Consider the following 55995-nt stretch of genomic DNA (forward strand, 5'->3'; position numbering starts at 1 on the left):
CTGTCCGAAAGGACGACCAGGATTCATTCGGTCTCCTTCCCACTTCAACCATACACCAGAACCAACACACAGGATTCCAGGGTCTGCGCGCGTCGCTCCGCTCCTTGCTCCGCCCTGGAATGACGAAGGTGACAGCCGCTGGCGCATCTTCCAAAACCTTGTCTCCATCACATTTTTTCGTTGGCGCAACGCCTCGGTTTGCGTGCACCATGACGGGGCTCATCCCGCGAGGCCCATCATGCTCACCCTGCCCGGCATCTCCGACATCCGCGCCGCCGCCGAGCGGCTTTCCGGCCTGATCGTCGAAACGCCGCTCATCGAATCGCCCGAGCTCAACGAGCGCTATGGCGGCCGCATTCTGTTCAAGCCCGAGACGCTGCAGCGAACCGGCTCCTTCAAGATCCGCGGCGCCTATAACAAGCTGTCTACCCTGAGCGAGGAAGAGCGCGGCCGGGGCGTCGTCGCCTTCTCCTCCGGCAACCACGCGCAAGGCGTGGCGGCCTCGGCCGCCATGTTCGGCGCCAAGGCGGTGATCGCCATGCCGGCCGATGCGCCGGCGCTCAAGGTTGGCAATGTCCGCAAGATGGGCGCCGAAGTGGTGCCGTTCGACCGCTTCAAGGACGACCGCATGGCGGTCGTTCGCCCCTATATCGAAAAGGGCATGGTGCTGGTGCCGCCCTTCGACGATCCTGCCATCATCGCCGGCCAGGGCACGATCGGCCTGGAGCTGATGAAGCAGGCGAAAGCGCTCGGCGTGGCGCTCGACGCCGTCGTCGTTCCTTGCGGCGGCGGCGGCCTGTCGAGCGGCATTTCCGTCGCGGTCAAGGATGCTTCGCCGAGCACGCAAGTTTGGGCGGTCGAGCCCGAGCATTTCGACGACACGCGCCGCTCGCTGGCCAAGGGCGAGCGGGTCGCGAACGAGCCCGGACGCACTTCGATCTGCGATGCGCTGCTCACCGCCGAGCCGGGCGCCATCACCTTCGAGATCAACCGCCGGAATCTCGCCGGCGCCATCGCCGTCTCCGACAAGGCGGCCGCCCAGGCGATGCGCGACGCCATGGCCCATCTCAAGCTTGTGGTCGAGCCCGGCGGCTGCGTCGCGTTTGCCGCGCTCGCCTCCGGCGAGATCGACCTTGCCGGCAAATGCGTTGCCGTGATCCTTTCCGGCGGCAATGTCGATTTCGGCACCTATGCGGAGATCATGGCGGCGGCATAGAGGCGCGGCCTGCACGCGAGAATCGTTGTGATCCTTCGCGCCCCCCTCTGTCCTGCCGGACATCTCCCCCACAAAGGGGGGAGATTGGCAGTTTCGGCGCCTCGCCCATCTCTGCAACGTTTGAGGTTGGCGACGGTCGGCGAGGCGTCCGATCTCCCCCCTTGTGGGGGAGATGGCCGGCAGGCCAGAGGGGGGCGCTGTCCCGCCAGCCTTAGGCTTTTGTGCGCAAGATTTTCCGTGATCTCAATCCAGCGTGCGCCTGAACCGCACCAGCGCCACGCCGGCAAACAATGCCACGAACACCACCAGCCAGCCGACTTCCGTCGCCACCGCCGGCAGCTCTGCCCCTTTCAGCATGACGGCGCGGGTGATGCGCAAAAAATGCGTCAGCGGGAAGATCTCGCCAAAGGTCTGCGCCCAGCCCGGCATGCCGCGATAGGGGAACATGAAGCCCGACAGCATGATCGAGGGCAGGAAGAAGAAGAAGGTGAGCTGCAGCGCCTGCATCTGCGTGCGCGCAATCGTCGAGATCGTGTAGCCGAGCAGCACCAGCGACAGCACGAACACCAGCACGGTCGACAGCAGCAGCGACAGCGACCCCATGAAGGGAATGGCAAACAGCAGCTTCGCCGCCGCCAGCACCACCACCACCTGCACCGCGCCCACCACCAGGTAGGGCAGCACCTTGCCCATCATGATCTCCAGCGGGCTCGACGGCATGGCCAGCAGGTTTTCCATCGTGCCGCGCTCGGTCTCGCGCGTCAGCGCGATCGAAGTCATCATCACCATCGTCATCTGCAGGATGACGCCAAGCAGGCCGGGCACGATGTTGTATTGCGAGATGCCTTCGGGATTGTAGCGCCGGTGCACGACGACATCGAGCTGGCCGCGCGCCGCCTCCTTGGCCGTTTCCTCAGTGCCCTGTGCCCTGAGCAGCGCCTGGCCGGCCACGGTGCTCAGCGTCGAGATCGCGCCGCTGGCCACCGCCGGGTCGGTGGCGTCGGCCTCGATCAGGATCTGCGGGTTGTCGCCGCGCTCGACGCGGCGCGCGAAATCGGCGGGGATGGTGACGACGAAGGAGACGTCGCCACGCGCCATCAGGAACTCGGCTTCCGCCGCACTTTGCGCGACATGGTCGAAGCGGTAGTAGCCCGTCGTCTGCAGCGCCGAGACCATCGCCCGCGTGTAGGGATCGCTGCTGGTCGCCACCAGCGCGGCCGGCAGGCTCTTCGGGTCGTTGTTGATCGCATAACCGAACAGCACCAGCTGGATCAGCGGCACCCCCAGCATCATAGCGAAGGTGATGCGGTCGCGCCGCATCTGGATGAATTCCTTGATGAGCAGCGCGCCCAGCCTGGCGAAGGAGAAGACCGCTTTCATGCCATATTGTCCTTCGAGCCCGCCATGAACTGGATGAACACATCCTCGAGGCTGGTCTCGCCTGGCTTCACGGTGACGCCCTTGTGTTCCTTCTCGACGTCGGCCAGCGCCTTTTCGAGCGCCGCCTTGTCGGAGCCGACGACATGCAGCGTCGCGCCGAACGGCGCCACCTGGTCGACGCCGGGCCTGCCTTGCAGCGCCTCGGCCACCTGGTCGAGCCGCGGCCCCTGCAAGACGAAAGTGGTCAGCCCGGCATTCTTCACCACCTCGTCCACGGTGCCGGTGGCGAGCATCTTGCCGTAGGAGATGTAGCTGATGCGGTGGCAGCGCTCGGCCTCATCCATGTAGTGGGTGGAGACGAGCACGGTCAGCCCGCCGCCGGCGAGGCGATGGATCTCGTCCCAGAACTCGCGCCGCGCCTTCGGATCGACGCCGGCCGTCGGCTCGTCGAGCAGCAGCAGCTTCGGCTCGTGCATGATGCAGGCGGCCAGCGCCAGCCGCTGCTTCCAGCCGCCGGAAAGCGTGCCGGCCAACTGGTTGCGGCGGCTGGCCAGGCCGAGATCCTGAAGCGTGCGCGAGACATACTCCTCGACCGGCCTCAGCCGGTAGAGCCGCGCCACGAATTCGAGGTTCTCGCCGATCGTCAAATCCTCGTAGAATGAGAATTTCTGCGTCATGTAGCCGACTTCGCGCTTGATCTTGAGCGCGTCGGTGCGGATGTCGAAGCCCAGCACCGTGCCGTCGCCTTCGTCCGGCGTCAAAAGCCCGCACATGATACGGATGGTCGTCGTCTTGCCCGAGCCGTTCGGCCCGAGGAAGCCGACGATCTCGCCTTCGGCGACCGTCATCGTCACATGGTCGACGACGGTCTTGTCGCCGAAGCGCTTGACCAGGCCGCGAACGTCGATGGCGTTCATTGCCCGAGATCCGCAAGATCGACATCGACGATCTGGCCGGGCTGCAGCGGTCCGGCATCACCCTCCGGCCGCGCCTCGACGAGATAGACCAGCTTCTGCCGGTTCTCCAGCGAGTAGATCACCGGCGGCGTGAATTCGGGGTCGGGCGAGACATAGCTGACGCGTGCCTTCAGTCCCGTCCCGCAGCCGTCGCAACGGACGTTGAGCTCGGTGCCGACCTTGACCGCCGAGAACGCGCTTTCGGGCACATAGACGCTGAGCTTCACGGCGCCGTCCGGCAGCATCGAGATCACCGGCGCGGTCGGCCCGGCTGTGTCGCCTGGATTGCGGATGACGTCGTTGACGCGGCCAGGCGAGGGCGCCGCCAGCACCCGCTTCGACAGCCGCCACTCGGCCTGCTCAAGGGTCGACCGCGCCTGCTTGACCTGGTTGTCGGCGGCCTTGATGGTCTCGGCCCGCGCAGGCAGATTGCCGACGGCGAGATTGGCTTCCGCCTGGCCGACCTGGGCGTTGGCGGTCTCCAGCGAAGCCGAGGCGGTGTCGTAGTCGGCCTGGGTGCCGGTGCCGCGCTTGTAGAGGTCGCTGGCGCGGTCGTATTTGCGCTTGGCGTCGGCCGCCTGGGCTTTGGCCATGTCGACCTCGGCCTTGAGCACGGCGATTTCCTCGGGGCGCTTGCCGACCTGAAGGTCGGCAAGCTGCGCCTGTGCCTGCGCAAGCGCGGCTTTAGCCTGCGCAACCTCGATCTTGGCGTCGGCGTCTTCCAGCGTCGCCACCGCCGTGCCGTTCTCAACGCGGTCGCCGCGCCGAACCGACACCGTCGCCACCTGGGCCACTTCGATCGGCGCCATCAGCACATATTCGCCTTCGACATAGCCGACGGCCAAAGGTGCGGCCGGCGCGCAGGCGCCGAACAATTGGGCCGCGAGCGGCAGCGAACAAAGAAAGCTCATGATTTGCCCTTCTTGCCGGCGGCCCCCCGCGCGGCCAGCATTGCCCTGAGGTTGTCGGTTGCGACCGCCACCACCTTGGCGGCCTCTTCATTGCCGATGTCGCGCCAACCCATCCGGCGCATCACCGCCTCGCGGCCGATGCGGAAATAGATGACCTGGCCGATCATGGTGAAGACGGTGAGCTTGGTCGCTTCGCTCTCGGCCGGCTCGCCGGTCGCGTGTTCCCAGACCTGGCACAGCCGCCGGTGCGTCGGCTCGAACACGCCGGCATAGATGCGGTCGAGCGCGGCGGTCGGATGCGAGAGCTCGCGAAGTACGAATTGTACGATCTCGCCGGCCTGCGGACTGGCCACGACGAAACCCACCATCCGCTCGAGCGCCGCGAAAAGCTGCGCCCGGGCTGCTTCCGGGTCCAGGGGAGCCGTTGCTTGCACGCCGCCCAGCGCCTGGCCGGCAATTCCCTGGATGGTGTCGACGATGAAGTCGGCAGCGGCGGCGCGCAGGCCCTCCTTGCCGCCGAAATGATAGGCGATGGAACCGATATTGGCCTTGGCCTCGGCCGCGATCTGCCGCGTCGAGGTGCCGTCGAAACCCTTTCGCCCGAACAGCCTGAGCGCCGCGTGGACAAGCGCCGCGCGCGTTTGATCGGCGGTGCCGACCTCGCGCTGCGGCCTTCTTGCGATTGATCGTTTGTTCATACCTACACTTTAATCAATCGATTGATTAAAGTCAAATTTGGCCTCGACTCGGCTTGCCTTCCTGGCCCTCACAGGCTTTAGTGCCCGGCCATGAGCAAGGAAGTCGAGCGCAAATTCCTGGTCTCCAGTCCCGCCTGGCGCGGTGAGGTCGAGGCGGAAATCCGCATTCGTCAATTCTATGTCGCCGCGCAGCCCGGCCGCACGGTGCGGGTGCGCATCAGCGACGGGCGCTCCGCCAAGCTGACGCTGAAGTTCGGCGACAGGGCGCGCGAGCGCGACGAATTCGAATATTCGATCCCGCTTGCCGAGGCCGAGGAATTGATGGCGTTCGCCGTCGGACGTGTCATCGAGAAGACACGCCACCATGTTAGACACCGCGGCTATCTCTATGAAGTCGATGTTTTCGGCGGAAAGCTCGCGGGGCTGGTGATCGCGGAGCTGGAGACGCCGGAGGACGTATCTGACGAAATGCTGCCCGACTGGCTCGGTCGCGAGGTCACCGGCGAGTCGAGGTTCTACAACGCGTCGCTGGCCCTCGGGGGGATTCCGGAGATCGCCGCATGAGCTTCCGCATCGATCCGCGCTTGCCGCTGACCGGCGAGGTCAGGCGCATATTGGCCGACGAGATCGGCAAGGCAGTCGCTCATCTCGAGATGGCGCGCGAGAAACCGGAGCAGGGACTGCACAAATGCCGCAAACGGCTGAAAAGCGTGCGCGCCTTGCTACGCCTGGTTCGTTCCGGGAACGAACCGTTCTGCCAGACCGAGAATGAATGTTATAAGCAGGTGTCGGCGCTGCTGGCCGGCCCGCGCGAGGCGACCGCCTTGATCGAGACCGTCGACCGCTTGGCCGATGCCTTTCCGGAACAATCGGCAGGCGGCGGTCTCGACCTCGTGCGCGAGCGGCTGGTGCTGCGACAGCACGAGCTCCACGCCGGTCCGAGCCTCGACGCGGCCATCAATGCGGCGATCGCCGCATGCCGGGAAGGCCTGGAGCGCATCGACAGGCTGACTTTGCCCGACCAGCCGGAGCAGGCGGCCGACATATTGGCCGACGGCGCCCGCGCCACCTTGCGGCGGGCGAAGAAGGCGCTGGACAAGGCGGAATCACGCGGCGCGGCCGACGATTTTCACGACCTGCGCAAAGCGGCAAAGACCCACGCCATGCATCTGTCGCTGCTCGGCCGCCTGTGGCCGACGCCGATCAAGGCGCGCCGCAAGGCGGTCGACAGGCTCGGCGAGCAGCTCGGCGAATTGCACGACGTCTTCGTCATCTGCGCCCTGCTCGACGCCGAAGGCGAGCCGCTCGGCCCCGCCGACGAGACGAAGCTTCTGCGCAAGCTGCTGAAACGTGCCGAAAAGAGCCTGGCCAAGGCCTGCCTTGCCGATGCCGCCGAGCTGTTCGGCGACAGCCCCAAGCGCTCGGCCAGGAGATTGGCCCGCAAGGCGCGGGACGATCTTTCTGGACTGCGAGAAGAAGCGAAGGCGGCTTAGCGCGGCGTGTCTCCTTCTCCCCTTGTGGGAGAAGGTGGCCGCGAAGCGGCCGGATGAGGGGTGCTCCAGGGAACGAGGCGTTGGCGATTGCGGCTTTGGACGAGCGCTTCGGCCAAGCTGGAACACCCCTCATCCGTCTCGGCGCTGCGCGCCGATCCACCTTCTCCCACAAGGGGAGAAGGGCAGCGCTACGCCGGCAGCGCTCGTTTCTCCTTCGCCGCCCTGGCGCCCGCATCCCTCGGATGCGGCCCGATCGGCATGATCGCCGGAAACGGCGTCGCGCCGAAGGCGAAGGTCCATTTGTAGCCGGTGAGCTGGTCTTCGGGCGTGGTGTGCTGGTCGTGATGGGCAAGCAGCCTGGCGCGTTCGGCGAGCTCCTCGGCCTCGCGGCGCAGCATCTCGGCCGTTTCCGGCCGCATGCGCCTGGAAAAGCTGATGAAGGTCGCGGCCTGCTCCATATGGCCGATCGCCCAGCCGATGAAGTTCTTGTTGGTCATCTCGAAATGTGGCTTCAGCGGCCCCTCGAAATCCCACTGGATCGGCGCGTCGATCAGTAGCCTTGCCGACAGGCCGCGCCCCAGCGCCACCAGCCCGAGCTCCTCGAGGTCGCGCAGGTAGAGGAACATCGAAGCTTCGCTCAGGCCTTGCGAGCGCATGATGCCTTCGGGCGTGAACTTCTCCGACAGCATGACGAAGACGAAGAGCAGCGCCGGCCGCGCCGCCAGCCGGCGCTCGATCTCCGGCGCGATGCGGTTGGCCGGACCCGGCCCGCGGTTCATTGCGCCGAGAACGTTCTCCAGCTCGACATCGGCGGCGGCGCAGATCTCCATCAGCCGGTCGAGCTTGCAGTTCTTCTCATGGAAGATGCGCTTCACCGTCGGCTCGGAAACGCCCATGCGCTCGGCCAGCGTCCGGTAGGTCAGGCCCTTGGCCTTCAGCGTCCGTTTCAGCGCCTCGAAGATCGGACCGTTCATGGAATGCACCTCGTTCGCGCGAATTCGTATTGAATTGCGATACTAGTCTCGTTCCGGCTTCCAGGAAAGTATCGAAAACCCTAGCTCTCTGCCGTCATCACCGGAGAGCACCCATGAAACACCTCATCGCTTCAACCGTCTTCGCCGCCATCGGCGCTGTGTCCGCCGTGCAGGCCGGCGAGCTCTGGCGGGCCACCGGCTTCGAGCAGCCGGAATCCGCGCTGGTCGATGCCGCCCACAACCGCATCATCGTCTCCAACATCGTCGGCAATCCGGGCGCGGCGGACGGCAATGGCTATTTGTCGCTCTTGTCGATGGACGGCAAGGTCATCTCTCGCCGCTGGGTGGACGGCATGGACGCGCCCAAGGGCATGGCGATCGCCGGCGGCAAGCTCTACGCCGCCGACATCACCAAGGTGCGCGTCGTCGATCTCGCCAGCGGCAGACTGGTCGAGACCATCGATGTGCCCGGCGCCGTTTTTCTCAACGACATGACCGCCGACAGTGCCGGCAAGGTCTATGTCAGCGACATGCTGGCCGACACGATCTACCGCATCGACGGCGACAGGCCGGAGCTGTTCGTCAAGGATGCGCTGCTCGCCTCGCCGAATGGCGTGTTCGCCGATGGCGGCAGGCTGATCGCCGCGTCCTGGGGCAAGGGCATCAACAGGACCGATTTCAGCACCGCCGAGCCCGGCGGCCTGCTGTCGGTCGACCTTGCCACGAAGAAGATCACGCCGCTGCCCGGGGCCCAAAAATTCGCCGATCTCGACGGCGTCATCGCCATTGGCGACACCATCTACGCCACCGCCTACATGACCGGCACGCTCTACAGCTACAAGCCCGGCGGCGCGCCGACGGTGGTAGCGCAGTTCAAGCCGGGCAGCGCCGATATCGGCACGGACGGTAATGCGACCATCTATATGCCGTTGATGGGCGAGGGCGAGGTCGCGGCGCTGTCAATGGATTAAGCATGTCGTGGCGGAGAGCATTGCAACGCCGGCGGGACAGCGTTTCGCATCTCGGCACTCAGCGATGAGGCGAGCTTTTCGCCTCGCCGCTCGATATTGGACCGCCATGTCGGTGCGGCTGCCATCTGGTTTCGCCACCCGCTCCGGACTATTCGGCGGTAACCCTCATGTGAGCAAAGCCGTGAAGACATCCAGCCTGAACGGCGCCGTTTCACCGACGATCCCGGTGCTCGTCTGCGCGCTGGCGATCTTCCTGCTGTCGGGCATGGATGCGGCGATGAAGTCGCTGGTCATCGCGGTCGGCGTCTACAATACGGTGCTATGGCGCAGCATGGTCGCGACCGTGGTCGCGGGCGCGGCCTGGTCGACGGGGCCACGCTCGAAACCGACCCTCCCGGTGCTCGGTCTGCATGCGCTGCGCGCCGTCATTGTCGGCATCGTCCTAGTCTCGTTCTTCTGGGGCCTCGCCAGGCTGCCGCTCGCCGAGGCCATAGGCCTGAGCTTCGTCGCGCCGTTGTTTGCGCTTTTCCTCGCCGCATTGTTGCTGGGCGAGCGCATTAGGCGGCAGGCGGTGTGGGCGTCGCTGGCCGGCATCGCGGGCGTCTTGATCATACTGGCCGGCCAGTTCGGGCAGGCAGGCCATTCGCAGGATGCGCTTTTGGGCACGGTCGCCGTGCTCGTATCGACGGTCTTCTACGGCTACAATCTGATTCTCGCCCGGCGACAGGCGCTTCTGGCCAAGCCGGTCGAGATCATGCTGTTCCAGAATATCTTCGTCGGGATCATCCTGGGTTGCGCGGCGCCTTGGCTTGCGGTTGCGCTGCCGAGAGAACTTTGGCTTCCCTTGGCAGGCGTGGCGATGCTGTCGCTCGCCGGGCAATTCCTGATGAGTTGGTCCTACGCCCGTGCCGAAGCGCAATATCTCATCCCGACAGAATACTCGGCCTTCATCTGGGCGATCGCGCTCGGCTGGTTCTTCTTCGGCGAGAAGGTGGCCTGGACCACGCTGGCGGGCGCATGTCTCATCGTCGCCGGCTGCCTGATCGCCGCACGGGCCAGCCCCAAGCTTGCCGAGCCGATCGAAGCGACCGTTTGAGCAGGGCGCCTACGCCGTCTCCGCTTTTCCGCCCAGCTGCGCCCGCGCGTCACGGATCGAGGCTGCATAGGTCACCAGCGGCCGCTTGACGCCATGGCTTATCAGGGTGCGCCTGACTTGCGACGAGGCGCCCGCGATGATGAAGCGTCCTCCGGCGCGCCTTGCGTTGTTCGCCGTGCTTTCGATGACGTTTGCCGCGGTCGAATCGAGGAAGGGCACAGCCGAGCAATCGAGGATGAAGTTCCTGTGCTGGTCGGCGATACGGTCCAGCACGGTCGCGATCGTTGCCGCAGCGCCGAAGAAGAACGCCCCCGATATGCGATAGATGACGGTATCCGGATCGGTGGCGGCGGCGAGGTCATAGGCAACGCGCCCGCCATTTGCGGCGTCGGCGCGGTCCTCCGTCACCGGCGGGACATGTGCCTCCACCTCGACCGAACGCGCCATCCGCCCGATGAACAGCAGAGCGCCCAGCGCAAAGCCGACCACGATGCCGGTGGTGAGGTCGCGGAAGATGACAAGTCCGAAGGTGACCAGAAGCACCAGGGCGTCGCCCCAGGACGATCGGATCAGCGCCAGGAAGGCGGGCTTCTCCACCATGTTCCAGGCCACCGTGGCCAGCACCCCGGCAAGCGCCGCCAGCGGGATGTAGCTGGCAAGCGGCGCAGCCACCAGCATGAACAGCAGCAGGAAGGCGGAATGGAATATTCCCGACAACGGTCCATGCGCGCCCGCGCGGATGTTGGTCGCCGTGCGCGCGATCAGGCCAGTCACGCAGATCCCGCCGAACAGCGCCGAGCCGATATTGGCGATGCCCTGTGCCACCAGTTCGCAGTTGGAGCGGTGCCGTCGTCCGGTCATACCGTCCGCGACCACGGCGGAAAGCAGCGATTCGATTGCTCCGAGCAGAGCGAAGGAAATTGCGTCGGGCACCACGGAGACGAGCTTCTGCGCATCCAGCGCCGGAAGAGCCGGATCCGGCAACATCCGCGGAATGCCACCGAATTGCGTTCCGATCGTCTCTACGGGAAGACCGAGAAGCGTCGTCGCCAGCGAGGCCGCCGCCACCGCGATCAGGAGGCCCGGCCACGAAGGGCGCCAGCGCTTCATGGCCACGATGATCCCTATCGTCAGCGCGGCGAGCGCAATGGCCGCCGGGTTTGCCGTTCGGGCCGCCTTGCCGAGCGCGATAAGCCGCGGCAGCAGGTCGCCTGGCTCCTTGCCCGGCAGCGTCAGGCCGAACAGGTCGTGCAACTGGCTGGACAGGATGATGACGGCGATGCCCGCGGTGAAACCCACCGTCACCGGATACGGAATGAACTTCACATAGGCGCCGAGCCTCAGATAGCCGGCCGCGAGCAGGAAGACGCCGGCTATGAGCATTGCCAGGATCAGCCCGTCGACACCGTGCCGGTCGACCGTCGAGGCCACGACCACGATGAAGGCGCCGGCGGGCCCGCCGATCTGGAAACGGCTGCCGCCGAGCGCGCCGACGATGAAACCGCCGATGATCGCCGTAAACAGTCCGCGCTCGGGCTCCACATGCGAGGCGATCGCGATCGCCATCGACAGCGGCAACGCCACGATGGCGACTGTCAGGCCGGCGATCACATCCGCCCTCAGCTGCTTGAGGTGGTAGCCCTCGCGCAGCACCGTCACCAGCTTTGGTGTGAACAGCTCGGCGAAGGTCGGCCGTGCTTGGTGGTGAATTGCCCGCCGCGCCTGATCCATGAACTGCTTCCGCTCCACAGGGCGGCGGGATCGTCGGCTGGATGTCGGCGGTCGCCGTCGCGATAAACCGTTGCGACGCCGCATCGCTGCCCGAAAACCGGTAACGGTTCCCGAGGCGGATGCGGTTGCGGCTCAGCCCTGCGGGTTCTGCGCCACGGTGGCCTTGAGGCGCACGCCCCTGCCGCCGCGTTCGCTGGTCTGGTTCTCGCCGATCAATTCCACCCCGACCTCATCGAGGGCATGGATGACCTTCATCAGCGTGTCGACGACGCCTCGCACGACGCCCTCGCTCGCTTCCATACGCTGTATCGTCGGAAGCGAAACGCCGGCGCGCTCGGCAAGCGTTCGCTGGTCGATACCGGCCAACGCCCTTGCGGCGCGCATCTGCGCAGCAGTGATCATCGGCCAGAACCTTTGTCTGAGTCTGCGATATCAATGGATAATACAAGCATAGTGATGTTTCAAGCGTCATTTAATGTAGATGAGACATCGGTTATTCGCTATCCTTAACGACCTTGCGTCGCTGCAGCAGCCGCGCCGCAAGCCAGCACAGCATGGCCCAGGCAAAACCTGCGCACCAGCCGGCAAGCACATCGGACGGCCAATGCACGCCGAGATAGACGCGGCTGGCGCCGACCAGCACGGTGGTGAGCACAGCAAAGCCGAGCACGAAGACCTTGGTCGTCCGGTCCGGCAGGAAGCGGGCCGCCAGCGAGCCTAGCGTCAGATAGGTCACGGCCGACAGCATGGCATGCCCACTGGGGAATGAGAGCGAGGTCTCGGTGACGAGATGCGAGACGAGATCGGGCCGCGGCCGGTCGACCTCGAGCTTGAGCAGGCTGGAGAGCGCTTGCCCGCCGGCGACGGCCGCGAACATGAACAGGGCTGTCGAGGGCCTGCGGATCAGGAGCAGATAGGCGATCGTCGCCGTCGTGATCAGCACCAGCACAGCGGTGCTGCCCAGCGCGGTGACATCGCGCACCGCGCCCTCCAGCCAAAGCGGGCCGATCGGACTGTCCGGCTGCCCGGCATGGCGGAAGGCGAGCAGGATTTCCGTGTCGAAGGCGTGCGGGGTCGTGGCGCGCGCCACCTCCATGAGTTCCACCAGGCCCCATAGCCCGCCGGCAATCACCAGCCCGGCCAGCAGCACCGGGAATTCCAACCTGTTGAGGAGCGCGTTGGCGGTCGATTTCATTCGGGCCCTCGGGTCCAGCTACAGCCGCTGGATATAGGGCCCGAGCGTGATCAGCGCGACCGCGGCGATCGCCAGCACCATGCCGATCGCCTGCAAGGCATTGAGCCGTTCGCCGAAGAAGGCGATCGCCACGACATTGACCGCGACAAGCTGGATCACCGCCGATAGGCTGAACGACACCGACATGCCGAATTCCCGCACCAGCCTCAGCATGATCAGATTGCCGGCCGAGTAGAGCGCCAGCGTCAAAAGCAGCTTGGCCAAGCTCGGCGCCAGCCCCCATTGCTTGGCCGCCATCGCCGCCAGCAGGAATATCACGGTCGAAATGCCGAGCTGCGCCAGTCCCCAGAAACTCACCCGCCATCCCCTTTTTCAAGCGCCGTCGCCACGCCGGTAAGCCCTTGTTTCCGAAGCGGGCGATGTCGTCAAGCTGACCACAGCCAAGCGCAGGCGCTCAAGGGACTGAAGCCGGGTGTCGCAAAAGCCGCCGCGAGCCGGCAAACAACTATTGCGGTTCTATCACGGCAGTGTCACGAAAATGTGATCGGCGCGCTTTAGGGGTCGAAAGGTCAAAATCCCCAGCCACTCAGAAGCCAGAGGACAAACTCATGACCGTGACCCCTGAGACCCGTTTTCGGACCAGCCAGCTCGAGGAAAATGACGGCCCGCCGGTGAACCCGACCGACAACCGCACCATGGGCGAGATCATCGCCGCGCGTTCCTCGCGCCGCGGCTTTCTCATGGGGTCGCTGGCCGTGTCGGCCATCGCCGCCACCGTCAGCCCGCTGGCGCTGATTGCGGCCGACGAGGCGCGCGCCGCTGAGGCTTCGGCCTTCAAGTTCGACGAGCTCGAAGCCGGCATCGACGACAAGCACCATGTCGCGCCCGGCTATGACGCCGACGTGCTGTTGCGCTGGGGCGATCCGCTGTTTGCCGATTCACCTGACTTCGATCCGCTGAAGCAGTCGGCCGAAGCCCAGGCAAGACAGTTCGGCTACAACAACGACTATGTCGGCTATATTCCGATCGACGGCTCGGCCGAGCACGGCCTTTTGGTCGTCAACCACGAATACACCAATCCGCATCTGATGTTCCCCGGCATCGTGTCAGTCGTCGAGAAGGACGGCAAGAAGAAGGCCGAGGTGGCGCCGCTCTCGAAGGAGCAGGTCGATGTCGAGATGGCCGCGCATGGCGGCACCATCGTCGAGATCCGCAAGCAAGGCGGCAAATGGCAAGTGGTGCGCGACGGCAAGCTCAACCGCCGCATCATGTCGACAACCGAGATGGCGCTCGCCGGGCCGGTCGCCGGTCATGACCGCGTCAAGACCAATGCCGATCCGTCCGGCACCAAGGTCTTCGGCACGCTCAACAATTGCGCCGGCGGCGTCACGCCATGGGGCACCTATGTGATGGCCGAGGAGAACATCCACGGCTATTTCTCGGGCGAATTGCCGGAGGGCCACAAGGAAGCCGCCAATTACAAGCGCCTCGGCATCCCCGAAGGCGCTTATGAGTGGGGCGCGCATTACGACCGCTTCAATCTTGCCAAGGAGCCGAACGAGCCCAATCGCTTCGGCTGGATCGTCGAGGTCGACGTCAGCGATCCGAACTCGACCCCGAAGAAGCGCACCGCCATGGGGCGCTTCAAGCATGAGGGCGCCGAGTCGATCGTCGCCAAGGACGGCCGCGTCGTCTTCTATCTCGGCGACGACGAGCGCTTCGACTATGTCTACAAATTCGTCACCAAGGGCACGTTCAACCCCAATGACCGCGCCGCCAACTTGGACCTGCTCGATGACGGCACGTTGCATGTGGCCAAATTCGCCGAGGACGGCTCGGTCGAATGGATGCCGATCGTTTTCGGTCAAGGCCCGCTGACGGCGGAGAACGGCTTTGCTTCCCAGGCCGACGTTTTGATCGAGACGCGGCGCGCCGCCGACCTGCTCGGCGCCACCAAGATGGACCGGCCGGAGGATATCCAGCCCAATGCCGGCAACGGCAAGGTCTATGTCATGCTGACCAACAATTCCAAGCGCAAGGCCGAGCAGGTCGACGCCGCCAATCCGCGCGCCGAGAACGCTTTCGGCCACATCATCGAGATCGTCGAGGATGGCGGCGACTTCGCCGCCACCAAGGGCAAATGGGAAGTGCTGTTGAAATGCGGCGATCCGTCCGTTGCCGATGTCGGCGCCACTTTCTCGACCGCGACCACCGCCCATGGCTGGTTCGGCATGCCGGACAATTGCGCCGTCGATTCCGCCGGGCGCCTGTGGGTCGCCACTGACGGCCAGGGCCCGAAGGCCACTGGCCGCACCGACGGTCTCTGGGCGGTCGATACCGAGGGTGCCGCGCGGGCAACGTCGAAACTGTTCTTCCGCGTGCCGATCGGCGCCGAAATGTGCGGCCCGCTATTCGCGCCGGATGACCAGACAGCTTTCGTCGCCGTCCAGCACCCGGGCGACGGCGGCGAGGACTGGGAAGGGTTCGGCCGCCCGTCCTATTACGAGGATCCGTCGACCCGCTGGCCGGACTTCAAGCCGGACATGCCGGTGCGGCCGTCCGTCGTTGCGATCACGAAGCAGGGCGGCGGCAAGATCGCGGTGTGACGCGCTGAGGTTGCAGCTTTGAGTCGCGGACGTCGGGGATTGGGCGCAAGCCTCCCCGACGTCGTCAATCGCAGGGCGAAACAGGAGAGAAGCTCCGTCGCGAAGACCCTGGTATCCTTGCCGTTACCTTCCCCAGGGCGTGCAACGGAACAGAATTCTGCGCCGTGGCGGCGCTTCCAAGTCACGAGCATGGATTCTATCGTCTGCCCCGCGTCGCCTCGTTTTGCTCCACCATAGAATGACGATGCTGGGGCGGCTTCAACCCTACGCTGCCGCTCTGCGGCCGACGGGCCATAGCGGACCCTTTGGGACATTTGCTCTTCATTCGCCGCCAATTGCATCCTATATCGCGCTGGCGCGACGTGGCCGCAATCGGCCGCGCCGGCGATTCGCGACCTGAGGGCGGCAGGTCATCCATTCTTGGCACGCGGAGCTCATGGCGCCCCTGCGCATCTATTTCGACAGGCTTCTCGATGCCGTGGCGCCCAAGGTCCCGCGGCGCGAGCTGACGGACGACGAACGCCTGGCGCTGGTGCGCCGTTACGGCGATTTCTCGCTCGCCTATTCGACGGCCGTGCAGCAGAAACTGTCCTATTTCAGCGATGGCGACGGCTACATCGCCTTCGGCACCAAGATGAGCCATCATTTCGCGCTTGGCGATCCGGTGGCGGACCCGGCCGACCGTCCGGCCTATATCAAGCGCTTCGTCGAGGCCGCAGGCAGCCCCTGGTTCGTCCAGGTCGGCGCCGACACGGCCAAGGTGCTCGCCGGCCTCGGCTACCAGGTCAATCGCCTCGGCATCGACACCAGGCTGCCGCTGCCTGCGCATAATTTTTCCGGCAAGCGCAACGAGACCGTGCGCTATTCCGAGCGCTGGCTGACGAAGAAGGGTTTTACCCTCACCGAGGACAAGGGCGACGGGCTGCAGGACGAGATCAAGCAGCTTTCCGCCGACTGGCGCAAAGAGCGCATCATCAAGCGCTGGGAAATGGGTTTCCTCAACCGTCGTTTTTCCGAAGAGATCGGCGCCGACATGCGCCGCTTCCTCCTGCACGGACCTGAAGGCCGGCTTCTCGCCATCCTCGACTTCGATCCGTTGTTTCGCGACGGCAAGGTCATCGGCTACACCACCTCCTTCAAGCGCAAACAGGTCGATGCGACGCCACATGCCGAGATCGGCCTGACCAAATTCGCCGTCGACCGCTTTCGCGAGGAGGGCGTCTCACAGGTGACGCTCGGCCTCTCGCCGCTGCTCGATATCGAGCCCAGCGGCTTTGCCGAATCGAGCTTCTGGCGCGGCACCTTCCAGCGCGCCTATAACTCGCCCTGGGTCAACCGCTCGCGCTTCAACCTGCAGGGCCAGGCGGCCTTCAAGCGCCGCTTCCACGGCGTCGAGGAGCCGACCTATATCGCGTTCCGCAAAGGGACCTTCGTGGAAATGCTGGGCCTGCTGCGGCTGATCAAGGCGGTTTAGAGCAGGTTCTTTCCTCTCCCCACTTCGTCTACCCTATGCACACATCTTCTGTGAGTGACTGGTGAGGCCGAAACTTGATTGCCACGTGGTTCCCCCAATCCGTCGCTGCTTCGCAGCGCCACCTTTCCCCCCTCCGGAGGGAAAGGAAGGGAGCCTTGCTAGACGAGCGTCGACGGCAAAAAGCTTGGCGCCTTTCCTCTCCCCCGTCGATCGGGGGAGAGGTGGCTCGGCGAAGCCGAGACGGAGTGGGGGTCGACCAGCGCTACGTTGGACAATGCTTGCGCCAAGCTGCCGTGCACGCTATCGCCAAAGGCCAGCTGCTCGGAATATGTGCATAGCGTAGCCATGGGGAGAGGAACTCCGTCAGTTTCTCAACCGGTAGCCGGTTTTAAATATCCACGCGACGATCGCGATGCAGATGGCCAGGAACATCACCGTCATGCCGAGGCTGACGCCGACCGAGACGTCGGCCTTGCCATAAAAACTCCAGCGGAACCCGCTGATCAGGTAGACGACCGGATTGAACAGCGTGATCGTCTTCCAGATGCCGGGCAGCATGTGGATCGAATAGAAGCTGCCGCCGAGGAAGGTGAGCGGCGTGACGATCAAGAGCGGCACCAGCTGCAGCTGCTCGAAGGTCTTTGCCCAGATGCCGATGATGAAGCCGAACAGGCTGAAGGTCACCGCCGTCAGCACCAGGAAGGCAACCATCCAGAAGGGATGCTCGATCCTGAGCGGCACGAACAGCGCCGCGGTGGCCAGGATGATCAGGCCGAGCATGACCGACTTGGTCGCAGCACCCCCGACATAGGCGATGATGATCTCCAGATAAGAGACCGGCGCCGACAAAAGCTCGTAGATCGAGCCGACGAATTTCGGGAAATAGATGGCGAAGGAGGCGTTGGAGATCGACTGCGTCAACAGCGACAGCATCATCAGGCCGGGCACGATGAAGGCGCCGTAGGCGATGCCGTCGATCTCGGTGATGCGTGAGCCGATGGCCGAGCCGAAGACGACGAAATAGAGCGATGTCGAGATGACCGGCGAGATGATGCTCTGCAGCACCGTGCGGAAGGCGCGCGCAATCTCCACCCGGTAGATCGCCCATACCGCGCGCAGGTTCATGGCTCTTGCCTCAGAAGATTGACGAAGATCTCTTCGAGCGAGCTGTTCTTGGTGTCGAGGTCGCGGAACTGGACGCCGGCCGCCTCGAGGTCGCGGATCAGCGAGGCGACGCCCGGACGGTCACTCTGGTTGTCATAGGTGTAGGTGAGCTGGTTGCCGTCGTCCGACAGCTCCAGTGAATAGTGCGAAAGCCCGTCCGGAACGGCGGCAAGCGGCGCGCGCAGCTCCAGATTCATCTGCTTGCGGCCGAGCTTGCGCATCAGCTCGGCCTTGCCTTCGACCAGGATGATCTCGCCCTTGTTGATGACGCCGACGCGGTCGGCCATCGCTTCGGCCTCTTCGATGTAATGCGTGGTGAGGATGATGGTGACGCCGTCCTCGCGCAGGCGCCGCACCATCGCCCACATGTCCTGGCGCAATTCGACATCGACACCGGCCGTCGGCTCGTCGAGGAACAGCACGCGCGGCTCGTGCGACAGCGCCTTGGCGATCATCAGCCGGCGCTTCATGCCGCCCGACAGGGTGATCGCTTTGGAATCCTTCTTGTCCCACAGCGAGAGGTCGCGCAGCACTTTCTCGACGAAGGCCGCGTTGGGCGCCTTGCCGAACAGGCCGCGGCTGTAGTTCACCGTGGCCCAGACCGTCTCGAAGGCGTCGATGGTGAGCTCCTGCGGCACCAGCCCGATCAGGCTGCGCGCGGCGCGGTAGTCGCGGCCGATGTCGTGGCCGTCCACCGTGACAGTGCCCGACGAGCGGTTGACGATACCGCAGACGATCGAGATCAGCGTCGTCTTGCCGGCGCCGTTCGGCCCCAGCAGCGCGAAGATCTCGCCGCGCTCGATATCGAGATTGATTTCCTTCAGCGCCTTGAAGCCGGTGGCATAGGTTTTCGTGACACCGGAGATCGAGATGATGGATGACATGCTGAAATACGGCCGGCTGGAAAAGGTGATCTCATATAGGTCGGATGCCGCCGGGTGCAACTGTCAATCGCCGCTGCTGCTGACAGTTCTGGACAGGGAGCGCCCAATTGGCGGCCCTTGCCAGACCAGGTATACCGGCCGCGGCGACTGGAGCGCCGCCGCCCACGACAGATTCTTTCTCCCCATTTACGCCACGGCATGCACACATTTCCGAGCGGCTGGCCTTTGGCGATAGCGTGCATGGCAGCTTGGCGCATGCATTGTCTTATGTAGCGCTGGTCGAACCCCCACTCCGTCTCGGCTTCGCCGAGCCACCTCTCCCCCGATCGACGGGGTAGAGGAAGGGCGCCAAGCTTTTTGCCGTCAACGCCCCTCCAGCAACGCTCCCTTCCTTTCCCTCCGGAGGGGGAAAGGTGGCGCTGCGAAGCAGCGACGGATTGGGGGAACCACTTGGCAATCAAGCCTCGGGCCGATCAGTCGCGCCAGGAGAAATGCCGGCAGGGCAATGAGGGGCGGCGCTGACCTGTCAGGCAGTTATGGGTCGGCGGTTAGCCGCAGATGCCGGCGCTGCCCCTCATCCGTCACTTCGTGACACCTTCTGCCCGTGGAACGGGGAGAAGGAAATCAGGTCTGCGTCCAGAACGCGATCTCCTGCGCCTTGGTCCTGAGCTCGGTCTTCAGCCACTGGTCGTCGTCGTCGAGATAGCTCCACGGCGTCCTGCCTTGGGCCCGCATCTCGCGGATGTAGGAGCGGTAGCGGTAATGGCTGTAGACCGACATCGCATAGGTGGCATAGGCGGCGGCAAGCTTCCTGTGGCCGCGCACGATCACCAGGTTCTCGTCGTTCTTCTCGCTCGCCGGCGCCGAGAAATTATGGCTGCCGGTCACCACCACGCAGTCGTTCGAATGCGGGTCGGTCACCAGGATCTTCGAGTGCACGATGGCGTGGCCGATCTGCGACAGGAAGCTCCGCCGGTTGACCTCGGCGATCCACGGCCCGAGCGGCGCGTCGAGGCCCTGCGGCTGCGCCACCGCATAGCGGTCGGGCGTGAATTTCCGGTCGCTGCTCACCAGGTCGATGTCGAGGAAGTTCTGATCGGTGCCGCCCTCCTCCGCGCTCAGCGTCGAGACCACACCGCGCACATACATGCCCTTTTCCCTGGCACGCTGGCCGGCCAGCGTGTGCAGCCCCTGCTTGCCCGGCGTGAACATCAAGAACAGCACCGCCTGTTTGGCCGAGGCGATGACGTCGCGCAGCGCCGCCATGTCGGCGCCATCCGAGGTGCGGGTGAACCACACCGTCGTCTTGGCGGTCCCGACCGTGAAAGTCTTGGGCGCGTCGTTGTCCGCCATCAGCGCCGGCGTGAAATTGGCCGGGTCGGTCTTGGGCGGCGAGGCGTCCTTCAACAGGTCCCAATGCTTGCGGAAATGCGCCGCGACCGCCGCGTCCTCGATCAGCAAGCCGTTGTTGACCTGCGTGCACAGGCCGGTCGTGCTCCAGTTGGTGCTGCCGGTCCACGCCATCTTCGGCTCGCCGTCCTTGGACGCGACGACGAATTTGTTGTGGCCGAGGCCTTTCGATTTCAGCATCCGGTCGATGGTCGCGATGCCGTGGTCGTTGAGGTTCTTGCGCGCCTCCTTGTTGCCGTCGCCGCTTTTGTCGGAGCCGTTGGCGAGGATGAGATGGAGCCGCGGCCCGAGCCCGATCAGCGCCGTCTCCAGCGTCGCGTCGCCGAGCTCGTAGAGCGCGGCATGCAGCTCGTCGCCGGCGACCTGCGTCAGCCCGACCATGCGCAGCCCGAGATCGCCTTCGAGGAAAGCGCGGAATTTTGCGTCGCCATTGGTCTGCAGGCTCTTCTTGAAGGCCGCGGGCGACAGCTTGTTCTTGGCCATGTAGCGGGCGACGAATTGCGACAGCACCAGGCCGCGGTTGAAGTAGCAGGAAAAGCCGCCGCCGGCGTCGGTGGCGAGCGTCGCCCAGTCCGTCCAGTCGCTCGACACCCCCTTGGTCAGCGGCTTGCCGGGTCCGGCGCTCATCATCGCGGTCACCCGGTAGCGCACGACATTGCCGACATCGGCCGCATGGTCGGTCCAGTTGAAGCGCTGGAACGGCCAGACATCCGACGGCCTGTGGTCGCCCGATTTCGGCTTGTCCTTGGTGAAGCCGACGCGGTTCTCCACCGGCTCGATCCTCTCGCTCGCGCCGGCCTTGCGGCCGCGCTCGAGCAGAAAACCCCGGCACCCGGCGATGAAGTCGCTCGGTGCCCAGGCGACGAAGGCGTCGTCGCCATTGGTGTAGACGGAGACTTTTATGTCGATGGCCATCTGTCGTTCCTCCCCATCGTCGTCGTTCCCGAAGCGCGGCCGGCATGCCCGGCCCAACAATGCAGCCAACAAGAATCCGCCCCGGAAGCAGCGCTCCGGATCAGCTGAAACAGATTTTTCGAAAGAGTGACGGCGATGATTATGTGGCGGCAGAAGATCGGATGTCAATGTTTTGCAGCGTCAAGTATAATTCTATGAACTGCTTCACATTGTGTTCTGTTTGCCAGCAAAACAAAGGGCGATGGTTTTGCTACCATCCGGAGCCAGCCTCGTCATTCCAGGGCGGAGCAGCCGCGAAGCGGCGTCGCGCAGTCCCTGGAATCCGTGCCGTGGACCTTGATCGAAGGATGTAGCCGGGCAGAATTCTGCAGCGTTGCGGCGCTCGGACGTCACGGAATGGATCCTCGGGTCTGCGCGCGTCGCTGCGCTCCTTGCTCCGCCCGTGGATGACGATCGCGATGGGCGTTGCGGCCAATCGCCAAGGCATGCCACCCCAACGCGGACACATACCCCAGCCTCGTCATCCCAGGGCAGAGCAGCCGCGAGGCGGCGCCGCGCAGACCCTGGAATCCGTGCCGCGACCTTGATCGAAGGATGCAGCCGGGCAGAATTCGGCACCGTGAGCGGCGCTCGGAAGTCACGGAATGGATCCTCGGGTCTGCGCGCGTCGCTGCGCTCCTTGCTCCGCCCGTGGATGACGATCGCGATGAGCGTTTCGACCAATCGCCAAGGCATGCCGCCTGCCGACCGCGGACATACCTGACAGTCGAAAAATCCCAGCTTCGTCATTCCAGGGCGGAGCAGCCGCGAGGCGGCGTCGCGCAGACCCTGGAATCCATTCCGTGACCTTATGAAGGCTGCAGCGGAGCAGAATTCTGTACCGTAGCGGCGCTCATACGTCCCGGAATGGATCCTCGGGTCTGCGCGCGTCGCTGCGCTCCTTGCTCCGCCCGTGGATGACGACGAGCGGGTGTCGCTCAGCTCTTGCTGGAGGCCAGCACCAGCACCGGCTTCTCGCTGTAAAGCTTGGGGAACAGCGCCTTCAAATTCTCGATCTTGGGCAGGTCGTTGTAGACGATATAGGGATAGGTCGGGTTCAGCGTCAGGAAGTCCTGATGGTAATCCTCGGCCGGATAGAAGGTCTTGCCGGTTTCGAGCGTGGTGACGATCGGCTTGCCGAACACCTTGGCCTTGTCGAGCTGGGCGATATAGCTCTCGGCGACCTTCTTCTGCTCGTCGTTCTCGGCGAAGATCGTCGAGCGGTATTGCGTGCCCTGGTCCGGCCCTTGGTAGTTCAACTGCGTCGGATTATGCGCGACCGAGAAATAGACCTGCAGCAGCTGGCCGTAGGTGACCTTCGACGGGTCGTAGGTGATCTCGACGGATTCGGCGTGGCCGGTGCGGCCGGTGCCGACGACTTCATAGACGGCGTTTTCGGCGCTGCCGCCGGTATAGCCGGACACCGCCTTGCTGACGCCCTTGACGTGCTGGAACACGCCCTGCACGCCCCAGAAGCAGCCGCCGGCGAAGATCGCCTTCTCGGTGCCGCTTGCCGCTTTCTCGTCCAGAGCCGGCGGCGGGATCACCACCGCGTCCTCGGCCGAGCGGGCCGGTGTCTGCCACAGAGCCGCTGCCGCCACGGCCGCAAGGCCGAGCACTGCCAACGCGCTGCGGGCGAAGAATGGCGATCGCCGCGCGGCCTTTGCCTTTATGCCGTTCATGTCCTGATCTCCTGTTGTTGCTTCATTATATACGATCGAAACCGCGAAGCGGTTCTCACTTTGCCGTGCGGCCAATGGCCGAGGGCGCTCCCCCTCTCCGTCTCGGCTTCGCCGAGCCACCTCTCCCCCGCCTCTGGCGGGGGCGAGGAACCCAGGCGTACAAAGGCCGCGTCCTCCGCGATTGGCGTTTCCTCGCCCCCGCAAAGCGGGGGCGAGGTGGATCGGCGCGCAGCGCCGAGACGGAGCGGGGGCTGCGCTGCCCTGTGCGATTGCCTCGCAGGCCGGCGACGCAAGCGGATCGCAAGCTTACCTTACTGGGCGGTGGTGTCCGCTGGCTTCATGGCATCCGTCGCAGGCTTCATCGCATCCGCCGGCTTCATCGCATCCGTCGCGGGCTTCATCGCTTCGGTGCTCATCGCATCAGGCTTCATGGCATCGGCGGGTTTCATGGCGTCCGTCGCCGGCTTCATGGCGTCGGTCGCCATCGCGTTGGCGGGCTTCATCGCATTGGCCGTGTCGTCGGCGCGGGCGCCGGCGACGAAGACGGACGCGGAAAGCGCGAAGGCCAGCGCCGGCAGCGTGAGGAACTTGGACATGGGTCGTACTCCTTGGGTTTTGGCGCGTGCATGCGGGCCCTGGTGAAGCGTTGCCGCGCATGCGGCCCCGCGCGAAGAGAAGGAAAATCAGTTGGCGGCCGCGGCCAGGATCGGTCCGCCGCGCGGCGCCTGCACCAGCACCGCGGTGCTCAAGCCGCCGGCGGCTGCCGGCAGCGGCAGCGTCGTCGCCGTGCCGTTCCAGCTGCCGAGCTTGGTCAGCGCATGAACGACATTGGCGTGCGGCAGCGTGCGGCCGGTGTTCTCGCCGCGCGCCACCGGCACCTCGACGACGCCTCTCGTGTAGCGCACCAGCCAGATGTCGGCGCCGCCGCCCGGCGCCTTGCCGGCGCCGATGCTGACCTTGCCCTGCCCAAGCGAAAGCTCCGGCCCCTGCGTGCGACCGCCCTTGCTGGTCTGACTTCGGGCGATCAGGCTCTGGATCTCGCCCGGCGCGGCGCCCACGCCGTCGCTTCTGCCGTTCACCACCACTTGCGGCGTGAACGGCCCGTCACGGCCGAGCGACGGCTCGTAGGTCACCTGGCGTTCCGTGAATTCCTTGCGGCCGAACGTGTCCTTCCAGCCGAGATAGTCCCAATAGGTGACGTTGAACGACAGCGCCAGCACGCCCGGCTGGTCCTTGACCTTGATCAGGTTGGCGTTGGCCGGCGGGCAGGATGAGCAGCCCTGGCTGGTGAACAGCTCGACCACGGTGAGCGGCTGCGCGGTCGCCGCGCCCATCGTGGCCGCGAGCATCGCGCCGGCGAGCAGGGCCATCCTTGTTGTCGATCCGGTCATGGGAAGCAGTCTCCGTTGCGGGGTCATGCTTCAATTCGTCGTGGTCGAGAGATTCGTTACAGCTTCACCGGTTTGTGATTGCTTCTCTTCGCCCCGTTTACGGGGAGAAGGTGGATCGGCGCGCAGCGCCGAGACGGATGAGGGGTGCTCCAGCGGAGTGAGACCTCCACCCGCTCACCGCCAGGGCTGCAGGCTAGTGTCCTTCACATAGGCGATGATCGTATCGCAGACGCCGTCCAGATCCTTCAGCACATCATCATTCCAAAAGCGCAGGATCCGAAATCCTCTCGCGTTCAATTCAGCTCCGCGGGCCAAATCCGATTCCGAGTCCGTGCTGGCTACCATCCAGCTCGACGATGAGTCGCGCCTCGAGACAAGCGAAATCGGCGACGTATTTTCCAATGGGCACCTGCCGGCGAAACTTGATCCGATCGAGCCTGCGGTCGCGCAATTCCTGCCACAGCTTGTGCTCAGCCTCCGTCATCTCACGGCGGAGCGTCCGGGCAAAGCTGCGTTTGGCTTGGGGTGACGGGCTGGTGCGGCATTGCGCCAGACTAGCTGGCCGCTGAGTTCCGTCCAACACCCCTCATCCGTCTCGGCGCTGCGCGCCGATCCACCTTCTCCCACAAGGGGAGAAGGGGAAAAGGGCGTTCCGCTTGCCCCTCAACCCCGCCCCTGCTAAAGCCCGCCGCATGACGACGCCCCTCGACCACATCCGCAATTTCTCCATCGTCGCCCATATCGACCATGGCAAATCCACGCTTGCCGACCGGCTGATCCAGCTCACCGGCACGCTGGAGGAGCGCGATATGAAGGAGCAGGTGCTGGACTCGATGGATATCGAGCGCGAGCGCGGCATCACCATCAAGGCCCAGACCGTTCGGCTGAACTACCGCGCCAAAAACGGCGAGGACTATGTGCTGAACCTCATCGACACGCCCGGACATGTCGACTTCGCCTATGAGGTGTCGCGCTCCTTGGCCGCCTGCGAGGGCTCGCTGCTGGTGGTCGACGCCTCCCAGGGCGTCGAGGCGCAGACTTTGGCCAATGTCTACCAGGCCATCGACAACAACCACGAGATCGTCGTGGTGCTGAACAAGGTTGACCTGCCGGCGGCCGAGCCCGAGCGCATCCGCGAGCAGGTGGAGGAGGTGATCGGCCTTGATGCCTCCAACGCCGTGCTGATCTCGGCCAAGACCGGGCTGGGCGTGCCCGACGTGCTGGAGGCGATCGTCCACCAGCTGCCGCCGCCGCGCGAGGGCGACATCGCGGCGCCGCTCAAGGCCATGCTGGTCGACAGTTGGTATGACGCCTATCTCGGCGTCATCGTTCTGGTGCGCGTCATCGACGGCGTGATGAAGAAGGGCCAGACCATCCGCATGATGGGCACCGGCGCGAAATATCTCGTCGAGAGGACGGGCGTCTTCAAGCCGGCCCGCGTCAATGTCGACGAGCTCGGCCCCGGCGAGTTCGGCTTCTTCACCGGCTCGATCAAGGAAGTTGCCGACACCCGCGTCGGCGACACCATCACCGAGGATCGCCGCCCGACGCAAAAGGCGCTGCCCGGCTTCAAGCCGGCGCAGCCGGTGGTGTTCTGCGGCCTATTCCCCGTCGACGCCGCCGATTTTGAGGATCTGCGCGCCGCCGTCGGCAAATTGCGCCTCAACGATGCCAGCTTCTCATACGAGATGGAAACCAGCGCAGCGCTCGGCTTCGGCTATCGCTGCGGCTTCCTGGGCCTGCTGCATCTGGAGATCATCCAGGAGCGGCTGGAGCGCGAGTTCAACCTCGACCTCATCGCCACGGCGCCCAGCGTCGTCTACCGCCTGAACCTCAATGACGGCTCGGTGAAGGAACTGCACAACCCGGCCGACATGCCCGACGTGGTCAAGATCGCCTCGATCGAGGAGCCGTGGATCCGCGCCACCATCCTCACCCCCGACGATTATCTCGGCGGCATCCTGAAACTCTGCCAGGACAGGCGCGGCATCCAGGCCGACCTTTCCTATGTCGGCAAACGCGCCATGCTCACCTACGACCTGCCGCTCAACGAGGTGGTGTTCGATTTCTACGACCGGCTGAAGTCGATCTCCAAGGGCTACGCCTCTTTCGACTATCACCTGACCGACTATCGCGAGGGCGACCTGGTGAAGATGTCGATCCTGGTCAACGAGGAGCCGGTCGACGCTTTGTCCATGCTGGTGCACCGCACCGCGGCGGAAAAGCGCGGCCGCGCCATGTGCGAGAAGCTGAAGGAGCTGATCCCGCACCATCTGTTCAAGATCCCGATCCAGGCGGCCATCGGCGGCAAGGTCATCGCCCGCGAGACCATCTCGGCGCTGCGCAAGGACGTCACCGCCAAATGCTATGGCGGCGACGTGACCCGCAAGCGCAAGCTGCTCGACAAGCAGAAAGAGGGCAAGAAGCGCATGCGCCAGTTCGGCAAGGTGGATATCCCGCAGGAGGCGTTCATCCAGGCGCTGAAGATGGGGGATTGAGGGGATTACCGGTTCCTGGTATGTTCCGCTCGGTGAGCCGCTACTTTCTCGGAATGATTGCCGGGCTATCGCTTAAAAGCGCAGAACCGAGTTTCGGAGCCTGATCGCAGCGATACGCGACGCTCATAACAATTCATTGGCAAATCAGGCGAGCTTCGCGCATGCTTGCTATGGTTGATTTGCGTTTGCGAAGCGGACGACGAACGCAGGAGGTAATTATGACTGAGGCCCTGAAAAAGCTTATTGAGGCTACTAAGACGCTCGACCAATCAAAAATCGAAAAGGAACAACAACGGCGAAGCTTTGCCTATGGAAACACAAAGTTCGAAAACGATAGAATAACTCGGGAAATGGTGGATAGGCAAGCCGAGATTTTGGACAAAACCGTGAAGTCTTAGGTAAGTTTGCAGGTTGTTGGTGGTGGCTGACTCGACCCAACGTCATAGCAAAGCATTCGAAGCGGAGTTGATATCAGACCCGCAGTTGAAAGCAGAGGCGGAGGCCAGGAATGGCCTCAGGCAATATGACTATGGCATCCAAACGGTTCATCAAGCCCTGGAGCGCGGCAGCTTTAAGCTTCGGCCGTCTTTGATCCTCGCCCTGCAACGGGAGGCATTAGCAGGAATAAGTGCATACGCAGGCAATTTTCGCCCCGCGGGTGTAGAGATAGTTGGGAGTAAGCACAAGCCGGCGGATGCTCACCTTGTCCCAGAGTTAATCGAGGAACTTTGCGATTACGTCAATGCGAACTGGCAGGCAGCAACAGCCATACACTTAGCCGCTTACATTATGTGGAGGCTCAATTGGGTTCACCCTTTTGCCGACGGAAACGGTCGAACGTCACGCATACTGTCTTATGTCGTTTTGTGCATAAAGGCTGAAAGTGTTTTTCCGGGGACACCAACCATTCCGGAACAAATTGTAGAAAATAGGAACCCTTATTTTGACGCATTGGATGCCGCAGATGCAGCTTTTAAAGACGGTCGGATAGACCTTTCTCAGATGGAAGAGTTGCTATCAGGTATGTTGGCTCGTCAGTTAACAAACGCATATGAGAAGGCAGGCGGACGAACCTAAATCCATTTGCCTAAGATCCGAATTGAGGCTTGGCCCTCGCCGGAACAGGTCCGTCGATCATTTGCTATCTTGCTGCAATTGATCTCACTCTTCAACAACTCCGCACGCTAGCGTATCCTTCCCAGGCTTGGGGAGACATCACATGCGCTCCACTCTCGATCTTGTCGCCGCGATTGGCCTCGCCATCGGAGGCGCCTTTGGCCTTGCGGGCACTTTCGTTGCCAGCGACGTGCTGCGCGAGACGGTCTGGACCATCGACGGCGTCGGCATCGTCGTCGCCACCGCGCTACTCACGATGAAATACCAGCGGCTGGGCAATGACCTCGTCGCGGCCGGGTTCCTCACTTTCCTGGCCGGCGAAAGCCTGCTTCTGGCCGGCAATGCGGCGGGCCTGCAGGCGAGCGTGCCTTCCTATGCCGGCGGCGTCGCGCTCTGGGCGGCGGGGCTGGTGATGGTCAGCGCGCAAGCCACATTCGCGCTGTGGATACGACTCACGGCCTCCGTCGCCGCCGTGCTGTTCGCCGTCTCGGTCCTCATGATCCTGTGGGGCGCGCCGCTTTTGCCCACCTCGGCGCCGCTGCCGGCGCTCGGCTATCCGTTCCTGGTGCTGACCTTCATCGGCTGGATCTGGACCTTGCTGAAGCCGGAGCGTTGAGCGCGAAGGCGATGGCCGCGCCGCTCGAAATCCGCAACAGCCCGTCGGGAAAGATCCTGCCCGCCATCGGGCCGTTCCTGCTCGGCGGCATTTTCGGCTTCGGCGCGCTGCAGGGCGTGGCGTCGGGGGCGAACAGCGGGCATGTGCTGTGGATCGCGCTGCTCGGCGCCGCCTGCCTGGGGCTCGGCGTATTCATCGCGCGCGGCGCTTTCGACAGTTCGGTCAAGGTGGTGCTGGACAGCCAAGGTTTCCGCGATGCCCGCGCCGGCGACGTGCTGGTGCCGTGGAACAAGGTGCGGAGCGTGCGGCTCGGCGCCGGCGGCAAGGGCGCGGCGATGCTCAATTTCGAGCTCACCGAGGAGCCGCCCGACGCAATCCGCTATTCCTCCGCCAACGCCTTCGGCCTTATGCCTTTTGGCCGGAACATTGTGCATATGGAGATTTCCTCGCTCGACGTGCGGGGAGAGGAGATGGTCGACGCGGTGAAGACATTCGCGCCGCACGTGGTGAGGCGCTGACTTTCCCTTCTCCCCCTGTGGGAGAAGGTGGCCGCGAAGCGGCCGGATGAGGGGTGTTGGAAGGAATGAGGCATCGGCGATTGGGTACAATGCGCCGCTTGCAACGAACGGCCTCGCCAAGCTGGAGCACCCCTCATCCGTCTCGGCGCTACGCGCCGAGCCACCTTCCCCCACAAGGGGGGAAGGGGAGGTCGCGCCCCGTCTCAACCCGTGCTCTACTTCCCTCCCGGGGGACCTCGCCATGATTCGCGCTCTGCTCGCCTTCCTTCTGCTCACCTCGCCGGCCTTCGCCGCCGACATGTCGGTCTTCGTGCGCAACCAGCGTTCGGACGGCGTCGCGGTCGAGCTGTTCAGCCGCGACAGCCAGAAAGTCTGGCCGGGCGACGACAAGGTGTTCCTCATCCGCCCGAAGGCGCGAAAGTCCGTGCCGATCTCCTGCGAGCCGGGCGAGCATATCTGCTGGGGCGCCTGGGTGAACGGCGACGATTCCGTCACCGCCGGCGTCGGCCCCGACAACGACCAGCCCTGCGACACCTGCTGCTTCATCTGCACCGAGCATTCCACCGAGACGGTGGATCTGGCCGAGTAGTGGGGCGCTTCCCCTTCTCCCCCTGTGGGAGAAGGTGGCTCGGCGCATAGCGCCGAGACGGATGAGGGGTGCTCCAGCGGAGTGAGACGCCGGATATTTGAGCGGGCACCAACATTGGCTAATCTTCCGCCATGCCGCACCAAACCCGTAACCCCGGCCAAACGCAATTTCGCCCGGTCGATGCGCCGCGAGCCGACAGAGGCGGAAGACCGCTTATGGCACGAATTGCGCGGCCGCCGTCTGGACAATATCAAGTTCAAGCGGCAGGTGCCGATCGGCCGCTTCGTGGCGGATTTCGTCTGCGCCGAGGCCAGACTTATCGTCGAAATCGACGGCAGCCAGCATGCGGAGTCGCTCCGTGATCTGGAGCGCGACGCCGCATTGAAGGCGAGAGGCTTTCGCGTGCTGCGGTTCTGGAACGATGATGTGCTGAAAGAGCTGGATGCGGTCTGCGATACCATTATTGCGTATGTGAAAGATAAGAGTTTGCAGCCCTGGCGGTGATGCCACCGGGCGTCTTCGCCAAGCTGGAACACCCCTCATCCGTCTCGGCGCTGCGCGCCGAGCCACCTTCTCCCACAAGGGGAGAAGGGGAAGTCCCCCAAATTGCGTCAGCCATTTTCGCCGCCGCCCCTTGGCATATGCGCCCGCCATGTCATCATCCAACCATCGGCCGTGGGGGCCGATTCGACCTCGGGGGTTCTCATGTCTTCCACCTTCGCGCGCCGCGTTGCCGCCGCGCTTTCGCTTGCCGTCCTCATCGCGCCCGCCGCTCACGCCGGCGACGTCACCTTCCAGATCAAGAACAATCATCCCAATGCCATGCGCGTCGAGCTCTACAGCCAGGACCGCGACTATGTCTGGCCGGGCGAGGGCAAGGATTTCTATCTCGACGACGGCGAGACCAAGCAGTTGCCGATCTCGTGCAACGAGGGCGAGAAGATCTGCTACGGCGCCTGGGTCGACGGCGATGAAGAAACCTATTGGGGCGTCGGCCCCAACAACAAGGAAACCTGCGAGGACTGCTGCTACACCTGCAGCGGCGGCCAGACCGAGGAGATCGACCTGGAGGAGTAGCGCTTCTCCTTCTCCCCTTGTGGGAGAAGGTGGATCGGCGCGCAGCGCCGAGACGGATGAGGGGTGCTCCAGCGGAGTGAGACGCCGGATATTTGAGCCATCACCTACATCGGCCAGTCTTCCGCCATGCCCCACCAACCCGTAGCCCCGGCCAAAAGGAATTTCGCTCGGTCGATGCGCCGTGAGTCGACCGACGCGGAGGACCGTCTATGGCAGGAATTGCGCGGTCGTCGTCTCGACAACATCAAATTTAGGCGGCAAGTGCCGATTGGTCGGTTCGTGGCGGATTTCCTTTGCGCCGAGGCCAAGCTCGTCATTGAGATTGACGGCAGCCAGCATGCGGAATCGCGCCATGACCAGGAACGCGATGCCGAGCTGAAAGTCAGGGGCTTTCGCGTGCTGCGGTTCTGGAACGACGATGTGCTGAAGGATTTGGATGCGGTCTGCGACACCATCATTGCCTATGTGAGGGATGAGAGTCTGCAACCCTGGCGGTAGCGGTGCATCGGCGTTCCTGCCAAGCTGGAGCACCCCTCATCCGTCTCGGCGCTGCGCGCCGAGCCACCACCCGGCCCTTCGCAGGCTCAGGGCGTTCGAAGCTCGAAAAGCCAAGCAATTGGCTTTTCGTCCGCTAACGCGGACCGCTTCTCACCCCACAAGGGGAGAAGGGGAGTTCATTCTTGACGCCCCTCTCACCATCGCCCTAGCCTCGCCTCAACCCAACAGGAGACCCCACCCACATGGCAGGCACGGTCGAAGGCGAGAAGATCGACGTTTCCTTCAGCGGCAAGCGCTGCATCCATTCGCGCAATTGCGTGCTCGGCAATCCGCATGTCTTCGTGCCCAACGCGCCGGGCGAGTGGATCCATCCTGAAGCAGCCAGCGTCGAGCAGGTCGTGGCGCTGGCGGAAAACTGCCCGTCGGGCGCCATCACCTACACCAGAAAAGATGGCGGGCCGCAGGAGAAGCCGCCGCTGGTCAACACCGTGCGGTTGCGCGAGAACGGGCCGCTGGCCGTGCATGCCGAGATCGTGCTCGGCGAGGAAACCTTGTTCCGCGCCACGCTCTGCCGCTGCGGCCTGTCGCAGAACAAGCCGTTCTGCGACAACAGCCACATCAAGGCCGGCTTCAACGCCACAGGCGAGCCGCCGCTGAAGGAAGCGCAGGTGCTGGAGGCGCGGGACGGCCCACTGACGGTCACGCCTACCGTCAACGGCCCGCTCAAGGTCGAAGGTAATGCGGAGATCGTCACCGGCACCGGGCATACCATCGCGCGGACCACCAAGGTGTTCCTCTGCCGCTGCGGGCATTCGGCCAACAAGCCGTTTTGCGACGGGTCGCATAAAAGAGTGGGCTTCGTGGCATGACAAACGCCGCGCCGGCGTTAGCTTAGGGGGAGGACTCTCAGGAGGAACCCACCATGCGCACCATGCTCACCCTTGCCTTGCTTGCCGTCGCAATGCCCGCCTTCGCCGCAAACCACGCGGTTGAGATCAAGGACATGAAATTCCACCCCGCCAAGATCAGTGTCGCCGCCGGCGACACCGTGACCTTCACCAACGCCGATTCCAAGACGCACACCGCCACCGCGGACGACGGCTCCTTCGATACCGGCCAACTCGCCAAGGGCAAGCGCGCCAAGGTCAAGATATCGGCCGCCGGCGCGCATCCGTTCCATTGTGCGATCCACAGCTCGATGACGGGCACCGTCACGGCGAAATAGGAGACGCCGGCGCTTGAAGGACTGCTGCGCAGGCCGGCGCGAGGCCCCCCTCTCTGCCCTGCCGGGCATCTCCCCCTCAAGGGGGGAGATTGGCAGCTTGGACGCCGGCGCCCCCTTTGCGACGTTGGCGATTGGCGAAAGCGCCGGCGACATCTGATCTCCCCCCTTGAGGGGGAGATGGCCGGCAGGCCAGAGAGGGGGGCCTCGCGTCGACGTTTCCAATAAACCCCGGCGCCTCTCCCCTTGGCCCACCTCTCCCTTCTTTATCCGCCAGCCGGTATCGGCTAAGGGCTTCGCAACAAAGCCCTCGTCCCTGGACCGCCTCACAGAAATGACCGCCAAGCCTCCCCCTCTCTTCCTCGGCATCGACACCGGCGGCACCTACACCGATGCGGTGCTGTGGTCGGAGGAAGGCGGCCCGAAGGGCAAGGTGCTGGCCAAGGCGAAGTCGCTGACCACGCGCCATGACCTCGCCGTGGGCATTTCCGGCGCGGTGGATGCGGTGCTGGAACAATCAAGGACCGATCCTGCCTCGATAAAACTGGTTTCGATGTCGACGACGCTCGCCACCAACGCGCTGGTCGAGGGCCAGGGCGGGCGCGTGGCGCTGGTGATGATCGGCTTTTCCGAGGCGGACCTCGCCCGCGACGGGCTGAAGACGGCGCTTGGCACCGACCCGGTGGTGTTCTGCCCCGGCGGGCATGACGTGCACGGCAATGCGGCAAAACTCGACCTTTCCGGGCTCGAGGCGGCGCTGCCGGAGCTTGGGCGTTCGGTATCGGGCTTTGCCGTCTGCGCCTATTTCGCCACCCGCAATCCGGCGCATGAGCTGGCTGCCCGCGACCTCATCCGCGACAAGACCGGCCTGCCGGTCACAGCCAGCCACGAGCTTTCCGCCAAGCTCGGCGGCCCGCGCCGCGCGCTCACCACTTTGCTCAATGCGCGCCTGATCTCGATGATCGACCGGCTGGTGGCGGCGACCGAAGGCTTTCTTGGCCAACGCGGCATCGCCGCGCCGTTGATGGTGGTGCGCGGCGACGGCGCGCTGGTTTCGGCGGCGTTTGCCCGCCAGCGGCCAATCGAGACGATCCTGTCCGGCCCGGCCGCCAGCCTTGTCGGCGCCCGCCACATGACCGGACTGGACGACGCCATGGTCTCGGATATCGGCGGCACCACCACCGATGTCGCCGTGCTCGACGGCGGCCGGCCGCGGCTTGATCCGGAAGGCGCCACCGTCGGCGGCTTCCCTACCATGGTCGAGGCCGTCGCCATGCGCACATTCGGCCTTGGCGGCGACTCCGAAGTGACGCTGGAAGACGGCGCGCTCGACCCGAAGATCCTGCTTGGGCCGCGCCGCCTGGTGCCGCTGGCGCTGTCCGGCATGGTGCATGGCGAGGCCGTCACCGCCGAGCTGGAGCGCCAGCTGCGAGCGCCGAACCCCGGCCGCATGGACGGGCGCTTCGCCCTGCGCACCGGCGTGCCGGACCGCCTCGCCGCCGGCCTCACCGGGCCGGAAGCGAAGCTCTACGAGGCGATCGGCGCCACGCCGCTGGCGCTCGACAGGCTGCTCGCTTCGAATGCGCAGAACGCCACGCTGAACCGGCTGGTCGCGCGCGGTCTCGTGCATATCTCAGGCTTCACGCCGTCGGATGCCGCTCATGTCCTCGGCAAGCAGGCCAATTGGCACGCCGCCACCGCCCGGCTCGGCGCCGAGTTGTTCGCCCGCCGCCGCGACGGTCGCGGCCAGACGATCGCAGCGACGCCGGAGGAGATTTCGCAGCGCGTGCTCGTCACGCTGACCCGCTGGTCGGCCGAATATATTTTGGAGACCGCCTTCGCCGAGGACGGGCTGGACGGCGCCGCCACCGTCGCGCATGCGCTGGTGCAGCGCGCGGTCGACGGCCATCCCGGCATCGCCCGCTTCACCGTCGCGCTCGACCGCCCGGTCATCGGCCTCGGCGCCTCGGCGCCGCTGCATTATACCGGCCTGCCGCCGCTGATCGGCAATGGCTGCATCGTGCCGGAGGACACCGATGTCGCCAACGCGCTCGGTGCCGTGGTCGGCCAGGTGCGCGTCTCGGCCGAAGCCCGCGTCAGCCAGCCCAAGGAGGGCCTTTTCCGGCTGGCGTCAGGGCAGACGGTGCGCGACTTCACCGAGGAGGACAAGGCGATCGAGGCAGCGCAAGCCGATGTGCGGGCGCTCGCCGCCGATCGCGCCAAGGACGCGGGCACCGACAGCGCCGAGATCCACGTTTCCACCGAGTTCAAGGTCTCGACCATCGAGGGCCAGCGCATGTTCATCGAGGCGCATGTGGTGGCCGTGGCGTCGGGACGGCCGCGGATTGCGGTCTAGCGCCTTTTCCTTCTCCCCTTGTGGGAGAAGGTGGCCGCGAAGCGGCCGGATGAGGGGTGTTCCAGGGAAAGCCGCCGTCTCACTCCGCTGGAACACCCCTCATCCGTCTCGGCGCTGCGCGCCGATCCACCTTCTCCCACAAGGGGAGAAGGAAAAGGCCGCGCCCCTCTACACCCTAAGCTGAATTGACCCCGCAACCCCAAACATGCCAAACGCCCGGCAAGCCACCTATCTGGAGACGTGCAGATGACCCACCGCATCGAGATCGCCGGGTTGCGGATTGCCCGGGAGCTCCACGATTTCGTCGCCGAGGAGGCGGTAGTCGGCACCGGCATCGACGCGGAAAAATTCTGGACCGGCTTTTCAGCCATCGTCCACGACCTCGCGCCGAAGAACCGCGCGCTGCTGGCCAAACGCGACGCCATGCAGGAGAAGCTCGACTTCTGGTATCGCGAAAACGGCGCGCCGATCGACATGGAGGCCTACAAGATTTTCCTCAAGGAGATCGGCTATCTGGTGCCGGAAGGGCCGGCCTTCAGCGTCTCGACCGAGCATGTCGACCCCGAGATCGCCGTCGTTGCCGGGCCGCAGCTCGTCGTGCCGGTGATGAATGCGCGCTATGCGCTCAACGCCGCCAATGCGCGCTGGGGCTCGCTCTATGACGCGCTCTACGGCACCGACGCCATTGCCGAGACCGGCGGCGCCGAGAAGGGCAAGGGCTTCAATCCCACGCGCGGCGCCAAGGTGATCGCCTGGGCGAAGGATTTCCTCGACCAGTCGGTACCGCTGACCACCGGCAAATGGGCCGGCGTCAACGGGCTGTCGGTGGCGAATGGCGCGCTGAAAGCGGGCGAGGGCGCCGGCGCCACGACGCTTGCTGATCCAAGGCAGTTCGTCGGCTATCGCGGCGATGCCGCCACGCCGGAAGCGGTGCTGCTGGTCAAGAACGGACTGCATATCGAAATCGTGATCGATCGCGCCAACCAGATCGGCAGGACCGATCCGGCCGGCATCGCCGATGTCCTCCTCGAAGCCGCCTTGACCACCATCCAGGACTGCGAGGATTCGGTCGCCGCCGTCGATGCCGAGGATAAGGTCATCGTCTACCGCAACTGGCTCGGCCTGATGAAGGGCGATCTCACGGAAGAGATCGCCAAGGGCGGCAAGACCTTCGTCCGCAAGCTCAATGCCGACCGGAGCTACATTTCACGCGCGGGCGGCACGATCACCTTGCCCGGCCGCTCGCTGATGCTGGTGCGCAATGTCGGCCACCTGATGACCAATCCGGCGATCATCGACCGCGACGGCAACGAGGTGCCGGAAGGCATCATGGATGCGGCGCTCACCGCGCTGATCGCGCTGCACGATGTCGGCCCGAACGGCCGCCGGATGAATTCCCGCGCCGGCTCGATGTATGTGGTGAAGCCCAAGATGCACGGGCCGGAAGAGGTCGCCTTCGCCGTCGAGATCTTTGATCGCGTCGAAGCGCTGCTCGGTATGGCGAAGAACACCATCAAGATGGGCATCATGGACGAGGAGCGGCGCACCACCGTCAACCTCAAGGAAGCGATCCGCGCCGCAAGAGAGCGCGTGGTGTTCATCAACACCGGCTTCCTCGACCGCACCGGCGACGAGATCCACACCTCGATGGAAGCCGGCCCGATGATCCGCAAGGGCGACATGAAGCAGGCCGCCTGGATCTCGGCCTATGAGGCCTGGAACGTCGATACCGGCCTGGAATGCGGGCTCGCCGGCCACGCCCAGATCGGCAAAGGCATGTGGGCGATGCCGGATCTGATGGCGGCGATGCTGGTTGAGAAGATCGCGCATCCCAAGGCCGGCGCCAACACTGCCTGGGTGCCGTCGCCGACAGCGGCGACGCTGCACGCCACGCACTATCACAAGGTCGACGTGCACGCCGTGCAGGCGGCGCTGAAGAGCCGGCCGAAGGCGAAGCTCGACGATATCCTGTCGGTGCCGGTCGCAAGCCGGCCGAACTGGACGCCGGACGAGATCCAGCGCGAGCTCGACAACAATGCGCAGGGCATTTTGGGCTATGTCGTGCGCTGGATCGACCAGGGCGTCGGCTGCTCGAAAGTGCCCGATATCAACGATGTCGGCCTGATGGAGGACCGCGCCACGCTGCGCATCTCCTCGCAGCACATCGCCAACTGGCTGCGCCACAAGGTGTGCTCGGAAATCCAGGTGAGGGACTCGCTGCAGCGCATGGCGGCCATCGTGGACCGCCAGAATGTCGGCGACCCGCTCTACCGCCCGATGGCGCCGGACTTCGACAATTCCATCGCCTTCCAGGCCGCCTGCGACCTGGTGTTCAAGGGTACGGTGCAGCCGAACGGCTATACCGAGCCGGTGCTGCATAAGCGGCGACTGGAGCTGAAGGCGCGCGAGCAGTAGCGCGGCGCAAGCGGGCGCCGATCACGTAAACGAGATATCGAGGTGATCGGCGACCGGTCCACAAGGCATTGACGATTTTCAATCTACCTACTAGTTGGTAGGCAATTGAATGAAAGGAACCGTCATGCCTGCACGAATGAACCATGCCCAGTCCTCAAACGGCTGGCTCAAAAGCTACTATTTTCTGCGGTTTGCCGTGTCGGCGGCCTGGGTCGCGATAGCCGTCACCGTCGCGAAGTCGGTTCCGCCGCTCGCCGCCGTAATGCTGGTGGCCTACCCCGCCTGGGACGCGCTCGCGAACTATGTCGACGCGCAGCGCAGTGGCGGCTTGGGCCGCAACAAGTCGCAGCTCCTCAATTTCGCCGTCAGCATCGTCACCGCAATCGCGGTCGCTATCGCGCTTGGCCGCAGCATGAACGCGGTGCTCGCGGTCTATGGGGTCTGGGCGGTCGTCTCCGGCGCGTTTCAGCTTCTCACCGCGGCGCGTCGCTGGAAGAGTAACGGCGCCCAATGGGCGATGATCCTGAGTGGCGCGCAATCAGCGCTGGCCGGCCTCTTTTTTGTCAAGATGGCGGGCGGCGCCGAGGCCATCGGCATCGCCAATGTCGCGCCCTATGCAGCTTTCGGTGCCTTCTACTTCCTCGTGTCCGCCGTGTGGCTGTCGGTCAGCGATATCCTTCGCAAGTCGCCGCAGGCCGTGCGTTGAGATTTCCTCCGCCGGAGGTTAGGCATGTCCATGGACAAGCCGTCGAACACCGCCGATGACATACTGGCCGCCGCGCGACGCTTCATCGTCGCCGGCGGCTATAACGGGTTCAGCTACGCCGATATCGCCGACGTGGTCGGTATCCGCAAAGCCAGCATCCATCATCATTTCCCGAGCAAGGTCGACCTGGTGCAAAGCCTGGTCAGGCGCTACCTCGAGGATGCCGTGACGGGCATGACGGAGCTAGAGCGCAGTGTGCCTGCGCCGCCTCAGTTGCTGCGCACCTATGCCGACTTCTGGGCGCAGTGCATCGAGGATGCGAGCAGGCCGATCTGCGTCTGCGCGCTGCTTGCCAGCGAGCTTCCGGCCCTTCCGCCCGAGGTGGCCGCGGAGGTCCGGGCCTATTTCCGGTTTCTCTCGGGGTGGCTGACCGGCGTTATCGAGCGCGGCGCCGCGCAAGGCACATTGACGATCGCCGCCGCGCCGCGCGTGGAGGCGGAAGCCTTCATAGCGACCGTGCACGGGGCGATGATTTCCGCGCGGGCCTATGGCGATGGATCGAGCTTCGCCATGATCCTGGCACCGACGCTGCAGAAGCTGATCCCGGCGCAAGATTGAAGAGGGATGAAAGCCCGATACGCCCGCTTCACGCCGCCTGCGCCATGCGCTGCGCGCTCATGCGATAAGAGATCGCCTCGGCCAGATGGATGCGGCCGACGGTCTCGCTGGCGTCGAGGTCGGCCAGCGTGCGCGCCACTTTCAGCACGCGGTGATAGGCCCGCGCCGAAAAGCCGAGCTTTTCGCTGGCGTCCTTGAGCAGCGTCAGCCCGGCGCTATCGGGCTTGGCGATCTCCTCGATGATCGAGGGCGGGCAGTGCGCGTTGGTGGTGGCGCCCGCGCCCAGTCTTTCCAGCCTTTCGCGCTGCATGGCACGCGCACGTGCCACGCGCTGCGCCGCCGAAGCGCTCGTCTCGGCCTTGTCCGGCCGGATGAGGTCGCTCGCCGAGACCGCCGGCACCTCGATCCTGAGGTCGATGCGGTCGAGCAGCGGGCCGGAAATGCGCGCCTGGTATTCGGTGCGGCAGCGGTCGCCGCGCAGGCAGCGATAGCCGGGCTCGCCCGACATGCCGCAGCGGCACGGATTCATCGCCGCCACCAGCTGGATGCGCGCCGGATAAGTGACGCGGTGGTTGGCGCGCGCGATCATGCAGTCGCCTGTTTCCAGCGGCTGGCGCAGCGCATCCAATGTCTGCGGCGTGAATTCCGGCAACTCGTCGAGGAACAGCACGCCGTGATGGGCGAGCGAGACCTCACCCGGACGCGCGCGCAGCCCGCCGCCCACCATCGCCGCCATCGAGGCCGAATGATGCGGGGCGCGGAACGGCCGCCGGTCGGTCAGCTTGCCTTCGCCGAGCTCGCCGGCGACGGAAGCGATCATCGACACTTCGAGCAGCTCCTTCGGCGCCAGCGGCGGCAGGATCGAGGGCAGGCGCTGCGCCAGCATCGACTTGCCCGAGCCGGGCGGCCCGACCATGAGAAGGTTGTGGCCGCCGGCGGCAGCCACTTCGACCGCCCTCTTGGCGCTCTCCTGGCCCTTGATGTCGGCGAGATCCGGCAGGTCGCGCGCGGCAAGCTGGATGCCGGCCTCGGGCCGTGACAGCACCTGCGTGCCGCGAAAATGGTTGGCGACGGCAATCAGGCTGCGCGGCGCAAGGATATCGAAATCCTTGCCTGCCCAGGCCGCTTCCGGGCCGCAGGCGAAGGGACAGATCAAGCCCTTGCCTTCGGCATTGGCGCCGATCGCCGCCGGCAGCGCGCCGGCAACGCCGGCGATCGTGCCGTCGAGCGACAATTCGCCAAGCACCACATAGCCGGCGAGCATATCACCCGGGATAGCGCCAAGCGCCGCCATCAGCCCGAGCGCGATCGGCAGGTCGTAATGGCTGCCTTCCTTGGGCAGATCGGCCGGCGCGAGGTTCACCGTCACCTTCTTCGACGGCATCGACAGGCCCGACGCATGCAGCGCCGCTTGCACGCGCTCGCGGCTTTCGGCCACCGCCTTGTCCGGCAGGCCGACGATCTGCATGCCGACCTTGCCGGGCGCGACCATCACCTGGACATCGACCGGCAAGGCCTCGATGCCCTGGAAAGCGACCGTGCGAACCCGCGCTACCATTTATCCAAAACCCTCAGCCTCAACGCGCCCGTATCCACCATCGGGCCGCGAGCGCCTACAATGCAGACAACCATAGATTTTCGAAACACGCAAGAACATTACAGGAACATCTATCCGCGAAGATGGTGGATTTCGGCCAAAGCTTCTTCTGGGCTAAAAGGCCGAGGCGCGCCCGAGCAGCCGCTATCGCCGCGTGCTCTCGACCTGTTGAACAAGGCGAGTAGTCCCTCCGGCAATCCGGGCTGTTGCCGTCTAGGCGGTGATGAAGGCATCGACCGTGCCTGAAAGCGATCGATCGATTGCGATGTGGGGTGGAAGCCACTCCATGACAGGATATCGGAAAGGCCAAGGCATGGCGAGCCGGCGCAAAGAGCCGCTTTCCAGAAAAATCTCATTTACAAGGTCTATGAACCGCCGGCGGTCTCGCTCAACTCGTTTCAAAGTTTGCGAACGAATATAAGCCCGGGGGATTCGTCGCTCCTTCAGCGCTAAGACAGCCTCCGCGATGGATCGAGGGTCGGGTGGAACTGTAAGCGAATATTCGTCATCGAGATAAAGGTCTCGACCACCATGGTTCGGGGTCGTGACAACAGGTAGCCCCGCGAGAAGATACTCTGTGCTGGCGAACATTGGTCCCTCTATTGCAGAGAGACAAATTCCCACGGCTGCACGATTTAGATGCATGTTCACATAAGCCGGCGCCAATCGAACAGGTTTGCCGGTGCTGTCAAACTCATTGATAAACACGTGACCCGGCGCGAGCTCCCTGTGCCGATTTATCCGCGCCCTTTCCGACTCCGTCGTGGATGACCCCACTGAATCACGATAAAAGACAAATGCACAACGCTCGATGCCAAGGGACAAGTCGTGGTGTTTCCACGAAGCCAGTTGCGCATTGTATATTGCATCGAATTCTACAGGGATGTCCTCGAGGGGCCTGAATATGTATTCGGAGGTTGTTGAAGTCTTGTTATGCAGGACGGCGGCCTCACCGGACTGATTCAAGAGATCAGCCTCGGCTTGTGTGTTGGATAGGAAGATTAGCGAGTGACGGGGGTTCCCAAGTCTATGCAGAACGGCATAGGTCCGGATCATTTTGACGCTGGAATTGTTTTCGATGGACCAGGTTGGCGAGATGAGAAACCAGGCACGGTGACTGCGTGGAAGGAGAGGCATGTGACTTGCCAATCCAAGGGGCGTACCGGACATTCCCGAATAGGATATGAACGGATCGTCCGACAGCAAACTTGCCTGAAGAGCAGGTTGCGACTTCGCGGAAGAGTACCACTCTTTCCGGAGATAGCGGCGATGACGCAACATTGCTCCGACAATCTCGGATACGGTAGGAGGCCGATATCCGTGCTGCAGAGTCAACATGCGGCAATTACGCGGCCGACTTCAGCCGCTTCCCTTCCACGCAGTCCCAAAACAAGCTCGCGATATCCGCGCCGCCAAAGCGCTGCACTTCGCGCACGCCGGTCGGCGAGGTCACGTTGATCTCGGTCATGTAGTCGCCGATCACGTCGATGCCGACCAGGATGAAGCCGCGCTCCCTGAGCGCCGGTCCGATGCGGGCGCAGATCTCGCGCTCGCGCTCCGTCAGCTCGGTCTTCTCGGCGCGGCCGCCGACATGCATGTTGGAGCGGGAATCGTGCTCGGCCGGCACGCGGTTGATAGCGCCCACCGGGTCGCCGTCGATCAGGATGATGCGCTTGTCGCCCTTGCGCACGTCCTTGAGATAGCGCTGCACGATATAGGGCTCGCGGAACAACTGGCCGAACATTTCGAGCAGCGAGGCGAGATTGCGGTCGGCCTCGTGCAGATGGAAGATGCCGGCGCCGCCATTGCCGTAGAGCGGCTTGACGATGATGTCGCCGAACTCCTTGCGGAAGGCCGCCACTTCCTGGGGGTCCTTGGTGATCAGCGTTTCCGGCATCAGGTCCGGGAATTCGGTGACGAAGATCTTCTCCGGGCTGTTGCGCACCCAGGCTGGGTCGTTGACCACCAGCGTCTTCGGATGGATGCGCTCCAATATGTGCGTGGTGGTGATGTAATTCATGTCGAAGGGCGGGTCTTGCCTGAGCAGCACGACGTCCATCTCGGAGAGGTCGGTGCGCACCTTCTCGCCCAGCGCGTAATGGTTGCCCTTCTCGTCGCGCACCTGCATCTCCTCGATGCGCGCGAACACCTTGCCGCCCACCATCGACAGCCGGTCGGGCGTGTAGTGGAAAAGCTTGTGGCCGCGCCGCTGCGCCTCCAGCGACAGCGCGAAGGTCGTGTCGCCGGCGATCGACACGGTGGAGACATGGTCCATCTGGACGGCGATCTTCAGCGGCATTTGCGGTCTCCGGGGAACTCAGACGCCCGATATAAGGAAATCGGCGGCGCCTGCCAATCGTGCTCGCTTGGTGCAGAGGCTCAGCGGTCGAAGACCAGCCTGGAGTAGCCGAGGAAGGACAGCGCCATCGCGACAATCGAGGCAAAGGCCAGCGCCGCCAGCGGCGGCAGCGCCGGCAGGGCGAACAGGACGGCGCAATAGACTAGATAGTTGACGACGCCGGTGGCGATGCCGACGCTGCCATAACGCACGCCTTCCTGCGCGATACTCCGGCTCGACGGCGCGAAAGTCAGATGGCGGTTGATCTGCCAGGTGACGCAGAGCGCGAAGCCGATCGACAGCACGCGCGCCGCCATCGGGCCGAGCGGCGTGGCGGCAAGCAGCAGCCAGAGCGCCGCGGCGTCGGCGACGAAGCCGATGCCGCCGGCAAGGGCGAAGCGGACGAGGCGGTCCACTATGCCGCCCGCGACGCCTTGCCCGGTTCGCCCTTGGGCGAGGCCTGCCCGGATATTCCGCGCTCGGCGCGGCCGGAGGAAATCGACAGATAGAAGATGCGCTTCTGCTCGGCCCGGCCGCGCGAAACGGAATCGAGGATCAGGCCGGTCATCATCGACAGCATGGCCAACAGCAGCATGCCGATCGACAGCACCCAGGTCGGCATGCGCGGCACCAGCCCCGTCTGCGCGAACTCGACCAGCACCGGGATCATCAGGCCGATGCTGGCCGCCAGGAAGAACAGCGCGAACGTGCCGAAGAAGCGCAACGGCTGCGTCTCCTTCACCAGCATGGCGAACATCCACAGTATCCTGGCGCCGTCGCGGAAGGTCGACAGCTTCGACGACGAGCCTTCCGGGCGGCGGCCGTAATCGAGCGCCATCTCGCTCACCGGCAGCTTGAGCTGCGAGGCATGCACCGACATCTCGGTCTCGATCTCGAAGCCGCTGGAAACGGCCGGAAAGCTTTTGACGAAGCGGTGCGAAAACACCCGGTAGCCGGAGAAGATATCGGTGAAGTCGGTCCCGAACAGACCCTTGTAGAGGCGGTTGAAGATACGGTTGCCGAAAGCGTGGCCGTTGCGGCCGGCATCGTCGCTCACGCCGCGCCTGGTGCCTACCACCATGTCGGAGCGCTCGGTCTGCAGGACGTTGATCAGCTGCGGCGCATCCTCCGGCGCATAGGTGCCGTCCCCGTCGGCCATCACATAGATATCCGCGTCGATGTCGGCGAACATGCGCCGCACCACATTGCCCTTGCCCTGGCGCGGCTCGCGCACGACGACGGCGCCGGCGGCGCGGGCTTTCAGCGCCGTGAGGTCCTTGGAATTGTTGTCGTAAACATAGATCGCGGCCGAAGGCAGCGTCTCGCGGAAGCGCCGCACGACGTCGCCGATCGTCAGCTCCTCGTTATAGCAAGGCAGGAGCACGGCGATGACCGGCTCGTGGCGGACTGCATGCGGCATGTCTGTCTCCGGACGCTCGATCCAGCCTCCGGCCGTGCTCATGCCGGCCCTGTCGAGCCGTTTTACTATTTATTGAAGCCGTTAAGGCTAGGTTTAAAACCGATCCTCTCCCTTCAAAGGCCACCGCAATGGGCACAGCCGAGACCGGCGCCGCCTGGAAGTCCGATCTGACGCTGGCGCTGCTTGCCGCCCTGCTCGCATTCGTTATCGATGCATGGGCCGGCTTTGGCCAACTGACCGATGCCGGCGGCGACAACGACAATCTGCTGCGCCTCGTCGAGGTCCGCGACCTGCTCGCCGGCCAGGGCTGGTTCGACCTGCACCAATACCGGATGGGGCTGGAAGGCGGCTTCGTCATGCACTGGTCGCGGCTGGTCGACGCGCCGATCGCCGCCATCGCATTTGCGGCCTCGGCGCTCACCGGCAGCAGGCCGCTCGGCGAGGACGTGGCGCAGGTACTCTGGCCGGCGCTGCTCTTCTGGTCGACCTTGTTCTTCACCGCCCGCGCAGCGCGCAGCTTCGGCGGTGGCGGCGCGGTGCTTCCCGCCATCCTGATCGGCGCCGCCGGCTATTATTTCATCGGCATCTATGACCCCGGCGCGCTCGACCACCACAACGCCCAGCTGATGCTCACCATGGCGAGCCTCGCTTTGCTGCTCGAGGCGCCCTCCCGACGCTGGGCCGCGTTGTTGTCCGGCCTCTGCGCCGCGCTGACGCTCGCCGTCGGCATGGAAACCGTGCCCTATGTCGCCACTATCGGCGTGTGCGTGGCGCTGCTGTTCGTCGCCGATCCAGGCGGCGAACGGGCGATCGCCCGGAATTTCGGCCTTGGCTTTGCCGGTGTCGCGGCGCTTGTCTTCGCCGTCACCGTTCCGCCTTCCGCATGGGGCGTGGCGCAGTGCGACGCCTTCTCGGTCGCGCAGTTCGTCGTCGCGGCCATTGCCGGGGTGGGGCTTGCCGCAATCGCTTTCATCGAGCCTGCCGCCGGCAGCTGGCGGCGCAGGCTGGGGTCGCTTGCGCTTCTGGGGGTCGTGCTCGGCGTGGTCGTGGCGGTGCTGTTCCCGCAATGCCTCTCCGCGCCTTATGCCTCCCTCGATCCGCGCCTCAAGGAACTGTGGCTCGACCATATCGACGAGGCCCAGTCGCTGTTCGCGCTGCTTGTCCGCGATCCGGCGCGCGTGGCGGCGCGTTACGCGACGCCGCTGGTCGCGATCGTCCTGATGGCACGGCACTTGCGCCGCGGCGGCTGGCGACGGCAGGACAGCCTCGTTGCGGCACTGCTCGTCGTTGCCTTCGCGGTCGGCGCCTGGCAGGTGCGCGGCACCACCTTCTCGATCGCTTTTGCCGTCGTTCCGTTGTCGGCCTGGATCGCAAAATGGCGGGCGCGGGCCGAAACCAGCTCCTCGCTCGGCGTGGCGCTGCGCCTTGCGGCCGTCTGGCTGGTCTCGATCAACCCGGTCTGGACGGGCGTCGCCGCGGCCGCCTCGATGGCGTTCGAGAAAGGCAAGGCCGTCGCGGACGGCGGCGCCTCGGACAGGACTTGCCAGAAGAAGGCCAGTTTTGCGCCGCTCGGCGGCAAGGCCGATACCACCGTGCTGACGATCTCCAATCTCGGAGCGCCGGTCCTCGCTTATAGCGGCCATCGCGTTTTCGCCGGCCCCTATCACCGCAACGTCGCCGGCAATCTCCTGGCGCTGGACGCCTTTCTCGGCTCGGCCGATGACGCGCGGGCAATCGTCGAGGCGCATCGCGTCGGCCTCGTCGCCATCTGCCCCGGCAATGTCGAGACCCTGATCCTGACCCGGAAGGCGCCGCAGGGTTTCCTTGCCGGCCTGCTGCGCGGCTCCGTGCCGGACTGGCTCGAGCCGATCGGCGAGAAAGGCAGCCCGATCGAGCTCTATCGCCTAAAGCAAGCTGGCTAAAGCAATTCCCGAAGGTGCGAAACGACGTTTGCTGCGCAATTGCATTCCAGAAGAGACCGTTCGATACTTATATTAGCAATTATGCATAAATGAATATTGGAGGTGGGGCTGCCATTTCTTGTCCAAAGCTGAGCCGGCGACGTGCCAAGCAGCTTCTGGACGATGGAAAAATCGATTTTCCGATACTTTTCCTAAACGCTTTGCTGCCACTCTGGCCATAAATACCGACATCAGAACAGAGGCATGATGCAAACGACGTTTGGCACCGGCCAGCCAGGCAAGGAAAATACGGATCTGGCCTTCACGGATTCGTTGACCGGGCTCGGCAACCATCGTCGCTTCTTCGACAAGGTCGATCGCCTGATCAGCGACCGCGCCGACGATCCCGCGCCCTTTACCGTCGGCATCCTCGACCTCGACGGCTTCAAGCCGATCAACGACCTGTTCGGCCACAAGGCCGGCGACGACATCCTGATCCAGGTGGCGATGCGGCTGCGCGCTTCGATGGACGGCTATTCCACCGTCTGCCGCATCGGCGCCGACGAGTTCGCCTACCTCTATCCGATGGTGTTCTCGGAGGAGCAGGCGGCCGAGACGTCGCGCATGCTGATCGAGATATTGTCGGCGCCCTATGATGTCGGCGAGCGCACCGCAAGGCTTTCGGCCTCGGTCGGCTGCTCGCTGTTCTATTCCGGCGACGAGACCACCGAGATCCTTCTCAACAAGGCCGAGACTGCGCTCTATCACGCCAAGCGTTCGGGCCGCGGCCGCGTCGTCGTCTACACCCGCGAGATGGAAGAGGCGGCCAAGCGCGTCACCCGCATCGAGCAGGCGCTGCGCCGCGCCGTCTCGGCCGGCGAGGTCGAACCGCATTTCCAGCCGATCGTCGATTTGAGCAGCCGCCGCACCATCGGCTTCGAGACGCTGGCGCGCTGGACCGACCGCGATCTCGGCGTCGTGCCGCCATCCGTCTTCATCCCGATCGCCGAGGAACGCGGCATCATCGGCCCGCTGTCGCAGCTGGTGCTGCGCAAGGCAGCCGAGGCGGCGCGCAGCTGGCCGAAGGAGCTGTTCTTGTCCTTCAACCTGTCGCCCTCGCAGCTCGTCGACCAGAACACCGGCCTGCACATCCTGGCCATCCTCGACCGCACCGGCTTCGATCCGCGCCGGCTGGAGATCGAGATTACCGAGACTGGCCTGATGAACGATCCGGCCTCGGCCGAGAAGATCGTCGAGGACCTGCGCCGCGTCGGCATCCGCGTCTCGCTCGACGATTTCGGCACCGGCCAGTCGTCGCTCGGCCGCCTGCGCGAGTTCCATTTCGACAAGCTCAAGATCGACCGCGCCTTCGTCTCCTCCATCCTCGACGACCGGCCGTCGGAGCACATCATCCGCGCCATCCTCGCAATGTGCGAAGGGCTCGGCATGGATGTTGTCGCCGAAGGCATCGAGGACGAAGCGCAGGCCGACCGCCTCGTCCAGTTCGGCTGCGCCGGCGGGCAGGGCTATCTGTTCGGCAAGCCGGCCGATGCCGACGCCACGCTCGGCTATCTGCGCGATTCCTATCGCGGAGCGCTGCACGCCAAGGCGATCTGACAAGTTCCCCAGCACAGGGGATTTTGACCGATCGGCTCTGTTTGCGTTGATCGCATGCGCTGGAGATTGGCCGAAACGCCCATCGCGATCGTCATTCCAGGGCGGAGCAGGAGCGAAGCTCCGTCGCGAAGACCCTGGAATCCATGCCGTTACCATCGCCAAGGATCGCAACGGAGCAGAACTTTTGCACCGTGGCGGCGCTTCCAAGTCACGGAATGGATTCTACGGTCTGCGCGCGTCGCTTCGCTCCTTGCTCCGCCATAGAATGACGAGGTTGGGGCGGCTTCAACCAATCCCCGGCGTTTGTGCTGATTTCACGGAAATGAACGGAAAATCTTGCACCAAGACAAACGGCAACCTTTCAAATCCCTATGTCGGGGAACTAGAGCTTTCCGGCTGTTCGGAAGACCGGCCGCCGCCTGCGGCGCGTCGATCATTTGTCGGACATAAGCTACCGAAACCGCCATTTCGTCCTTGCTCCCGGGCCCGGCGTGGCTAGGATGCGCGCCGGCAAAACGGGAGAACGGATCATGATGCCATCGGCGCGTTTCGCCGACCTCGACGGCGCCTCGGTGCTGATCACCGGCGGCGGTTCCGGCATTGGTGCTGCGCTCACCGAAGGTTTTATGCGGCAGGATGCCAAGGTCGCCTTCATCGACATCGCCGACAAGCCAAGCACCGCCCTTGCCGACCGGCTGGAGAAGGAGTTTGGCAGACGCCCGCTCTACCTGAGGGCCGATCTGCGCGACATCGAGGCGCTGCGCGCCGCCGTTGCCAAGGCGGCCAAGGCGCATGGCGACGTCACGGTGCTGGTCAACAATGCCGCGCTCGACGAACGTCACGCAGTGGAAGACGTCACCGTCGAATTCTGGGACAACAACCTTGCGATCAACCTGCGCCCGCATTTCTTCACCGCCCAGGCCGTGGCGCCGGGCATGAAGCGGGCCGGCGGCGGCTCGATCATCAACTTCACCTCCACCTCCTATCTGATCAACCACCCCGATATGCCGGCCTACACCGCGGCCAAGGCGGGCATACTGGGCCTGACGAAAGGTCTCGCCGGCAGGCTTGGGCAGGACCGCATCCGCGTCAACGCGGTGGCGCCAGGCTGGGTCATCACCGAACGGCAACGCAAGCTCTGGGTCACTGACGAGGCGCTCGCCGCCCATGTCGCCAAGCAGTGCATCAAGGATGTCATGCAGCCCGACGACATGGTGGGCACGGTGCTGTTCCTGGCGTCGGACGCCTCGCGCATGCTGACTGCCCAGATGCTGATCGTCGATGGAGGTTTCCTGTGAGCCCGGCACCAGCGGTCGCTGCGCTCGACTGGGGCACGACCAGGCTCAGGGCCTGGCTGCTCGACGGCTCGGGCAAGGTGCTTGCCGAGCGGCGCGGCGACGACGGGCTGATCACCGCCCGCGAAAAAGGTTTTGCCAAGGTGCTGGAAGGCCATCTTGCCGCGATGGGCGCGCCGGAGGCCCTGCCGGTCATCATCTGCGGCATGGCCGGTTCCCGGCAGGGCTGGATCGAGGCGCCTTACGTCACCGTGCCGGCGCCGATCGGCGCGATCTTGCGCGGCGCCGCCCGCGTCGAGGGCTCGGGCCGCGACATCCGCATCGTCCCCGGCCTCGCCCAGCGCCTGGCCGACGCGCCCGACGTCATGCGCGGCGAGGAAACCCAGCTTGCCGGCGCCGGTTTGCCGGCAAAGGGACGCCACCTCGTCTGCATGCCCGGCACGCATTCGAAATGGGTCGCGGTCGCGGACGGTGCGGTCACGGGCTTCGGCACCTGGCCGACCGGCGAATTGTTCTCCATGCTGGCAACGCACTCGATCCTGAAGCATTCGCTGGGCGAGCATCCCGCTCCGGTCGCCGCGGGCAGCCCGTTCTTCCGACAATGGTGCGAGCGGGCTTTGGACGAAGGCGGCGACGTCACCTCGAAACTGTTTGCCATCCGCGCCGCCGGGCTTCTGCAGGATCTGCAGCCCAATGACGCGGCGGCCTGCCTGTCCGGCCTACTGATCGGCGGCGAGATCGCCTCGGTAAGGCGCCGCTATGGCGCCAGCGATGCGCCAGTGGCGCTGATCGCCTCCGGCGCGCTGGCCGAGCTTTATGGCGCTGCGCTCGACCTCGCCGGCCTTGCCTTTCGCAGCGTGGACGCCGATGAAGCGGTGCGCGCCGGCCTCGTCGAAGCCGCGCGCGAGAACGGCATGATTGGAGGCGCTTCATGAGCCAGACCGCACCCTTCCCGAAGCTCAAGCGCGGCCTTGTCGCCATCCTGCGTGGCCTGAAGCCCTCCGAGGCGGTGGCGATCGGCCGGGCGGTCCACGACGCCGGCATCGAGGCGATCGAAGTGCCGCTCAATTCGCCGGAGCCGTTCCTCTCTATCGCCGATCTGGTCAAGGCGCTGCCGAAAAGCGCGCTGATCGGCGCCGGCACGGTGCTGACGGCGACGGACGTCGATGCCTTGCACAAGGCCGGCGGCAAGTTGCTGGTCAGCCCCAACATCGATGCCGAGGTCATGGGCCGCGCCATGCAATATGGCATGGTGACGATGCCGGGCGTGTTCACGCCGACCGAAGCCTTCCAGGCGATCCGCCTCGGCGCCTCGGCGCTGAAATTCTTCCCGGCAAGCGTGCTTGGATCGAGCGGCATCGCGGCGATCCGCGCCGTGCTGCCGGCAACGACGCTTGTCGGCGCCGTCGGCGGCGTTTCCGACAAGGATTTCGCCGGCTACAAAGCGGTCGGCGTCAGTGTCTTCGGGCTGGGATCGAGCCTCTACAAGCCGGGCGCGAGCGTCGAGGACGTGGGGCAGCGCGCCCGCGCCGCGGTCGCCGCCTGGGACGAAGCCTTCGGAGGATGACAATGGACGGCGTTTCGGTTTTTTCCGACCATATCTGCGAGCTCGGCGAGGGCCCGAGCTACGATCCCGCCACCGACACGCTGTTCTGGTTCGATATCGTCAATGGCAAGCTTCTGGAAAAGCCGCTCGCCGGCGCGCTGAAAGTGCATGATCTAGGCGTCATGGCCAGCGCCATTGCGGTCATCGACGCCGACCGCCAGCTGATCGCCACCGAGGTCGGCCTGCAAGTCCGGGACGTCAAGACCGGCAAGCTGACGCTGCACACGCCGATCGAGGCCGACAATCCGCTGACGCGCTCCAACGACTCCCGCGTTCATCCCTGCGGCGCCTTGTGGACCGGCACGATGGGCAAGGACGAGCAGAAGGGCGCCGGGTCGATCTACTGGTTCTTCAAGGGCGAATTGCGCCGGCTGTTTTCGGGCATCACAGTCTCGAATTCCATCTGCTTCTCGGAGGACGGCAAAACCGCCTACTACACCGACACCGCGACCGGGCTTCTGATGCGCGTTGCCTGCGATCCGGCGACCGGCCTGCCGGCCGGCGAAGTGAAAGTGTTCGTCGATCATCGTTCGTCGAAAGGCTATGTCGACGGTTCGGTCGTCGACCGCGACGGCGTGCTGTGGAATGCCGTCTGGGGCGGCAAGGCGGTGAAGGCCTATGCGCCAGACGGCACGCTGCTGCGCGAGATCGCCATGCCGGTGACGCAGGCCTCCTGCCCCGCTTTTGTCGGTTCAAAGGCCGACCGGCTGGCGGTGACCTCCGCCTGGAAAGGCAAGGACGAGAAGCAGCGCGCGCTCGACCCGCAGGCCGGCATGACCTTCCTGCTCGACATTCCAGTCAAGGGGCGCTTCGAGCCGCGCGTGCTGATCGGCTAGTTTCCCGACACAGGCATTTTGAAGGTCCCGGTTGTCGGCAGGCAAGGTTTTTACCGTTCATTCCATGAAATCAGCGCAAACCCTGGAGATTGGCCGAAGCCTCTCAAACTCGTCATTCCAGGGCGAAGCAGCCGCGAAGCGGCGTCGCGGAGACCCTGGAATCCATTCCGTGACCTGAGCTGTGGAGTGCAGCCGAGCAGAATTCTGCACCGTGAGCGGCGCTTCGACGTAACGGAATGGATCCTCGGGTCTGCGCGCGTCGCTTCGCTCCTTGCTCCGCCCGTGGATGACGATCGTGATGGGGGTTTCGGCTAATCTCCAAGGCCGCTCCCCAAGGCAAACATAGCCCGCGGTCAAATCCGTGCTGGGGTATTGGGAGCAATCTTCGCCGGAGTGTTCCATCCGGAATTGCATCAAGACAAGAGATGCGGCGGCCGGCTTACTGTCGCGCAATCGCCTCGGTTCGGTCGGTTTCCCGCAAGCCGGCCACTTCGGGCATGCGATGGTACGCGCCTGATTTCCCGGAGCTTTCGATGCCGCAGCCGACCTTGATCCTTGTCTACGAACCGGAAAAGGCCTGTTTCGACCGGCTGGTCGCCCAAGGTTATCCAGCGGAGCGCGCCATCGAGATCTCGTCCTATCTGGCGCAGTCGACCGACCTTGCGCCGGAATTCAACCAGCTTGCCGAGGCTTGCGAAAGGCGCGGCCTCGCCTTCAGGCCTGTCGAGCTCGACAACGCGGCGCCGGTTCTGGCGGGGGCCGATCCGGCAACGACGCTGGTCTGGACGCTTACCGACGGTATCGCCTACTTCCGTGGCGGCGCAGCACCTGCGCTGGCGCGACTGAACGGGCTGCGCACCATCGGCGCCGACGATTCGCTGTTCGCGCTCTGCCAGGACAAGCTGCGTTCCGGCGCCGTGCTCGGCGCGCTCGGCCTGCCGGCGCCGCAGGCCGGCCTGGCGCGCAACGGCGAATGGCTGGTCGAGCCGCCGGCCTCGCCCAAGGGCTGGTTCGTGAAACCCAACCGGCTCGGCGCCAAGATCGGCATCTGGCCGGATTCGCGCATCAGCGATCTCGGCCATGCGCTGGAGCTTAGCCGGCGTGTTTTTTCGCATTACCGCGACGATGTCGTCGTCCAGCCCTATGTCGCCGGCCGCAACGTGCGGGCGAGCTTCCTCGGGCTCAAACAGGAAACCGGCACGGACGCGCTCGGCATCGTCTTCGTCGATTCCGGCGGCGATTTCCAGACCATGGCCGATTCGATGGCGCTCTATGGCGGGACCGGCCAGGCGGCGAAGGATGCCGGCACCTATGCCGAGCCGGAACTCGAGGCCGTCGCCTCAAGCCAACCGGCAGCTGATCGGAGAATCCGCGCCATCGCGCAAAAGCTGATAAGCGCTCTCGGGCTGCGGGATGTCTTTTCCGTCGATTTCAGGGTCGAGGCCGACGACACCGTGCACCTCATCGAGTTCGAAGTCTGCCCCGGCCTGCCTTGCTTCGATTTCCGCGACTATTGCCGCAAGCAGTGGGGCCTGAGCCTCGCGGACGCTATGGCGGAGACGGCTGGCAACCGGCTCTTGGGTTAACAGGTCGACGTTATGACATTCACGATTGGCTGAGCCCTAACGACTTCGTCATTCCAAGGCGGAGCCAGGAGCGAAGCGACGCGCGCAGACCCTGGAATCCATGCCGCTACCTTGGCCACGGAGTGCAGCGGAGCAGAATTCTGGACCGTAGCGGCGCGTTGAAGTCACGGCCTGGATCCTCGGGTCTGCGCTGCGTCGCTACGCTCCTTGCTCCGCCCGTGGATGACGACGAGATCTGCCTGTTCGACGAACTAGACGCCCTCGACCAGCACGATCTCGCCAGCGGCCACTTTCTGGCGGATGGCGGCGGCGCGCTGGTATTCCGGCGAGTGGTAGCAGTCATGCGCCACGGCCAGCGATTCGAACTCGATGATGACGTTGCGGGCGCGCCCCGGCCCTTCGGCTTTTTCGTGCTCGCCGCCGCGCGCCAGGAACTTCGCGCCGAAGCGGTCGAAGGCGAGCTTCGCGGCGGCGACATAGTCCTTGTAGCCCTCGGCGTCGCGCACATCGACACGGGCGATCCAATATCCCTTCGGCATTCTTTTTCTCCTGTTGTTTTTCGCGAAAGAGGGCCGGTCCTCAGGCGGATTGCATTTCGGCGAGTATCGCCTCGGCCGCAGCGCGCCGGTCCGGCGCGGCGACGATCGGCCGGCCGACGACAAGGTGGCTGGAGCCGTTGCGGATCGCCTGCGCCGGCGTCACCACGCGTTTCTGGTCGCCATGGGCGCTGCCGGCCGGCCGGATGCCCGGCGTCACCACCGCCAGATCGGGTCCGACGATGCGGCGCACCGCCTCGGCCTCCTCAGCCGAGCAGACGATGCCGCCCATGCCGGCATGCAGCGCCTGTTCGGAGCGCCTGAGCACCAGCGTGTGCGGGTCGTATTCATAGCCGGCGTCGATCACGTCCTGCTCGTCCATCGACGTCAGCACCGTCACGCCAAGCAGGCAGAGCTCGCTGCCCCTGGCCGCCTCGACAGCCGCTCTCATGGTTTTTGGATAGGCATGCAGCGTCAGCATCGTCATGCCCATCTTGACGATGTTCTCGACGCCCTTGGCGACCGTGTTGTCGATGTCGAGCAGCTTCATGTCGAGAAACACTTTCGTGCCGCCGCTGGCGAGCTCCCGCGCGAAGTCCAGTCCACCGGCGAAGGCGAGCTGGTAGCCGATCTTGTAGAAGGAAACAGCGCCTTCGAGCTCGCGCACCGCTCTCTCGGCCTCTTTCAGCGTCGGCAGGTCCAGCCCAACGATCAGCCTGTCCCGCATGGTGTCGGCCTCCGCGAAATTGATCACGCCTCGATCCGGGTGGACAGCATGCGCGAGGTTTCGATCAGTGTACGGCATAGGCGCTCCATCGATTGCTGTAGTCTGGCGTCCCTGAATTGTCCGTCCTCGGCGAAGGCTTCGCCGGCCTCGGAGACCGAGCATTCGGGCGTGATCACCTCCATCTGGCAGCGCACCAGCACCGCGCGCAGATGGTTGATGCAACGTATGCCGGCGAACTTGCCCCCTGAGGACGAACAGAGCCCGACCGGCTTGCCGGCAAGCGGCCTGAACGTATGGCTGCCCTCGCGCCGTACCCGGCTCACCCAATCGATCGAGTTCTTGAGCAATGGCGGGATCGAGCCGTTATATTCGGGCGTCGCGATCAGCAGCCCGTCATGCGCGGCGATCTGCCGGCCGAGCTTGATGGCGTTTTCGGGGATGCCTTTTTCCTTTTCCAGGTCCTCGTCCATGATCGGCAGCGGGTAGTCGCCGAGCGAGATGCGCGTCACCTCCGCGCCCTGCATGGCCAGTTCCTTCTGCGCTACGTCGGCGGTCCGGCCGCTGAAGGCGCCGGTCCGGACCGAGCCGGCGAAGACGAGGATTCTTGGGATCACTGCCATTGGCCACCCTTGTTCGGGGACAGGTACAGCCAAGGAGCATTCAAATCAACGAGGGGTGGCAGAAAACGTTCGAGGATTGGTCGCCACCTACCAACTTCGTCATCCACGGGCGAAGCAGCCGCGAAGCGGCGTCGCGAAGACCCGAGGATCCATTCCGTTACCCCAATCGTAGAGCGCAGCGGAGCAGAATTCTGGATCGTCGCAACGCTTCGAAGTCGCGGAATGGATCCTCGGGTCTTCGCGACGCCGCTTCGCTCCTTGCTCCGCCCGTGGATGACGAAGTGACGGGCGTTTCGGCCAGTCGCCAGGACGCTGCCGCCACTGGCGATGCCCTGAAACACTTTCGCAGGTAGAAACTAATGCGCTGCGCGCCGATAGATCCACAGCTGCGTCGGCGGGATGTTGCGGAAGATGAAATCGAAATGCTCGACCGTGTAGTCGCCGCGCCCGGCCGGGATCGGCGACAGCGGGCCATAGGTCAGCTGCACGATCGGCCGCCCAGCGGGAATGCGGTCGAGCAGGCTTTCGATATAGGCGATGCGCTGGGCGACCGGGAAATTGAGCAGCGGCACGCCGGAGACGACCGAATCGAACACCATGTCGCGCTTGTCGCCGAGCGTGGCATTGAGATTGAAGGCGTCGCCCTCGATCACGTTGACGCCGGGATAGAGCCCGCGCAGATGGCGCACGAAGTCGGTCGAATATTCGACCGCGTAGAGGTTTTCGGGCTTCACGCCCTGGGCCAGGATGGCGCGGGTGATGACACCGGTGCCGGGCCCGACCTCGAGCACCGGCAGGCCCGATCTCGGATTGACGATCGACGCCATCTTGCGGGCGGTGATGGAACTGGTGGGAACGATCGAGCCGACCGTTTTCGGCTTGTCGATCCAGCCTTTGAAGAACTTAAGCTCGTCGTCGAATTTTTCGGCTAGCGCTTTGCGCAACCCGGGACTACGTGCCATCACGAGCTCTCCTCAATGCTCAGCCTCCCGCTCCGCTACTTAGCAGGTGGGTGGGACAAGGCAAGGCGTCAAGCTGGCATAAGGTGTTGATGACGCTTGGGCACCGGATCGCCCCCGATGCCGTGCGAAATGCGCGCCTGCGGCAATCAGTTTTCGCCGAACGACTCGAAGAAGTCCTTCATGCGCGCGAAAAAGCCGCTCGACTGGGGCGAATTGTCCTTCGAGGAGATCTGCTCGAACTCTTCCAGCAGTTCGCGCTGGCGGCGCGTCAGGTTCTGCGGCGTCTCGACCGCCGTCTGGATATAGAGGTCGCCGACATTGGGCTGGCGCAGCACCGGCATGCCCTTGCCCTTCAAGCGGAACTGGCGACCGTTCTGCGTGCCTTCCGTCACCTTGACCTTGGTCTGGGTGCCATCGAGCGTGGTGACCTCGAAGGAGCCGCCAAGGGCTGCCGTCGTCATCGAGATCGGCACCTTGCAATAGAGATCGGCGCCGTCACGCTGGAAGAATTCGTGCGGCTTGACCGCCAGGAAGATGTA

Annotated in this window: 56 protein-coding genes (1 of these 56 only partly in view); 29 read left to right on the plus strand and 27 right to left on the minus strand. The window is 64.6% G+C overall.

What is annotated here, in order from left to right; translation table 11 throughout:
- Positions 1–238: 238 nt before the first annotated feature.
- On the plus strand, positions 239–1216 hold the full coding sequence (locus LB523_RS20880) for a threonine/serine dehydratase (RefSeq protein WP_224606530.1): 978 nt from the start codon (positions 239–241) through the stop codon (positions 1214–1216).
- A gap of 243 nt (positions 1217–1459) precedes the next feature.
- Here the strand turns inward: LB523_RS20880 and LB523_RS20885 are convergent, their stop codons facing one another.
- Genes LB523_RS20885 through LB523_RS20900 form a run of 4 tightly spaced genes read right to left on the minus strand, consistent with a single transcriptional unit; the run spans position 1460 to position 5161 of the window.
- On the minus strand, positions 1460–2596 hold the full coding sequence (locus LB523_RS20885; protein ID WP_224606533.1) for an ABC transporter permease: 1137 nt from the start codon (positions 2594–2596) through the stop codon (positions 1460–1462).
- Positions 2593–3513: an ABC transporter ATP-binding protein gene (locus LB523_RS20890; RefSeq protein ID WP_095770115.1), complete on the minus strand. Its 921-nt coding sequence runs from the start codon at positions 3511–3513 to the stop codon at positions 2593–2595. The genes LB523_RS20885 and LB523_RS20890 overlap by 4 nt, the downstream gene beginning before the upstream one ends.
- Positions 3510–4463, minus strand: a complete 954-nt coding sequence (locus LB523_RS20895) for an HlyD family secretion protein (protein ID WP_224606536.1) — start codon at positions 4461–4463, stop codon at positions 3510–3512. Before LB523_RS20895 ends, LB523_RS20890 begins: the two co-directional genes overlap by 4 nt.
- Positions 4460–5161, minus strand: coding sequence for a CerR family C-terminal domain-containing protein (locus tag LB523_RS20900; RefSeq protein WP_224606540.1), 702 nt, complete (start codon positions 5159–5161; stop codon positions 4460–4462). The genes LB523_RS20895 and LB523_RS20900 overlap by 4 nt, the downstream gene beginning before the upstream one ends.
- A 90-nt stretch (positions 5162–5251) precedes the next feature.
- On the opposite strand from LB523_RS20900, the gene LB523_RS20905 reads away from it, so the two are divergent.
- Together LB523_RS20905 and LB523_RS20910 are read left to right on the plus strand one after the other, a co-directional pair.
- The gene (locus LB523_RS20905; protein WP_224606543.1) at positions 5252–5725 is read left to right on the plus strand and encodes a CYTH domain-containing protein; all 474 of its coding nucleotides are present in this window, start codon (positions 5252–5254) and stop codon (positions 5723–5725) included.
- Entirely contained in the window at positions 5722–6654 is a 933-nt protein-coding gene (locus LB523_RS20910; RefSeq protein ID WP_224606546.1) for a CHAD domain-containing protein, read from the plus strand. Before LB523_RS20905 ends, LB523_RS20910 begins: the two co-directional genes overlap by 4 nt.
- A 188-nt stretch (positions 6655–6842) precedes the next feature.
- Here the strand turns inward: LB523_RS20910 and LB523_RS20915 are convergent, their stop codons facing one another.
- Positions 6843–7628, minus strand: coding sequence for a helix-turn-helix domain-containing protein (locus LB523_RS20915; protein ID WP_224606549.1), 786 nt, complete (start codon positions 7626–7628; stop codon positions 6843–6845).
- A gap of 113 nt (positions 7629–7741) precedes the next feature.
- Between LB523_RS20915 and LB523_RS20920 the strand changes: the two genes are divergently transcribed.
- On the plus strand, positions 7742–8599 hold the full coding sequence (locus LB523_RS20920) for an ATP/GTP-binding protein (RefSeq protein ID WP_224606551.1): 858 nt from the start codon (positions 7742–7744) through the stop codon (positions 8597–8599).
- Positions 8600–8768: 169 nt separating this feature from the next.
- Positions 8769–9695, plus strand: a complete 927-nt coding sequence (locus LB523_RS20925) for a DMT family transporter (RefSeq protein WP_224606553.1) — start codon at positions 8769–8771, stop codon at positions 9693–9695.
- A gap of 9 nt (positions 9696–9704) precedes the next feature.
- On the opposite strand, the gene LB523_RS20930 is transcribed toward LB523_RS20925, so the two are convergent.
- From LB523_RS20930 to LB523_RS20945, 4 genes are all read right to left on the minus strand, one after another.
- The gene (locus tag LB523_RS20930; RefSeq protein WP_224606555.1) at positions 9705–11426 is read right to left on the minus strand and encodes a SulP family inorganic anion transporter; all 1722 of its coding nucleotides are present in this window, start codon (positions 11424–11426) and stop codon (positions 9705–9707) included.
- Between the two features lie 132 nt (positions 11427–11558).
- The gene (locus LB523_RS20935; RefSeq protein WP_095770123.1) at positions 11559–11828 is read right to left on the minus strand and encodes a helix-turn-helix domain-containing protein; all 270 of its coding nucleotides are present in this window, start codon (positions 11826–11828) and stop codon (positions 11559–11561) included.
- A 91-nt stretch (positions 11829–11919) separates the two neighbouring features.
- A complete protein-coding gene (locus LB523_RS20940) occupies positions 11920–12621 on the minus strand; it encodes a phosphatase PAP2 family protein (RefSeq protein ID WP_224606557.1) in 702 nt (233 codons plus the stop codon).
- Positions 12622–12639: 18 nt separating this feature from the next.
- Positions 12640–12978: a hypothetical protein gene (locus LB523_RS20945; protein WP_224606559.1), complete on the minus strand. Its 339-nt coding sequence runs from the start codon at positions 12976–12978 to the stop codon at positions 12640–12642.
- A 251-nt stretch (positions 12979–13229) separates the two neighbouring features.
- Between LB523_RS20945 and LB523_RS20950 the strand changes: the two genes are divergently transcribed.
- Complete coding sequence (locus tag LB523_RS20950) at positions 13230–15227, plus strand: PhoX family protein (RefSeq protein WP_224606561.1); 1998 nt, start codon at positions 13230–13232, stop codon at positions 15225–15227.
- A gap of 436 nt (positions 15228–15663) precedes the next feature.
- Positions 15664–16701, plus strand: coding sequence for a phosphatidylglycerol lysyltransferase domain-containing protein (locus LB523_RS20955; protein WP_224606564.1), 1038 nt, complete (start codon positions 15664–15666; stop codon positions 16699–16701).
- Positions 16702–17064: 363 nt separating this feature from the next.
- Here the strand turns inward: LB523_RS20955 and LB523_RS20960 are convergent, their stop codons facing one another.
- The 8 genes from LB523_RS20960 to LB523_RS29405 all read right to left on the minus strand — a co-directional run bounded on the left by LB523_RS20960 (position 17065) and on the right by LB523_RS29405 (position 24670).
- Positions 17065–17826, minus strand: a complete 762-nt coding sequence (locus LB523_RS20960; protein WP_224606567.1) for an ABC transporter permease — start codon at positions 17824–17826, stop codon at positions 17065–17067.
- Entirely contained in the window at positions 17823–18749 is a 927-nt protein-coding gene (locus tag LB523_RS20965) for an ABC transporter ATP-binding protein (RefSeq protein ID WP_095770129.1), read from the minus strand. The genes LB523_RS20960 and LB523_RS20965 overlap by 4 nt, the downstream gene beginning before the upstream one ends.
- 624 nt (positions 18750–19373) lie before the next feature.
- Entirely contained in the window at positions 19374–21074 is a 1701-nt protein-coding gene (locus LB523_RS20970; RefSeq protein WP_140845278.1) for a phospholipase D-like domain-containing protein, read from the minus strand.
- Positions 21075–22051: 977 nt separating this feature from the next.
- Positions 22052–22795: a peptide-methionine (S)-S-oxide reductase MsrA gene (gene msrA / locus LB523_RS20975; protein WP_140845279.1), complete on the minus strand. Its 744-nt coding sequence runs from the start codon at positions 22793–22795 to the stop codon at positions 22052–22054.
- A 311-nt stretch (positions 22796–23106) separates the two neighbouring features.
- On the minus strand, positions 23107–23391 hold the full coding sequence (locus tag LB523_RS20980; RefSeq protein ID WP_140845280.1) for a hypothetical protein: 285 nt from the start codon (positions 23389–23391) through the stop codon (positions 23107–23109).
- 87 nt (positions 23392–23478) lie between these two features.
- Positions 23479–24186: a DUF1223 domain-containing protein gene (locus LB523_RS20985; protein ID WP_224606570.1), complete on the minus strand. Its 708-nt coding sequence runs from the start codon at positions 24184–24186 to the stop codon at positions 23479–23481.
- Positions 24187–24360: 174 nt separating this feature from the next.
- Positions 24361–24531: a DUF559 domain-containing protein gene (locus LB523_RS29490; RefSeq protein ID WP_411966487.1), complete on the minus strand. Its 171-nt coding sequence runs from the start codon at positions 24529–24531 to the stop codon at positions 24361–24363.
- Positions 24485–24670, minus strand: a complete 186-nt coding sequence (locus tag LB523_RS29405) for an endonuclease domain-containing protein (RefSeq protein WP_318011988.1) — start codon at positions 24668–24670, stop codon at positions 24485–24487. The genes LB523_RS29490 and LB523_RS29405 overlap by 47 nt, the downstream gene beginning before the upstream one ends.
- A gap of 208 nt (positions 24671–24878) precedes the next feature.
- Between LB523_RS29405 and lepA the strand changes: the two genes are divergently transcribed.
- From lepA to LB523_RS21065, 15 genes are all read left to right on the plus strand, one after another.
- Positions 24879–26684: a translation elongation factor 4 gene (gene lepA, locus LB523_RS20995; RefSeq protein WP_224606573.1), complete on the plus strand. Its 1806-nt coding sequence runs from the start codon at positions 24879–24881 to the stop codon at positions 26682–26684.
- Positions 26685–26902: 218 nt separating this feature from the next.
- Complete coding sequence (locus LB523_RS21000) at positions 26903–27082, plus strand: hypothetical protein (RefSeq protein WP_224606577.1); 180 nt, start codon at positions 26903–26905, stop codon at positions 27080–27082.
- A 22-nt stretch (positions 27083–27104) separates the two neighbouring features.
- Positions 27105–27761 carry a Fic family protein gene (locus LB523_RS21005; RefSeq protein ID WP_224606580.1) on the plus strand — a complete coding sequence of 219 codons (657 nt, stop codon included), beginning with the start codon at positions 27105–27107 and terminating at the stop codon, positions 27759–27761.
- Between the two features lie 142 nt (positions 27762–27903).
- Complete coding sequence (locus LB523_RS21010; protein WP_224606583.1) at positions 27904–28416, plus strand: hypothetical protein; 513 nt, start codon at positions 27904–27906, stop codon at positions 28414–28416.
- Positions 28413–28934 carry a hypothetical protein gene (locus tag LB523_RS21015; protein ID WP_224606586.1) on the plus strand — a complete coding sequence of 174 codons (522 nt, stop codon included), beginning with the start codon at positions 28413–28415 and terminating at the stop codon, positions 28932–28934. Before LB523_RS21010 ends, LB523_RS21015 begins: the two co-directional genes overlap by 4 nt.
- A gap of 241 nt (positions 28935–29175) precedes the next feature.
- The gene (locus tag LB523_RS21020) at positions 29176–29523 is read left to right on the plus strand and encodes a hypothetical protein (protein WP_224606589.1); all 348 of its coding nucleotides are present in this window, start codon (positions 29176–29178) and stop codon (positions 29521–29523) included.
- A 114-nt stretch (positions 29524–29637) separates the two neighbouring features.
- Complete coding sequence (locus LB523_RS21025) at positions 29638–30027, plus strand: endonuclease domain-containing protein (RefSeq protein WP_263493141.1); 390 nt, start codon at positions 29638–29640, stop codon at positions 30025–30027.
- Positions 30028–30228: 201 nt separating this feature from the next.
- Entirely contained in the window at positions 30229–30600 is a 372-nt protein-coding gene (locus LB523_RS21030; protein WP_140845363.1) for a hypothetical protein, read from the plus strand.
- A 126-nt stretch (positions 30601–30726) separates the two neighbouring features.
- Entirely contained in the window at positions 30727–31098 is a 372-nt protein-coding gene (locus LB523_RS21035) for an endonuclease domain-containing protein (protein WP_224606595.1), read from the plus strand.
- Positions 31099–31340: 242 nt separating this feature from the next.
- Complete coding sequence (locus LB523_RS21040) at positions 31341–31967, plus strand: CDGSH iron-sulfur domain-containing protein (protein ID WP_224606598.1); 627 nt, start codon at positions 31341–31343, stop codon at positions 31965–31967.
- A gap of 53 nt (positions 31968–32020) precedes the next feature.
- The gene (locus LB523_RS21045) at positions 32021–32323 is read left to right on the plus strand and encodes a cupredoxin family copper-binding protein (protein ID WP_224532826.1); all 303 of its coding nucleotides are present in this window, start codon (positions 32021–32023) and stop codon (positions 32321–32323) included.
- A gap of 331 nt (positions 32324–32654) precedes the next feature.
- Positions 32655–34676, plus strand: a complete 2022-nt coding sequence (locus LB523_RS21050; RefSeq protein WP_224606601.1) for a hydantoinase/oxoprolinase family protein — start codon at positions 32655–32657, stop codon at positions 34674–34676.
- Positions 34677–34922: 246 nt separating this feature from the next.
- Positions 34923–37091, plus strand: a complete 2169-nt coding sequence (locus tag LB523_RS21055) for a malate synthase G (protein ID WP_224606603.1) — start codon at positions 34923–34925, stop codon at positions 37089–37091.
- A gap of 124 nt (positions 37092–37215) precedes the next feature.
- The gene (locus LB523_RS21060) at positions 37216–37797 is read left to right on the plus strand and encodes a DUF308 domain-containing protein (protein WP_224532199.1); all 582 of its coding nucleotides are present in this window, start codon (positions 37216–37218) and stop codon (positions 37795–37797) included.
- A gap of 30 nt (positions 37798–37827) precedes the next feature.
- A complete protein-coding gene (locus LB523_RS21065; protein ID WP_224606755.1) occupies positions 37828–38415 on the plus strand; it encodes a TetR/AcrR family transcriptional regulator in 588 nt (195 codons plus the stop codon).
- A 28-nt stretch (positions 38416–38443) separates the two neighbouring features.
- On the opposite strand, the gene LB523_RS21070 is transcribed toward LB523_RS21065, so the two are convergent.
- From LB523_RS21070 to LB523_RS21090, 5 genes are all read right to left on the minus strand, one after another.
- Complete coding sequence (locus tag LB523_RS21070; RefSeq protein WP_224606605.1) at positions 38444–39973, minus strand: YifB family Mg chelatase-like AAA ATPase; 1530 nt, start codon at positions 39971–39973, stop codon at positions 38444–38446.
- 252 nt (positions 39974–40225) lie between these two features.
- Positions 40226–41293: a glycosyltransferase gene (locus tag LB523_RS21075; RefSeq protein ID WP_224606608.1), complete on the minus strand. Its 1068-nt coding sequence runs from the start codon at positions 41291–41293 to the stop codon at positions 40226–40228.
- Between the two features lie 64 nt (positions 41294–41357).
- Complete coding sequence (gene gshB / locus LB523_RS21080; protein WP_224606610.1) at positions 41358–42311, minus strand: glutathione synthase; 954 nt, start codon at positions 42309–42311, stop codon at positions 41358–41360.
- Between the two features lie 80 nt (positions 42312–42391).
- A complete protein-coding gene (locus tag LB523_RS21085; protein ID WP_224606612.1) occupies positions 42392–42766 on the minus strand; it encodes a GtrA family protein in 375 nt (124 codons plus the stop codon).
- On the minus strand, positions 42766–43770 hold the full coding sequence (locus tag LB523_RS21090; protein WP_224606614.1) for a glycosyltransferase: 1005 nt from the start codon (positions 43768–43770) through the stop codon (positions 42766–42768). Before LB523_RS21090 ends, LB523_RS21085 begins: the two co-directional genes overlap by 1 nt.
- A gap of 128 nt (positions 43771–43898) precedes the next feature.
- Here LB523_RS21090 and LB523_RS21095 point away from each other — a divergent pair, with 128 nt between their 5' ends.
- The 7 genes from LB523_RS21095 to LB523_RS21125 all read left to right on the plus strand — a co-directional run bounded on the left by LB523_RS21095 (position 43899) and on the right by LB523_RS21125 (position 52611).
- Positions 43899–45692, plus strand: a complete 1794-nt coding sequence (locus tag LB523_RS21095) for a GtrA family protein (RefSeq protein ID WP_224606618.1) — start codon at positions 43899–43901, stop codon at positions 45690–45692.
- Positions 45693–45938: 246 nt separating this feature from the next.
- Positions 45939–47288, plus strand: a complete 1350-nt coding sequence (locus LB523_RS21100) for a putative bifunctional diguanylate cyclase/phosphodiesterase (protein WP_140635945.1) — start codon at positions 45939–45941, stop codon at positions 47286–47288.
- 530 nt (positions 47289–47818) lie between these two features.
- Positions 47819–48586 carry an SDR family NAD(P)-dependent oxidoreductase gene (locus LB523_RS21105; protein ID WP_224606621.1) on the plus strand — a complete coding sequence of 256 codons (768 nt, stop codon included), beginning with the start codon at positions 47819–47821 and terminating at the stop codon, positions 48584–48586.
- Positions 48583–49518 (plus strand): 2-dehydro-3-deoxygalactonokinase, encoded by a 936-nt coding sequence (locus LB523_RS21110; protein ID WP_224606624.1) that lies wholly within the window; start codon positions 48583–48585, stop codon positions 49516–49518. The genes LB523_RS21105 and LB523_RS21110 overlap by 4 nt, the downstream gene beginning before the upstream one ends.
- Positions 49515–50150, plus strand: a complete 636-nt coding sequence (locus tag LB523_RS21115; RefSeq protein ID WP_224606627.1) for a 2-dehydro-3-deoxy-6-phosphogalactonate aldolase — start codon at positions 49515–49517, stop codon at positions 50148–50150. Before LB523_RS21110 ends, LB523_RS21115 begins: the two co-directional genes overlap by 4 nt.
- A 2-nt stretch (positions 50151–50152) precedes the next feature.
- A complete protein-coding gene (locus tag LB523_RS21120) occupies positions 50153–51025 on the plus strand; it encodes an SMP-30/gluconolactonase/LRE family protein (RefSeq protein ID WP_411966488.1) in 873 nt (290 codons plus the stop codon).
- 533 nt (positions 51026–51558) lie between these two features.
- Positions 51559–52611: a D-alanine:D-lactate ligase-like protein gene (locus LB523_RS21125; RefSeq protein ID WP_224606632.1), complete on the plus strand. Its 1053-nt coding sequence runs from the start codon at positions 51559–51561 to the stop codon at positions 52609–52611.
- 251 nt (positions 52612–52862) lie between these two features.
- Here LB523_RS21125 and LB523_RS21130 read toward each other — a convergent pair whose 3' ends face one another.
- From LB523_RS21130 to dnaJ, 5 genes are all read right to left on the minus strand, one after another.
- A complete protein-coding gene (locus tag LB523_RS21130; protein ID WP_224606634.1) occupies positions 52863–53150 on the minus strand; it encodes a DUF1330 domain-containing protein in 288 nt (95 codons plus the stop codon).
- 40 nt (positions 53151–53190) lie between these two features.
- Positions 53191–53874, minus strand: a complete 684-nt coding sequence (gene pyrF / locus LB523_RS21135; RefSeq protein WP_224532197.1) for an orotidine-5'-phosphate decarboxylase — start codon at positions 53872–53874, stop codon at positions 53191–53193.
- 23 nt (positions 53875–53897) lie between these two features.
- On the minus strand, positions 53898–54494 hold the full coding sequence (locus LB523_RS21140; protein ID WP_224606637.1) for an NADPH-dependent FMN reductase: 597 nt from the start codon (positions 54492–54494) through the stop codon (positions 53898–53900).
- A 356-nt stretch (positions 54495–54850) separates the two neighbouring features.
- Positions 54851–55456: a phospholipid N-methyltransferase PmtA gene (pmtA, locus tag LB523_RS21145; protein WP_140544800.1), complete on the minus strand. Its 606-nt coding sequence runs from the start codon at positions 55454–55456 to the stop codon at positions 54851–54853.
- Positions 55457–55602: 146 nt separating this feature from the next.
- Positions 55603–55995: the 3' portion of a molecular chaperone DnaJ gene (gene dnaJ / locus LB523_RS21150; RefSeq protein ID WP_095769451.1), read on the minus strand. 735 nt of this gene lie beyond the right edge of the window; the window shows 393 of its 1128 coding nt (coding positions 736–1128); its start codon lies beyond the right edge, outside the window; it ends in the stop codon at positions 55603–55605.

This window comes from Mesorhizobium sp. ESP-6-4, assembly GCF_020164735.1.
GTDB lineage: Bacteria > Pseudomonadota > Alphaproteobacteria > Rhizobiales > Rhizobiaceae > Mesorhizobium.

What these genes read in the sequence shown, in the direction of transcription:
- LB523_RS20960 (WP_224606567.1), bottom strand. Translation starts at nt 17,826, where the DNA reads ATGAACCTGCGCGCGGTATGGGCGATCTACCGGGTGGAGATTGCGCGC.
- LB523_RS21070 (WP_224606605.1), bottom strand. Translation starts at nt 39,973, where the DNA reads ATGGTAGCGCGGGTTCGCACGGTCGCTTTCCAGGGCATCGAGGCCTTG.
- LB523_RS21100 (WP_140635945.1), top strand. Translation starts at nt 45,939, where the DNA reads ATGCAAACGACGTTTGGCACCGGCCAGCCAGGCAAGGAAAATACGGAT.
- LB523_RS21075 (WP_224606608.1), bottom strand. Translation starts at nt 41,293, where the DNA reads ATGTTGCGTCATCGCCGCTATCTCCGGAAAGAGTGGTACTCTTCCGCG.
- pyrF (WP_224532197.1), bottom strand. Translation starts at nt 53,874, where the DNA reads ATGCGGGACAGGCTGATCGTTGGGCTGGACCTGCCGACGCTGAAAGAG.
- LB523_RS21120 (WP_411966488.1), top strand. Translation starts at nt 50,153, where the DNA reads ATGGACGGCGTTTCGGTTTTTTCCGACCATATCTGCGAGCTCGGCGAG.
- LB523_RS20980 (WP_140845280.1), bottom strand. Translation starts at nt 23,391, where the DNA reads ATGTCCAAGTTCCTCACGCTGCCGGCGCTGGCCTTCGCGCTTTCCGCG.
- LB523_RS21065 (WP_224606755.1), top strand. Translation starts at nt 37,828, where the DNA reads ATGGACAAGCCGTCGAACACCGCCGATGACATACTGGCCGCCGCGCGA.
- LB523_RS21040 (WP_224606598.1), top strand. Translation starts at nt 31,341, where the DNA reads ATGGCAGGCACGGTCGAAGGCGAGAAGATCGACGTTTCCTTCAGCGGC.
- LB523_RS20900 (WP_224606540.1), bottom strand. Translation starts at nt 5,161, where the DNA reads ATGAACAAACGATCAATCGCAAGAAGGCCGCAGCGCGAGGTCGGCACC.
- LB523_RS21125 (WP_224606632.1), top strand. Translation starts at nt 51,559, where the DNA reads ATGCCGCAGCCGACCTTGATCCTTGTCTACGAACCGGAAAAGGCCTGT.
- LB523_RS21000 (WP_224606577.1), top strand. Translation starts at nt 26,903, where the DNA reads ATGACTGAGGCCCTGAAAAAGCTTATTGAGGCTACTAAGACGCTCGAC.
- LB523_RS21050 (WP_224606601.1), top strand. Translation starts at nt 32,655, where the DNA reads ATGACCGCCAAGCCTCCCCCTCTCTTCCTCGGCATCGACACCGGCGGC.
- LB523_RS20935 (WP_095770123.1), bottom strand. Translation starts at nt 11,828, where the DNA reads ATGATCACTGCTGCGCAGATGCGCGCCGCAAGGGCGTTGGCCGGTATC.
- msrA (WP_140845279.1), bottom strand. Translation starts at nt 22,795, where the DNA reads ATGAACGGCATAAAGGCAAAGGCCGCGCGGCGATCGCCATTCTTCGCC.
- LB523_RS21140 (WP_224606637.1), bottom strand. Translation starts at nt 54,494, where the DNA reads ATGGCAGTGATCCCAAGAATCCTCGTCTTCGCCGGCTCGGTCCGGACC.
- lepA (WP_224606573.1), top strand. Translation starts at nt 24,879, where the DNA reads ATGACGACGCCCCTCGACCACATCCGCAATTTCTCCATCGTCGCCCAT.
- LB523_RS21130 (WP_224606634.1), bottom strand. Translation starts at nt 53,150, where the DNA reads ATGCCGAAGGGATATTGGATCGCCCGTGTCGATGTGCGCGACGCCGAG.
- LB523_RS29490 (WP_411966487.1), bottom strand. Translation starts at nt 24,531, where the DNA reads ATGGTAGCCAGCACGGACTCGGAATCGGATTTGGCCCGCGGAGCTGAA.
- LB523_RS20955 (WP_224606564.1), top strand. Translation starts at nt 15,664, where the DNA reads ATGGCGCCCCTGCGCATCTATTTCGACAGGCTTCTCGATGCCGTGGCG.
- LB523_RS21030 (WP_140845363.1), top strand. Translation starts at nt 30,229, where the DNA reads ATGTCTTCCACCTTCGCGCGCCGCGTTGCCGCCGCGCTTTCGCTTGCC.
- LB523_RS21045 (WP_224532826.1), top strand. Translation starts at nt 32,021, where the DNA reads ATGCGCACCATGCTCACCCTTGCCTTGCTTGCCGTCGCAATGCCCGCC.
- LB523_RS20930 (WP_224606555.1), bottom strand. Translation starts at nt 11,426, where the DNA reads ATGGATCAGGCGCGGCGGGCAATTCACCACCAAGCACGGCCGACCTTC.
- LB523_RS20965 (WP_095770129.1), bottom strand. Translation starts at nt 18,749, where the DNA reads ATGTCATCCATCATCTCGATCTCCGGTGTCACGAAAACCTATGCCACC.
- LB523_RS20970 (WP_140845278.1), bottom strand. Translation starts at nt 21,074, where the DNA reads ATGGCCATCGACATAAAAGTCTCCGTCTACACCAATGGCGACGACGCC.
- LB523_RS20940 (WP_224606557.1), bottom strand. Translation starts at nt 12,621, where the DNA reads ATGAAATCGACCGCCAACGCGCTCCTCAACAGGTTGGAATTCCCGGTG.
- LB523_RS20985 (WP_224606570.1), bottom strand. Translation starts at nt 24,186, where the DNA reads ATGACCGGATCGACAACAAGGATGGCCCTGCTCGCCGGCGCGATGCTC.
- LB523_RS21090 (WP_224606614.1), bottom strand. Translation starts at nt 43,770, where the DNA reads ATGCCGCATGCAGTCCGCCACGAGCCGGTCATCGCCGTGCTCCTGCCT.
- LB523_RS21020 (WP_224606589.1), top strand. Translation starts at nt 29,176, where the DNA reads ATGATTCGCGCTCTGCTCGCCTTCCTTCTGCTCACCTCGCCGGCCTTC.
- LB523_RS20920 (WP_224606551.1), top strand. Translation starts at nt 7,742, where the DNA reads ATGAAACACCTCATCGCTTCAACCGTCTTCGCCGCCATCGGCGCTGTG.
- LB523_RS20910 (WP_224606546.1), top strand. Translation starts at nt 5,722, where the DNA reads ATGAGCTTCCGCATCGATCCGCGCTTGCCGCTGACCGGCGAGGTCAGG.
- LB523_RS20890 (WP_095770115.1), bottom strand. Translation starts at nt 3,513, where the DNA reads ATGAACGCCATCGACGTTCGCGGCCTGGTCAAGCGCTTCGGCGACAAG.
- LB523_RS20895 (WP_224606536.1), bottom strand. Translation starts at nt 4,463, where the DNA reads ATGAGCTTTCTTTGTTCGCTGCCGCTCGCGGCCCAATTGTTCGGCGCC.
- LB523_RS20905 (WP_224606543.1), top strand. Translation starts at nt 5,252, where the DNA reads ATGAGCAAGGAAGTCGAGCGCAAATTCCTGGTCTCCAGTCCCGCCTGG.
- LB523_RS29405 (WP_318011988.1), bottom strand. Translation starts at nt 24,670, where the DNA reads ATGACGGAGGCTGAGCACAAGCTGTGGCAGGAATTGCGCGACCGCAGG.
- LB523_RS21055 (WP_224606603.1), top strand. Translation starts at nt 34,923, where the DNA reads ATGACCCACCGCATCGAGATCGCCGGGTTGCGGATTGCCCGGGAGCTC.
- pmtA (WP_140544800.1), bottom strand. Translation starts at nt 55,456, where the DNA reads ATGGCACGTAGTCCCGGGTTGCGCAAAGCGCTAGCCGAAAAATTCGAC.
- LB523_RS21010 (WP_224606583.1), top strand. Translation starts at nt 27,904, where the DNA reads ATGCGCTCCACTCTCGATCTTGTCGCCGCGATTGGCCTCGCCATCGGA.
- LB523_RS20950 (WP_224606561.1), top strand. Translation starts at nt 13,230, where the DNA reads ATGACCGTGACCCCTGAGACCCGTTTTCGGACCAGCCAGCTCGAGGAA.
- LB523_RS21105 (WP_224606621.1), top strand. Translation starts at nt 47,819, where the DNA reads ATGATGCCATCGGCGCGTTTCGCCGACCTCGACGGCGCCTCGGTGCTG.
- LB523_RS20880 (WP_224606530.1), top strand. Translation starts at nt 239, where the DNA reads ATGCTCACCCTGCCCGGCATCTCCGACATCCGCGCCGCCGCCGAGCGG.
- LB523_RS20885 (WP_224606533.1), bottom strand. Translation starts at nt 2,596, where the DNA reads ATGAAAGCGGTCTTCTCCTTCGCCAGGCTGGGCGCGCTGCTCATCAAG.
- LB523_RS20915 (WP_224606549.1), bottom strand. Translation starts at nt 7,628, where the DNA reads ATGAACGGTCCGATCTTCGAGGCGCTGAAACGGACGCTGAAGGCCAAG.
- LB523_RS21060 (WP_224532199.1), top strand. Translation starts at nt 37,216, where the DNA reads ATGCCTGCACGAATGAACCATGCCCAGTCCTCAAACGGCTGGCTCAAA.
- LB523_RS21095 (WP_224606618.1), top strand. Translation starts at nt 43,899, where the DNA reads ATGGGCACAGCCGAGACCGGCGCCGCCTGGAAGTCCGATCTGACGCTG.
- LB523_RS21115 (WP_224606627.1), top strand. Translation starts at nt 49,515, where the DNA reads ATGAGCCAGACCGCACCCTTCCCGAAGCTCAAGCGCGGCCTTGTCGCC.
- gshB (WP_224606610.1), bottom strand. Translation starts at nt 42,311, where the DNA reads ATGCCGCTGAAGATCGCCGTCCAGATGGACCATGTCTCCACCGTGTCG.
- LB523_RS21035 (WP_224606595.1), top strand. Translation starts at nt 30,727, where the DNA reads ATGCCCCACCAACCCGTAGCCCCGGCCAAAAGGAATTTCGCTCGGTCG.